The organism is Candidatus Methylobacter favarea (assembly GCF_902806695.1).
Lineage (GTDB): Bacteria > Pseudomonadota > Gammaproteobacteria > Methylococcales > Methylomonadaceae > Methylobacter_B > Methylobacter_B favarea.
This window is the reverse complement of sequence record NZ_CADCXN010000069.1, coordinates 1-57671: the sequence shown is the minus strand read 5'-3', so window position 1 is coordinate 57671 and position 57671 is coordinate 1. Positions and strand designations below refer to the sequence as shown.

Below are 57671 nucleotides of genomic sequence, written 5' to 3'. Positions count from 1 at the left end.
GTTTATATCCAACCCTATCCATTAAATAATCGGACATTATTAACGATATCCAGAAGAGTTTCGACTTTTTCATTAATCATGAATTAACTGAGGTCTTCATTTGCTGAACAAGATCAGGCGATTTGCCGGCTTTGGTCACCATTGAAAATCGGATAATTAAGAGTGATTTTCTTCAAAGTTATCTTCCTTTCAGTTCACTTAAATTGAGTGAACTTTGTTAATATAAATCGCTCAAACAGCGCATTAATGCAAAACCTATCCCCATTATTTCTCTGTTATCTTCCAACGCCACGAAAGACTTCTCCGCGGTATTCAGTTAAAATAGCAGAAATAACGACTCTAGCGCTTTTATTTAGTAGCGCGTTATAACTTATGTATAAAGTGTATTCACCGAGGTCCTAGCATGCACAAAAAACTTCTTACTCTTATTTGGAGTGCTTCCTTATTCCTTATGTATCCGGAGAGTCAGGCAGCCAATGATTTGCCTCCTACGGCCAAGGTTAAGATGGGAGCTGTGGAAGAAGTCTGTTCTGAATTTACTGATCCAAAATGGCGCCAGGAACAAGTCATCGATGGCGTCACCATCCAGGAATCACGGCTCTGTAACCCCGATAATCCTGCTGACATTGCGGCCTTTGTCAAGGGCACCAATAACATTTCCATGGAAACATTGATGGAGACCCAGCTGGCCGCGGATGCAGTTACTATGTCTGACGATGTTGACGGCGACGGCGATCCTGATAAAATCATTATCAAGCTTGAAGTTGCTGAACTCAATGGCCATTCGCCCGAAGTCAAAGAACCCGTAACCACATTTGATATCGCGCCGGGAATTCAGCCCACTTTTTGGGTTTTTACACCCAAAACACGGGATATGTCTACTCTCAGTCTTTATGAACCCGTAGCCAATTCCTTGTTGCGTGTGCCATCGCCAGCCATTCGCGTTGAGCAGGATGACGTAATCTGGATAATATTGGAAAACACCCATTATTTACCCCACTCCATTCACTTGCATGGAATTGACCACCCCTTTATGGATCATGGCGGCGGCGGTAATGATGGCGTTGGACAAACCAGTTCGATGGATGTTATGCCGGGTGACAGTAAAACCTATGTCATTAAACCACGACAACCAGGCACCATGTATTATCACTGCCATGTCCAGCCTCACGTCCATATTCCTATGGGGCTGCAGGGAATTTTTGTCGTAGAAGAAAATCGTCCCAACAATTGGCCGCAGACTCTTAATGTCGGCGCCGGTCAGGTGCGTCATCCTTCCGTGGCTGTTCTTGAAAAATATGCCAGAGAATATGACCTGCATTATGAAACTGCGGATAAGGAACTGCATGAAGTCGCCGCGAGATCAGCCAATGATCCGCGCCTGATTGCGCAGCATCTGAATATGGATTATGACGTTACCGAAGCCACCGATGATTACTTTATGCTTAACGGCCGCTCTTTCCCCTATACCTTAAGGGAATCGCTCATTGAAATAGAACCGGATCAGAAGGTTAAACTGCGCGTTTACAATGGCGGTCAGGAAACCCTTGCTTTACATTTGCATGGCCACAAACCTACCGCAACCCACTATGATGGCGTTGATAATGGTCCGGGTTCCTATATCACCCGGGATGTGCATGGCATAGAGCCCGCTCAGCGGCTGGATCTGGAATTAAGCGGAGTTGATGACGGATTGCACAGTTTCGGCGAAGGGGTATGGATGTTTCATGATCATGTGGAAAAAGCATTTACTACGAATGGTGTTGCTGAAGGCGGCGATATCAGTTTAGTCGTATATAAAAAATTTCTTAATGAAAAAGGCATTCCCGAGTTACACGGCATGAGCCTGGCACCTTACTTCACTAAAGAATTTTGGCAAAGAAAATATCCGATCTGGCAAGATTTTGATGCGTGGCAAAGTTTGGGCTTGACTGACCAGAAAGCAACATACCAGCCTGCCAAGGTCGCTGTGCGCAATGAATTTGTAAGAAATCCCCCTGTTCCTGCTGCAACCGCATCAGAAAGTTCAGTGATGGGAAAATTATCCTGGGGTATTATTCTGGGACTATTGAGTTATATGGCGGTAATCAAACGGCGCTGGATTTATGAGCGCACCCGTAACTTGGTGGAAACTTTGGTGAAAGCAGCAAATACATGGTTTTTAACAAAAAAACGTTCATAATCGCTTTAACGTATTTGTTTTCTTTGTAACCGCTGTTGCCCTGTATCTATGCAGCGGTTCTTTGTGCTTTCATGATAAATAAAGTGCATAGAGGTAGCTGTTTATTATCGGGTATATTACCGATGCGGCGAGTCGATAAGCGAGATTGGGTTGCCACTCTATGGCAACCCAATTCTGGCATTATTAATTTTTAGTTTAAGGGTGCGTCAACTAAAACTTGAGTATTTGCTGTTGCGCTATTCCCGCCACAGGCCGGATGACCCCAGCCGCTTGCACTGATGTTACCGGCAATATCAAAAATAATATTATCCTTGAAAGCAGTCGGAGGCAGAGTGATATCACCCACGCCTGCGGGTACATGGTCAAGGCCTAAAGCATCCCGGGTTCTCCAGGCAATATTATGGTCAGCGCATGAACTGTCACCGCTCACGCCTATCGCGCCTATTAAAACTCCCTGATCATTATATAAAGCCAGTCCGCCGCCAAAAACATTAACGCCACCGATTTTTTCGCCCACTAAAGGATCGGAGTCTTTGCCATAATTTTTTGATGGCCCTTTGTATGCAGCCTCGGTATCGACAGGATTGCTTTCCTGCAATCCAAACAAGCTGCCTCCAGGTTGAGTGGCTGAATAAAGATTCGCTGTTGACAAGGCGAAACCCGGCAGACTGAATGCGTTAGCCGTGTTCGCCTTTTGCGCAGAAATTACCCGGCTGCCCGGCCATTGATCACCGCGGTCAGAACCTGTTTTTGCAAGCGCGCAAACTACGCCATCACGATTCACAAGGGTTCCCCACATATCGAAATCGAATCCGCCGTTTTCCTGACCTCGTGCGGCTGTTAGCGCAGTTTTGAAGTCTTCAAATGAAGGTAAGCCTTTACAGGCATGACTATCATCGGCATTGGCGCTATTATGGAGAGCGCAAAGCGCGACAACGGCTGCTGAAATAGTAAGTTTTTTTAACATTGGTGTACCCCTCTTCAGATTGAGACAAGAAAAAGTAATTCTTTTTAGCATCAAAGTGGAACGCGAAATGAAGTAATTATTAATTGTTAGATTCAACCCGCGGTTAACATACTACAGCATATCCATAAAAACATATAACCTCTGGTTTATAAGCCTGAATCAGTTGAAACCACTACATACCAGGCTTAGTTGCTAAGCCTGATAAAAACCTCCGATGCCTTTCCCGGCATGAGTATGACTTGGACGATCTGCATAAATATGTTCTTGTCCAGCGGCCACTGTATCGGCATTTAAGCCGTTGCGATCAGCTTGTACTTGCGGAATTTAGTGATTTATAACAGCGCCTTAATCTCAGGCACACAGGAGCCGCAATTGGTACCTGCCTTAAGATATTGGCCTACCTGCTGAGGGGTTCTAAGATTTTTTTCCCTGATAGCAGTCTGTATGGTTTTTTCACCTACATTAAAGCAGGCGCAGACGACAGGTCCTATATCGGGAACACCTAGAGGCGGCAGGCCCGTAAGCAGGGATTTTCGGTCATCTTTCTCTAATTCTGCATGTGCAAACAGACTGGTCAGCCAGCTGCGTTCTGGAAGATTGATATCGCCCCCTATAAAAATCAAGCTTTCCAGACGATTATCAACAATGTGCGCAGCCCTGTAATTATTTATGCCGGAGTCCTGATATTCCTGCCACTGGGAATTTTCCACCGGTGTGTTCCACAGGTTTTTTCTGGCCCAATCTTGCCAGTTTTCCGGCAAAGTCTCACCAGCCAGTTCATAGCGGTAGAATTGCTCGCCTTTGATTTTGACCAGATACTCAGGTTCTGTAATATTCAGCTCGCGCCGCGACAGGATAAAGCCATGCCAAACCGGCTGATACGCCTCGATGCGGACAGGCGTATGTTTGCATTCCGGCTGTTTCGATACCGGGTCAACAACAGGATTGACTAAGGCGCCCATACGTCCCCGGCTGGCTAATTGCCCCGTCCAGTGCATCGGCACAAACAGACTGCCTTGTTGCTGGCTGTCAGTGATCTGCACACGGGCGACCATTGAACCCCACCGGCTTTCAATGGTCGCCAGGGTATTGGGTAATAATTCGTGGCGCCTTGCATCGGTCGGGTGCACTTCAACAAAAGGCTCGGGCTTGTGCTGATTCAGCTTTGCGGCGATGGCGGTGCGGGTCATGGTATGCCACTGATCCCTCAGCCGACCGGTATTCAGTACCAGAGGATAGACTTTATCAGGCAGATTGACAGGCAGCCTCGGCTCTATGGCAATAAACCGGGCTTTGCCCGTGGCGGTATAAAATTTGCCGTCATCAAAAATCCGCGCCCTGCCCTGTGGATGCGTTCGATTTACAGGCCATTGGATCGGTTGGAAATTGTCATATTCCTGCTGACTGATATCAGCAAAAGCCGATATATCAAAATCGCGCAGGCCCTGCTCTGCATTGTTTTCAAACCCGGAAAGCGCGGCATGTTCACGGAAAATCTCGGCGGTATTTTTATAATGAAAAGCCTGTTCATAGCCCATGCGCCGTGCGACCTGAGTGATTATCCACCAGTCGGGCTTGGCGCCGCCGGCAGGACTGAACAAGGCTCGCTGCCGGGAAATGCAGCGCTCGGAGTTGGTCACGGTGCCGTCTTTTTCACTCCAGCCCTGGGCCGGCAGCAATACATGCGCCAGAGCTGTGGTATCGGTATTGGCAATACAGTCCGAGACAACAACAAAATCGCAGTGCTGTAAAGCCTGCTTGACCTTGTCGGCATTGGGCAGACTGACAGCCGGGTTAGTGCCCATAATCCAGACGGCTTTTACTTTGCCGTCATGAATGGCGTCGAAAAGTTCCACGGCGGGATAGCCGGGTTTGCGGGCAATAGTCTTACTGCCCCAAAAACGCCCTACCCGCTCGATATCGTCGTTACGGGCAAAATCCATATGGGCGGCCAATTGATTCGATAAACCGCCGACTTCACGGCCGCCCATCGCGTTAGGCTGTCCGGTCAGCGAGAAAGGCCCCATGCCGGGCTTGCCAATTCTGCCGGTGACCAGGTGGCAATTGATAATGGCATTGACCTTGTCAGTACCCGAAGAAGACTGGTTTACACCCTGACTATACAGGCTCATGACTTTTTCATGACGGGCAAACCAGTGATAAAAGCGTTGCAGATCATTTACATTGAGCCGGCATTGCGCGGCAACACCTTCAATGGTGCCGCTGCTAATGGCGGCAGCTTCCAGCGCGGTGGAAAAACCTTCGGTATATTTTTCGATATAGGCCTGATTCTGCAGATCTTTCCTGCCAAGATAATGCAGCAGGCCATTAAACAGGATGGTATCGCTGCCTATTGCCAGCGGTAAATGCAAATCAGCAATATCACAGGTGACAGTGCGGCGCGGATCGATAACGACAATTTTTAACTGCGGATTGGCTTCTTTTGCGGCTCTGATACGCTGAAAGCTGACCGGATGGCACCAGGCGGTATTCGAGCCAATCAATATAATCAGTTCGGCTTGTTCAAAATCTTCATAGCAGCCCGGAACCGTATCTGAACCAAAAGCGCGTTTATGGCCGGCCACGGAAGAAGACATGCACAAGCGGCTGTTGGTATCCATATTGCCGCTGCCGATAAAGCCCTTCATCAGCTTGTTGGCCACATAGTAGTCTTCAGTCAGCAGTTGTCCCGAGCCATAAATAGCGACAGCATCAGGCCCATATTTTTCAATCGTACTGATTAAAGAGTCAGCCACCAGATCCAGCGCTTCCCCCCAACTGGCCTCACGGCCATACACTCTGGGCTGCAGCAGTCGGCCTTTAAGTTCAACCGTTTCTCCCAGCGCCGAACCTTTCGAGCAAAGGCGGCCAAAATTGGCCGGATGAGACGGGTTGCCGGTTATTTCGACCTGATGAGTCTGTTCATCGACCAAGGCATTAATACCGCAGCCTACGCCGCAATAAGGGCAGGTAGTTTGTACGGATTTAAATGCTGCTGTGTTATCGGCCATCAGGCTGCCTCGGCTGCAGTCAGGTAGGCTTGACCAAAGATAAGCACATCTCTTATATCGCTGATATTTTTCTTTTTTTCCAGCAGTTCCTGATACCACATGCCGTCGGCCGTATCCCCATAAAGCACGGCGCCCATCAATTTGTTATCCCGGATAATCAGTTTTTTATAAATTCCCATAGACGGATCGGTAAAATGAACGGCTTCGCAGGATTCATCACCCAGGAAATCTCCCACGGAAAACAGATTGATGCCCGTCACCTTGAGTTTGGTGGCAGCAGGTAAAGTGCTGTATTCAGCAACGCCATGCGCGCTCAGATGATTGGCGCAGACTTTCGCCTGCTCAAACAGCGGAGCCACCAGACCAAATGTATCGCCGCGATGCTGGATACATTCTCCTACCGCATAAATAGCTGGGTCATAGCTTTGCAGCGTATCATTGACTACAATGCCCCGCTCGCAATACAGTCCTGCTTCCTGAGCCAGGGAAATATTGGGGCGCACGCCTATCGCCATAACAAACAGGTCGCACTCCAGTTCGCTGCCGTCTTCAAAGCGTACAGCTGTGATATGGCCCTTTTCGTCACCCATCAGGCACTGAGACGTAGCGGCCATCCTGAATTTCAGGCCCCGCTGTTCAAGAGCTGTCTGCAACATCTTGCCGGCTTTTCTGTCCATCTGCCGATTCAGCAAAACTTCGCTATTATGAATAACGGTAACATCCATGCCCCTGAGCACAAGGCCATTCGCTGCTTCGAGACCTAACAAACCGCCGCCCAGCACTACCGCTTTCTTATGTTGTCTGCTGTAGGCCAGCATTTTATTAACATCCAAAATATCACGAAAGCTGATTACTCCCTCCAGATCATTACCTGGAATAGGCGCAATAACAGGCTTGGAACCAGTAGCAATTAACAGGCGGTCATATTCAGCACAGGTTCCATCCAGCGCATAAACTTTACGCGCTCTCCGCTCTATACGTACTACCGCCTTATCCGCTCCGGCATGAAGACTGATGCCGTTATCGGCATACCACTGCCGGTCATTCATGACAATATCTTCTATGGTTTTATCACCGCACAGTACCGAAGACAGCATGATTCGATTATAGTTACCGTAAGGCTCGGCGCCGAAAACAGTAATATCATATTTATCAGGTGCAGCAGATAACACTTCTTCAACGGTTCTCATACCGGCCATGCCGTTACCAATAACAACCAGTCGCCGTTTCATCCGATCTACCTTAATATTATTTACTGTCATTTAAGTGGATTCTCCTGAATTTCATATCAAAATGTCTATTCACAGACGCAAATACGAAGCAAAATTTTAATGCTTCGCACTTTTCTGATTAAATGAAAATGGCTTGGTTAAGAAATATTTTCGACGGCAGGCACATGAATTGTACCTTCAGCCACCATTACCGCTTCCCCGCCCACCCTGATGGTTAACGTATCTTCGCGCTTATGATCCATTTCCAGATTGATCACACTGCGGCGAGTGTTTATCTCGCCCCGATCTACAGCAAATGTGTAGGTGCCTTTTTTCAACTGATCGAAAGAACATAAATACGCCGCGAAAGCCGGCATGGCAGTTCCAACCGGCGGATCATCATGCAAGCCTATATTGGGCCCGAACAGGCGAGCATTGAAGTCGGCATCCTGAAAAGGGGTCCTGGCCGAAAACAGTAGTATTTCCTGGGCTGCTGTTTGCGGCGCAACGGACTCACTCCAGGCCTGATAATTAAATTTTGCCGACCGAACGGCTTCGTAGTTATAAACAGGCACAACAAGATAGGGAAAACCGCACGAAACCAACCGCGTATTATATTTTTTATGATCAATCTGTCCCTGCGGTATGGAAAGAAAACTGGCCAGTTCGCCATCAGGCGGGGCAAAGCGATCAACAATAGGTGAAACCTTGCGGGTAAATTGTATAAACACAGGCTTGCCGTTGTCGTTGGTGATATTGGTGTTGATAGGCCCGCTGTTTTGCTCAAAAACAATCGGCGTGAATGTTCCTGTTAACTCAATATCACCGCAGGAAGCCAGGACAAAAGCTGTAGCAATTACCGGATGCCCGGCAAAATCAATTTCACCTTTAGGCGTGAATATACGCATGCGCCTTTTGGTATCTTTGCCTTCATGAAATACAAATACGGTTTCGGATAAATGCAGTTCTTTGGCAGCCAGTTTCATTTGCAGATGGCTTAGGCCATCTGCATTGGGGAACACTGCAATCTGGGCGCCGTTGAAGATCTGGTTGGTAAATGCATCAGCAATGTAATATTTATAATTCATAGATCTATTCCGCATTAATGCTGACTTTGACCCGACCATTTTCAATACGAATGTCATAGGCAGGGATAGTGACGGTTTCATCTTCAAGACAGGCGCCTGTTTGCAGATTGAAATGCTGCTTGTATAAAGGCGATGCCACGACCGGTTGACCCTTAATATCGCCGATTAATCCGCGCGATAACACATTGGCGTTGCCGAAAGGATCGTAATTGTTCAGGGCATAAACGGTTTTCTCTTTAGGCATGTAAAAAATAGCTACCTGCTGACCTTCAATCAGTGCGCAAACGCCGGAATTGGGCTGTAAATCATCAACGCTGCAAACGTCCACCCAATGCGCCATCAAGCCACCTCCACTATTTTAAAATGTTTGCGTTCTTCTTCATCAGCGGGGCGAATTTGTCCACGCTCCTCTACAAACACCACATTATCATCGGCTTTATCACTGTTGATAAAATGCCGGAACCGCTTCAGTTTTGATTCATCCTCAATGGTGGTTTTCCATTCGCAATGATAGGTATCAATAACATACTGCATTTGCTGTTCCAGTTGCTCGCAAAGCCCCAGCTTGTCCTCAATGATCACTGCCTTCAGATAATCCAGACCGCCTTCCATATTTTCCATCCATACCGCTGTGCGTTGCAAACGGTCGGCGGTTCTTACATAAAACATCAAAAACCGGTCAATATATTTAATCAGAGTCTCTTTATCCAGACTGGTGGCAAATAAATCCGCATGCCGCGGCTTCATGCCGCCGTTGCCGCAGACATACAGGTTCCAGCCGGTTTCCGTTGCAATCACGCCGACATCCTTACCCTGCGCTTCCGCGCATTCGCGCGTGCAGCCGGACACGGCAAACTTTAATTTGTGCGGCGAACGCAAGCCCTTGTAACGGTTTTCAAGTTCCACAGCCAAACCGACGCTGTCGTCGATGCCATAGCGGCACCAGGTGCTGCCGACGCAGGATTTAACCGTGCGCAGTGATTTGCCGTAGGCATGGCCGGATTCAAAGCCGGCAGCGATAAGTTCTTTCCAGATATGCGGCAATTGATCGACTCGCGCGCCAAACATATCCACGCGCTGGCCGCCGGTAATTTTGGTATAGAGTTTATATTTTTTGCCCACCTGCCCTAGTGCGATCAGCATATCGGGATTGATTTCACCACCGGTAATACGCGGCACTATTGAATACGTGCCATCTTTTTGCATATTGGCCAAAAAGGTATCATTGGTATCCTGAAGCCCGATATGCTCTTTTTCAAGGATATATTCATTCCAGTACGAAGCCAGAATAGAGCCGACGGTCGGTTTGCAGATTTCACAGCCTTTGCCTTTGCCGTGATTTTCCAGCAATTCATCAAAGGTTTTAATCTGTTCAACCATAATCAGATTGTAAAGATCCTGCCTGGTATAGGCAAAATGCTCACAAATATCGGTATTGACTACATAGCCGTGCTTTGCCAGTTCGCAGTTCATGACTGCTTTCAGTAAAGGCGCGCAGCCGCCGCATCCTGTCGAAGCCTTGGTTTTTTCCTTTAAAGAGCCAAGGGTCGTGCTGCCTGCTTCTATAGCCTGGCAAATGGCGCCTTTGGTCACATCATAGCAGGAACAGATTTGAGCGGAATTCGGCAGGGCATCGGGGCCTAAACCGACTGATTCATCGGAACGCGGCGGTAAAATCAGCGCATCCGGATTTTCCGGCAGCTCAATACCGTTCAGGCAATACTGCAATAACGTACCGTAGCCTGAGGCATCTCCCACCAATACAGCACCCAGCAGCTGCTTTTTATTTTGACTGACCACCAGGCGTTTATAAACTTCACTGGCGCCATTTTGGTAGGTATAAACCAAAGCGCCCTGGGTTTTAGCATGGGCATCACCGATACTGGCGACATCAACACCCATCAGTTTCAGTTTGGTGCTCATGTCAGCGCCGGTAAAGCTGGCTTCATTGCCGGCCAAATCGGCGGCAACCGTACGCGCCATGGCGTAACCTGGGGCTACCAGACCATAAATCATGCCATTCCATAAGGCGCATTCGCCAATCGCGTAAATATCAGAATCTGACGTAAGACATTGGTTATTAATGGCGATGCCGCCGCGCGGGCCGATTTCCAAGCCGCAATCGCGGGCTATATCGTCACGCGGACGAATACCTGCCGAGAACAGCACGATGTCGGTTTCAAGTTCTTCACCATCGGCAAAGCACATTTTGTTAACGCACTGCTCGCCATCAGTAATAATGCTGGTGTTTTTGCCGGTATGAACAAGGACGCCCAGCTGTTCAATTTTATGCCTGAGCATGGCGCCCCCGGCATCATCCAGTTGCACGGCCATTAACCGGGGCGCAAACTCGACCACATGCGTTTCCAGCCCTAAATCTTTTAGCGCCTTTGCGGCTTCCAGACCCAGTAAACCACCGCCGACGACAGTGCCGACCTTGCCGGTTTTGGCAGCAACCGTCATGGCTTCAAGGTCTTCGATGGTACGGTAAACCAGACAATTCTTCCGGTCATGTCCCGGAACCGGCGGCACAAATGGGTAGGAACCTGTCGCTATAACCAGTTTGTCATACTGAATGGCCACGCCCTTGGAAGAAGTAACGGTTTTATTGTCGCGATCAATTCTGGCAGCTTTATCGCCTATATAAATGGTGATGCCGTTTTTTTCAAAAAAGTCAGGCTCAGCCAGAGACAGATCCTGCGCAGTTTTGCCGGAAAAAAAGGAGGATAAATGCACCCGGTCATAAGCCGCTCTGGGCTCTTCACAGAATGTCACTATTTTGTAATGATCATTAAGTCCGCTGTCAACGAGGCTGGCAAGAAAGCTCTGACCTACCATGCCATTACCAATGACGATTAATACTTGTTTTGCGCTCATGTCAAACCTCATTGACCAAGTTAATGCTATTTGAAAATAGCAGCAATCAGCATGCCACTTTCTATAAACCTTTGACTTTATATAAGCAACTTCATCAGAAATTTAAGGATTGAAATATTAAAGCAAATCATACGCATCATTTTTGTGCAAAAATGCTTACATGGTGCAACCGTATGCATGGAAAAAGGGCAATATCACTTAACATCCCACTGAGCAAAAAGTCGGTTCTGTTTTTCAATTTAAGTATAAACGATAAGTATTTTTACCGATTTATAGCTTAAGCTAACATGGTATTCTGTTAAAAATTTCCAACGCTGAGGAGGAAGGGCTAGTTATGGAGATATTGTTTAAAGAATACAGCCAGGTCATCTGGCAGAGAAAATGGTTTTTTCTAATTGCTTTAAGCGCTTTAGCCTCTATTACCTTTCTGGATCTGTCCGTGCCCCTGTACTATAAAAATATTGCCAACGGACTGGCAGAACCTTATTCCGAAACTACCCTGGCTACTTTATTTGAAAATCTTAAATTTATTGGATTTATCTATGCTGGGACGTGGCTATTATGGCGCTTAGTCGAAATAGTCATGGTTCCGCTTGGAGCAGGGGGTGCCAATATGCTGGGGAAGCGTTGCTTCCATGTGCTGAAAAATCATAACTATGCGTTTTTCGAGAAAAATTTTTCCGGCAGTCTAATCCGACAAGTAAATCGCTTTTGCCACTCTTATGAAATTATACTGGAGTGGGTATTCTTCCAGTGTTTCATGAACATTCTGACCATTACTATTTCTTTTAGCATTTTTTACCGGCAGCAGCGCGAGTTCGCTTTTTATTTTCTGATATGGACGGTAGTTTTTATGACCTGGAACATTACCTATTCCATCTGGAAAATGCGCTTTGATAAATCAGTTGCTCAAAGCGATTCGAAATTGGGAGGTGTTTTGTCTGATGCCCTCAGTAATATTTTTATTGTCAAAAGCTTTGCGCTGGAACCTAGTGAGCAAGTCAATATTAATCAGGCATCAGATCAGGTTTATCAAACCAAGAAAACATCCTTTAAATTTATGTTTATATCATTTGCTGTACAGGGATTGATGACATTTGGCATGGAATTACTTCTAGTCTATTTGATAATTCAAAAGTGGAAAGCAGGCAATTTTCAGGTTGGAGAATTTGTCTTATTTCAAACTGTCATGATAATTCTGATTTCACGTCTATGGGGATTTGGTCGTAATTTCCCGCTTTTTTTTTCGGCCCTGGCAGATGCGATGGAAATGGCGGAACTTTTCAATCCGACCGACATTGAAACAGATGAAAGCCACGCCAGACCTTTAACCATAACCAAAGGGGCGATTAATTTTAACAATATTCACTTTACCTATTGCGCACATCCTCATCCGAAAAAATTATTTGAGAACTTTTGTTTGAGGGTGAACCCAGGGGAAAAAGTGGCGCTGGTAGGTCAGTCAGGCTCAGGTAAGTCTTCTTTGTCCAAACTGCTATTTCGCTTCATCGAGCCGCAACAAGGCACGGTTCGGTTTGATGACATAGCAGCAAAAGATATAACTTTGAGCTCATTGCGGAAGCAAATATCGGTCGTGCCACAACAATCCGATTTATTTCACCGTTCAATAAGAGATAATATTACTCTCGGCCGCGATATTCCGGACGAGCAACTCATTAATGCCGCTCGCAAATCTCACAGCCTGGAATTTATCAGCAGCTTGCCTGATCGGTTTGAAACAATGGTCGGCGAACGCGGCGTAAAACTTTCCGGAGGAGAAAAACAACGCATTGCCATTGCCCGCGCCTTTCTGGAAAACGCGCCTGTTGTAGTGCTTGATGAAGCAACCAGCGCGCTTGATTCTCTAACTGAAAAGCTCATCCAGGTGGCTATTTTTGACTTGATCAAAGATAAAACCGCTATTGTAATTGCTCACCGGCTTTCGACAATTTTGCACATGGATCGTATTGTAGTATTGGATCACGGCAATATTATTGAACAAGGCACACATCATCAATTATTGGATTTAAGAGGCAAATATTATGCGATGTGGCAACATCAAAGCGGGGATTTTCTGGTTGAATGACATTTCTGACTGAGCAAATTTTAAAGCTTTACTTCCTTAAGCCATTTACTATCTGACTATTTTGCAAGGCCAGTTGCAGTTTGTTGATAGTCAGAAAGACCGGCTGAAACAGGGGCGCTAGAAGGCAGCAAAATTGGAATTAACTACCTCTACCCTATCCCGAGAGCTCCGCTCAACTTTTTAGTCGCACGATGAATAATATACGGGTCATGATGAACAATATAATTAATCGGATTTTTCACCTTTGTTTTTAACGGCAATATTAATTAACAGCAGATGCACCGCTTCAATGAGGGGTAACGGGGCCTAGACAAAAGCAACCAGGTGAAAATAACTAGCTGGTAAGCCACGGCTGGGATATCAGTAGCGTTGTAAAAAGGGTTGATATAGCGGATGATTTTCGACTGATTAATAAGGACTTTTTCAGCATTGACCACCTTGAAACCGGATGGGGCAACCAGGACTTCTATCAAATGCCGACGGCGCCCATGGGAATTTACCTTAAAGGGCGCCAGCCCATTTTATAAGTCACAAGAAACCTATTACATGTTCAGAACCTGCAATATCCAGATAGTATGAGCTCTATATCTTGCGGGTTGCCGGATTCGGCCGTTCCTTGCAATCACCGCCGCTAATCTAATTTTACAGGCCCAATATCTAGACAAGCTACGGGTTTAACGCAAACGCAATGGCAGTATGAGCAAAGCCCCCAAATACCAGTATGGCAAGACGCAGAAAGGCGGCGCTTTCAATATGAAGTTGCCGTAACAACAGGGCAACAATTCCTAGCTGAAAAATGATGGCCAGGTAATTCTTTAGGTCTATATCTCCGATAGCGGCTGAAATACCGTCTTGCCGGTTCATTACTTTAGTGAAGTATGTATTCAAATCCATCTCCTCCCGGATCAACCAATCTTTATAAATAAACACTTAAGAATCATAAAACCCGTGGCCTAAACGACGATTCCCGTTTATGCCCGATCTCTACAAGAAATGTAAAGTTAATAAGTCGCTATCACTTTCTACAGATAAAAAAATCATACCTGGACCACCAATACAGCCTACGTCTTTGATTCCAGCAAAAGCTACCCTAAAGTTGAGTTTGAGTCAAAACCGAAAGGTATTTATTTTAGCTTCTTCTGGCATCCGGGATGCCAGAAGAAATTTTTCAAGATAACCGCAGGCAAGCGCTGTAGCTTATTTTTATTGCCTGTCGGCTCATTATCTATTCACATAACACTATATATTGTGTTATAATATTAAAGAAAATACTAGATATAGACAGAATAAGCTGTGATCGCCTATTCGCTAATCTGCTGATTTAATGCTTATTTCAACTCAATTTTAACGTCCAGAGGAGCAGCCCCATGACAGCACAACTTCATGTTATCGCAAACACTGTAACCGAGATACCTTTTCAGGATGCGTCAATGGATATCTGGGATACTAAATATCGCTTGAAGACCAAGGATGGGGCAGCGCTGGATGCCACTATTGACGAAACCTATCAACGCATTGCCAAAGCACTTTCCGAAGTGGAAAAAGGTAAAAATAAACAGGAACAGCATTACAAGGAATTTTTATGGGCCCTGCGGCAAGGCGTTATTCCGGCCGGGCGCATTGTCTCCAATGCCGGAGCGTTGGAGCACAAACCGGCGACCTCGACGATTAACTGCACCGTCTCCGGCACTATCGCCGATTCCATGGATGATATTCTGCACAAGGTGCATGAAGCCGGGCTTACCTTGAAAGCCGGCTGCGGCATCGGCTATGAATTCTCGACCTTGCGTCCCAAAAACGCGTATGTTTCGGGCGCAGGCGCCTATACTTCCGGGCCGCTGTCGTTCATGGATATTTACGACAAGATGTGTTTTACCGTATCGTCTGCCGGCGGCAGGCGCGGCGCGCAAATGGCCACTTTTGATGTGGGTCATCCTGACGTGGTTGAGTTTATCCGCGCCAAACGCGAAAACGGCCGGCTGCGCCAGTTTAATCTGTCCCTGCTGATTACCACTGAATTTGTCGAAGCCGTAAAAAACGATCTGCCCTGGCCGTTATCATTTCCTGTCACCGAAATAGAAGTCAGACTGGATAAACTGGACTTAAGCAATAAGGAGCAGATCATCTGGCGCGATCTTCCCGGCAAGGACGGATATGTCGTCAACAATGACGGGCTGGTTGCCTGCCGGATTACCAAAATCCTGCCTGCGCGCCGTTTGTGGGATATTATCATGACCTCAACCTATGACTATGCCGAACCCGGATTTATTCTGATCGATAAAGTCAATGAAATGAACAACAACTGGTTTTGCGAAAATATCCGCGCCACCAACCCCTGCGGCGAACAGCCCCTGCCGCCTTACGGCAGCTGCCTGTTGGGTTCAATCAACCTGACCCGCTTCGTTAAAAAACCCTTTACTGGCGAAGCGCATTTTGACTGGGATACTTACCGTAAAACCATCCGGATTTTTACGCGAATGCTGGATAATGTGGTTGAAGTCAACGGCCTGCCCCTGGCCGGGCAACGCGAGGAAATTATCAGCAAGCGCCGGCACGGCATGGGCTATCTGGGGCTGGGCTCGACCGTCACGATGATGGGCATGAGATACGGCGATGACCAATCGCTGCAATTTACTGAAGACGTCACCAGGATTCTAGCAGTGGAAGGCTGGAAAGCAGGATTGGCTCTGTCCAAGGAAAAAGCCCCCGCCCCGATTATGGAGCAACTGTTTACGATCACCGGGGAAATGCTGCATAAACGCCCGGAAATGATTGCCGACGGCTATAAAATAGGCGATCAGGTTCCCGGCAAACTTTTATTCGCCAAATACAGCCGCTACATGCAGCAACTGGAAAAGGAAGAGCCTGCGCTGATCGCCGAATTGATTGAAACCGGCGCCCGTTTCACCCATCACAGCTCCATCGCGCCGACCGGCACTATTTCGCTGTCGCTGGCCAATAATGCCAGCAACGGCATTGAACCCAGCTTTGCCCATCATTATTCGCGCAATGTGATCCGCGCCGGCAAGAAATCCAAGGAAAAAGTGGATGTTTTTTCCTTTGAGCTCTTGGCTTATCGGGCTTTGGTGAATCCTGACGCCATGCCTTACAGCGACAATCCCGAGCAGAAATTGCCGGATTATTTTATCGCCGCCGATGATGTCAGTCCGAAACAGCATGTCGATATCCAGGCCGCCGCGCAAAAATGGATCGATTCCTCCATTTCGAAGACGGCTAACGTGCCGACTAATTTCCCTTATGAAGACTTCAAGTCTATTTATGAATATGCCTATGACAAGGGACTGAAAGGCTGCACCACGTTCCGCTTTAATCCGGAAGCATTCCAGGGCGTGCTGGTCAAGGAATCCGATCTGGAAAACACCACCTATCAATTTACGCTTGAAGACGGCTCGGTAGCCGAATTTAAAGGCAATGACGAGATTGAATACGACGGCGAAATCCACAGCGCCGCGAACCTGTTCGATGCCTTGAAAGAAGGCTATTACGGTAAATTCTAAGGGGAGATATATCAAAATGGCACATAAAATCACCAAAAAAATCGTCAGCTACAAAGTCCTGAACAAAGACGACATCAAAGCGGCCAAGCAGGAAGAACAGCAGTCGCCGCAGCACATGCACGAAAACGTCGAGCGGCCCGAAGTGCTGGTAGGCTCAACCTACAAGATCAAAACTCCGCAGTCGGAACATGCGTTGTATATCACCATCAATGACATCATCCTGAACCAGGGCACCCCCTACGAAGAGCGCCGCCCTTACGAAATCTTCATCAACTCCAAAAACATGGAGCATTTCCAATGGGTGCTGGCGCTGACGCGCGTTATCTCGGCGGTATTTCGCAAAGGCGGCGATTCCTGCTTCCTGGTCGAAGAGCTGAAAGCGGTATTCGACCCGCGCGGCGGCTATTTCAAAAAAGGCGGCATATTCATGCCGTCGCTGGTCGCCGAAATCGGCTACGCCATCGAATCGCACCTGAAACACATCGGCATGATCAAGCCGGAAGCGATGACCGACCACCAGAAAAAGTTTCTTGACCAAAAACGCCGCGAATTCGAAGCCCAGCATGGCGAGTCGGAAGGCCAGGCGTTCCCGGAAAAAGCCGTGCTCTGCAACAAGTGCAGCACCAAGGCCATGGTGTTGATGGATGGGTGTATGACTTGTTTGAATTGCGGGGAGAGTAAGTGTGGGTGAAATAACAGCTTAAACACTGAGCATTAAGTCGTCTATGTATATATTTGTATATTATGAAAAATGAGTGATAGACCGATCTGTTTAATAACTCTTTAGATGTAAACAAGTGAATCATCTCTAGCATATGAAAAAAGAAAGCATCAAAACTCATCTCAAGCCATACTCAATTTTTCAAAAGAGAAAGACCACAATTAATCGTGCATTTGCTTCTGCGCTCGCACCCAATGATAACTACGATTCACAAATGCTGAATATTGCTTTAAGGCTCTTGGGGCAGAATCCTGACGATGCTCTTATTTGTGTTTACTGCGGTGGCCATGCGCAAACCTGGGATCATCTTATTGGCCTGGTAAAGGATTCTCAATTTCGTGGCTATGGCCATCAAATCGGCAATCTACTTCCCTGCTGTCGTGACTGCAATTCAAAGAAGGGATCAAAGGATTGGCAAGAGTTCATCGAGACCAAAGTGGAAGATGAGCAAGAACAAAAAGCTTTGAAAGCGCAAATACAAGCCTATCTTGATGGTTATGCCAAACCAGTAGATATAGATAAAATTAAAACAGCAATGCCCGAGGAATGGGCCAGATATGCGAATATAAAAAAGCAAATCTTTGATTTGATGAGGGAAGCCGATGAGATTGCAGACAAAATCAGAAGGGATGTTGACTGAAAAGTACGTCTAACCAGACAATGCCGCGGAGCGCGCGAACATGAATTCGCAAAATCTCACCGTAGCAGGGCATTTTTTCGGAGACTGTCTTGTCCGATTATCGTCGTTGTTATGTACCGGGTGGGTGGTCATTTTTATTTACCAGGGTGACAGAAAGGCGGGCGGGCATTTTGGCGAGTGACAGGGGGCGAGATTATTTGCGAGCTACAATTTGGCATCGCTGGAGTCAATTGCCTTTTGAGGTCGATGCGCTGGTCATATTACCCGGTCATATTCAGGCGATCTGAACTATGCCACAGGATGACGGCGATTATTCCTAACGCCGGGGCTCGAAAATTGAGGATTATGCCGGGCTTAACGGCGTTCAATGGGCGGGTGAATGATGCTTTATCATTCTCAAAAGGTACCGGGATGCATGCCCTACATTTGGTTTACGTCCCCTTATCAACAAACTCCGGTATCATCATGTTATTCCCTATGCACTTTTCCAATGGGTACAGGACCATAGGATAGGCTGAGGCACGCAACCCGTCAATTGCGTCAAGACCGGTAAAGCGATTACGCCTTGTCCCCGGTAATTTTTTAGTATTATAAGATGTTCATAGCGTCTCCTTTAAATCCTTTTCGGAACTTTTTGGAAATGATACGCGATGCGTATACCTTATGCTCGCCATATGGTCCCAACTCAGTCCATCAGGAAATTTATCTCTACATTAACTAGATTCTGTGGCAAAACCGAAAAAAACAAAATCAAAATCCGAAGGCAACGCCGGGCGCAAAGGATTGGCGATAGATTCTTTTTGTGCCTGGGATGGCGACATCCTGGTGCTTAATATTCTTGGTACGCCCAGCGCAAAACAGGACGCCATTGGCAAGCCTAAAGGTCATCAGCTCAAAGTGAGCGTCACCGCCACGCCGGTAGGAGGCAGAGCAACCGATCATATGGTTCGATTCCTGGCAAAAGAATTCGGGGTCACAGTAAATGATATTGAAGTTGTGTTTGGACGATTCAATATCAATAAACAGTTACGTATTAAATCGCCCAAACAGCTGCCTTCTGTCATCAACAAACACTTGTCCAAAGAACAGCCAGATAATACGTAATATATATAGCTCGCAGATTTGGGGCGCAGTACGAACCCCAATCTTGTATCTTAACCCCTGCCATGATGAGCTATTCCGGCACTGTGGCAGCCGCAGCTCGCCCTTAGTTTTAAGGAGCAATCTTGTCTCGTATTTTCTGCTGCCACGCAGCCGGACTTGAAGGCGGATCGTCATCTGCAGGTCGATTGCCGCCGCGAGTCCGCCCCTTCACAACCCTGCGCTGGCAGTAATGCCTAATCACCTCTTCCAATCCCGAGCACTGGGCGGCTTATCCGAAGCCGGTGACCGTGGAGCGACCATCCTGGCGCCTCGGTGCTCGGACGTCTCCATTATCCAAAGCTGGCCCTTTTCGCCTTTGCTATTTTATATATGACCGATCGTCGGCATTCCCCATAACCCCGCCTAACAAGGCGCCCCCGCGGCGCTTGCAAGAATCTTTATAAACCAAAATTCTGTACTCCTCTCTGCACTCGCCGCCTTGCCCAAGTTTGTCAACTCGTGTTTTGACATTTTGAAAATTTGACAGTCTTATCAATCCAATTATGCTGTTTAAACCTGACTTTTAAAATGACATGGCTGCCCAAACTCTTCAGAAAATCTTACAAATCTCAGCTTATCATGCAGAGATGCAAAATAGTGCCCTTTTAAAACAGATGGAATCAACACAAACTGTACCGTCCAGCATTCAGGAGAGCATTATCGGAGAACTGGACAGAGATTACTTAAATTTGTTTCATGGTAATATCCAGGGTCATAATCCGATAAGCGATTTGTCTTGGCGTCATATTCAGCAGACGAGCGGCTTTGGCTTGAACCCAACCGCTTTGCTCCAGGGCGGCAATAACCCGTTCACGGTCATCCATGTTTTCATCATTAAAGTCAACTGCCAGCGATTTTTGGGGTTTAAGGTTAAGCCCTGCCTGCGCCACAACATCTTCCAGGCCGGAATTGACCATGACATCACGATCAATGACGCCATCGGGACTCATGATTGCCGCCCGTTCAAGCCGGTTTGCCAGTTCCCGGACATTGCCTGGCCAGTTGTGTTTCATTAATATGCGTATCGCACTTTCCTTGATTTCCAGAGGCCGCCCGCCTTGCTGCTCAGAAATTCTGCCGAGCAGGAATTCGGATAGCTGCGGAATGTCCTCAGTCCTGTCGCGTAAGGCGGGCATCTGCACAGGCATGACATTAAGCCGGTAGTACAGGTCTTCCCTGAACTTGCCTTCGGTGACTTCTTCTTCAAGATTGCGATTGGTCGCGGCAATGATGCGAACATTAACCTTGATGGTTTGGGTGCCGCCCACCCGTTCAAATTCGCCTTCCTGTAATACGCGCAGCAGTTTTGCCTGGAATGAGGCTGAAATTTCACCGATTTCATCGAGAAACAGGGTGCCGTTATCCGCTAATTCAAAACGGCCTTTACGCTGGCTTAGGGCGCCGCTAAATGCACCTTTTTCGTGCCCGAATAATTCCGATTCCAGTAAGGTGTCGGGTAAGGCTGCACAATTCAGTTTTAAAAATGGGCCGCCGGCACAGCCTGAGTTAAAATGAATCGCATTGGCGACCACCTCCTTACCGGTTCCTGATTCGCCTCGAATTAATACCGTGGTATTCCATTTGGCAACCTGGCGTATTACATCAAACACTTTTAACATTGGCAGCGAATGGCCAATGATATTCTCGAAGCTATAGTTTTTGATCAACGCCTGTTTGAGTTGATCCCGCTCACTCAACAGATTGCGCTGATTGCGTTCGATTACCCGCAGCATTTTGACGCTTTGCGCAATCAAATTGGCAATCATCTCCATAAACCGGGCACGCTCGCCCAGAAACAAACTGTTATCAGGCTGGGCTGCCAGCACGCCGATGGTATCGCCTTCTTCTATGTAGATCGGTGAGCCGATAAAAGGTAACTCGGGCTTATACAAGCCCATACGACCTAAAAAACGCGGCTCTTCAGATACCTTGTCAACAACAATCGTACTGCCCTCATCGAGTATGGCGCCCATTAATCCTTCACCTGGATTGTATCTGACCGGCTCGGAAAATTTACCTGCGCCGTTTGTATGGACAACGCTGACAATCATGCTGCTGCTTTCAATTTCTCGCAGCGTTATCATACCGGAACGCATACCTGACCTTTTATGGAGCATCTCCAGAACGGCTTGCAATTTCGCATACAAGTCATGCGTACTGTTTAATACCTGACTGATAAGGTACAAGGTATCCAGCTCGGCTTCGATTAATTGTGTACGCCCCGACATTAGTCCAGACCCCCGGGCTTCTGTCTGTGCCGGGGAAAACTTATCCTGAGCCGGCATCCCTGAGCATAACCTGGATCTATATCAATAAATCCCTGGTGCTGGTTAACAATTTCCTTTGCCATAACCAGCCCCATTCCGGCCTGAGTGCCTCCCATGGGGCGAGTGGTATAAAAAGGTTCAAATACTTTTGCGCGCTTATCGACCGGAATCCCCGGCCCGGTATCTTCAATGCTGACATAAATCAAATCAGCGTCGGCATTCGTAGTAATCTTGAGCCGCTGCTGCGTACAATCCGACTCGCTGATGGCTTCAATCGCATTGTCTATCAATTGCTTGAATAATATGCGCAGGCGATTTTCAGAACCCAGCATGCAGGGCAATTGCGCAAGCGGCTGCCAATGCACGTCTATACCATTACTAAAGATACGCTGATTACTGAGTAACAGTACGTCATGCAGAATCTGGTTCAGGTTAACGTGAATAACAGCGGTTTGCAGAATCTCGGGAATACATTTTTGCATAGTGGAAACGGCTTCTTCTCCCGAGTGCTGAATCTGCTGCAATATCTGCAGCAGGCCCGCCTGCTGCTCTCCCTGCCTGTGTTTTAAAATCTGCTCGGCAGCCCTGATTTGATTCATGGGCATTTGAATTTGGTGTATTGCACCCAGCAATGTTTCCCTTATGCTGCGCACTCGCTCATCCTCAGACATAAGGGTTTTTAAAGTCTGAATATGCAGCTCTTCCATCTGTCGGCGTTGCCTCGTGATATCGGTTATGGTCAGTATCAGATACTGCTTCGAAGTATTTTCAAAAAACGCATCGGCATTTACTTCATTCTCCATGAACCAGTTTCCGGCACAGGAAAACCAGTGCGATATCCCGTTCCCTTTGCCTTCTATTTTAAATTCACGGTTAGCAAAACCCTGTTCATCACCTTGTAACTGCGACCATAAATCGCCCATTTCCTCTCGCAGTTTATGTAAAAAATAAAGTGCAGGCTCGCCTTTATCAAGATCCGTGACCAGCGCCTTATAGTTATGATTATCTAAAATCACCCGATCCTGATTGTCAATAACCACCATAGCCAAGGGCGATGAATTAATCACCGATTCAATCAATAATTTTTGATTAATTATTCTTTTTTCAGATTCATGAGACCGGGTAATATCCCTATGCATGCCTATGTAGTGAGTAACCGTCCCTTGCTGATTTAACATCGGCGCTATAGTCAAATCAGCGAGATAGCGATGACCGGATTTATGCCGGTTGCATAATGTTCCGCGCCATATTTTCTTGCTCCTGATGGTATGCCATAAATCATAATACACTTCTTTGGGGGTGCGTTTGTCCGATAATATTGATTCGTTTTCGCCCAGCACATCTTCAGGCTGATAACCGGTGACTCTGGAAAACTCTTCATTAACGTAAAGAATTCTGGCTTTTTTATCGGTAATTGAAATAGCTATCGGCACCTGTTCAACCGCTTCAACAAACAGGCTGTAAGGCGTCCGGTCGCTATCAACCTTATGCCCTTCTCCAAACAAATCAGGCGCAAGTTCGCTGATGACGCTTGCCATGTTGGTATGTGCCTGTAAAAATCGCAAGGAAGTTTTTTTCATAAGTTATGACTGGGTGTGAGGACTTCTGAATACTTTAGTTAATATCACTAGCAATTATAACGCCAACCTCAACACTCCTATTTCACATAATTCCAGCATTGGACTCACCTTTAGTTTTAAGCAAAGCTATGAAGTGAACACGTTTATAAAGCATGAGATTTTGTAAGGTTTACGACAAATTATTTTTATCTATAACGATATGTATTACTTGCAACAGTTTTCATGCACTGATTTGGGCTGTTTTTGCATAGCCCTTGGCTTACAGGCTTGCTGCCTCTGCACAAAATTTATAGTGGCATAATTGATGCTGTGGTCTTGTAAACAGTTCTGAAAACAGCTTGGAAACAACGGTGAGTGAATATCTTCTACTTTTATTAGGCACGGCTCTGGTCAACAACGTGGTTCTGGTGAAGTTCCTCGGTCTGTGTCCGTTTATGGGTGTCTCGAAAAAGCTGGATTCGGCATTGAGCATGGGCCTTGCGACAACTTTTGTGTTGACTCTGGCGGCCATGACCAGCTGGCTGCTGGAGCATTTTATTCTGGCGCCCTTGAATATTCAATTTTTACGCATACTCGCATTTATTCTGGTGATTGCAGCAGTCGTGCAGTTTACCGAAATGGTCGTGCATAAAACCAGTCCGGTACTGTATCAGATACTGGGCATTTTCCTGCCGCTGATTACCACCAATTGCGCGGTTTTGGGCGTGGCCTTATTAAATATACAAGAGCAATCTGGTTTTATGCAAAGCATGGTTTTTGGTTTTGGTTCGGCGTTGGGCTTTACCTTGGTAATGGTGCTTTTTGCCGGTTTGCGGGAGCGGCTGGCGTTAATGGCAGTCCCGGCATTATTTTCAGGCACGCCGATTGCTTTCATTACCGCCGGCATTTTATCGCTGGCATTTATGGGTTTTGCAGGACTTTACAGTAAATAGTTACGGGGAAAAACTATGTATGTTTTATCCGCTATTGTAAGTTTAACAGTGTTAGGGCTATTTCTAGGCTTGTTGCTGGGTATTGCCGCCCGTTATTTAAAAGTTGAAAGCAGCCCGGTTATCGATGAACTGGAAGCCTTGCTGCCTGGTTCACAATGTGGGCAATGCGGTTTTCCAGGTTGCCGGCCGGCCGCCGAAGCATTGGCCGAGGGTAAAGCGCCCGCGACGATATGTCCTCCCGGAGGCAGCGCCCTGGCGGAGCAAATCGCCGCTTTATTAGGGCTGGACCTGGATTTAAGCGAAATAAAGGAGCCCGAATTACTGGTTGCCAAGGTTAGCGAAGCCACCTGCACAGGCTGTACCCGTTGTTTTAAAGTCTGTCCTACCGATGCCATTGTCGGCGCGCCCAAGCAAATTCACGCCGTGGTTGCCGATGCCTGTATCGCCTGTAAAAAATGTATCGACGTCTGCCCGACTGAATGCCTGCAAATGCACCCGGTTGAAGTCACTTTGCGTAACTGGCGATGGGCCAAACCCGTTTTGCCTGAAGCGAGCCGCGCTGTATGTTAAGTTTTTTCTCGAAACCGCGTATTCGCGGCGGTGTCCATGCCGAGGAGCACAAAGCCGCGACGGCGGCGCTGCCGATAGCAAGCAACTTCCCTTTGCCGAAAAAATTATATATTCCGCTGCAGCAGCATGTCGGCAAAGCCGCGGAGCCCGTGATTAAAGTCGGTGAAAAAGTGCTGAAAGGACAATTATTGGCCTATAGTCAAGGCATGATTTCCGCGCCCGTCCATGCCCCGAGCTCGGGCGTCATTCTTGATGTAAACGATTATCCGGCGCCCCACCCGTCCGCTCTGCCGATTCGAACCATCGTGCTTGCAACCGATGGCAAAGACGAATGGCTGGCAAGCCCTGTCATCACAGACCCGTTCCAGCTAGCGCCCGAAGATATCAGTTTGCGCGTCGGCGCGGCAGGCATTGTCGGCTTGGGCGGCGCAACGTTTCCGACTGCGGTCAAGCTCAATATGGGGCGTGAAAACCATATTGATACCCTGATCATTAATGGGGCGGAATGCGAACCCTATTTATGCTGCGATGACCGCCTGATGCAGGAACGCGCCGAACAGATTATCGACGGAGTGCGTTTGATGCTGCACGGCATGACAAATTCGCCGGGAGCGAATTTGCATTTACCCGAAGGGGGACGGCCCGGCATAAAAACCACAAACGCCGTGGTGGCGGTTGAAGACAACAAACCGCACGCCTTTCTTGCCATGAAGACTGCAGCAAAGCCGTATTCTCTGATTAAGGTCATCCAGATTCCGACCCGCTACCCGATGGGTTGGGACCGGCAATTGATCCGTTATGTAACAGGCAGGGAAGTTCCCGTTGGCTGCCGTTCCTCCGAAATCGGTGTGACTATTCATAATGTCGGCACCGCTTATGCCGTCCATAAAGCAATTCGTCATGGACAGCCTTTGCTTGGCCGGGTGATTACGGTAGCGGGCGGCGCAGTGAAACGTCCGATGAATGTGGAAGTTCCTTTCGGCACGTTAATCTCTGAACTGTTCGATTTTTGCGAAGTGAATCCGGAAGTAACCGCGCGCATCATTATGGGCGGCCCGATGATGGGCGATGCTATGCCGCATACAGGACTACCTACCGTCAAAGCCACCAGCGGCGTTCTGGCGCTAACACAAAGTGAATTGAAAAATACTGATGAACAGCCCTGCATCCGCTGCGCCAGTTGCGTCAGCGTGTGTCCCGCCGGCTTGCGGCCTCTGGATATGGCGAATACTATTCGCACCAATCAACTGGAGGCAACTGTAGATTTAGGCTTGAAAGACTGTATCAGTTGCGGTTGCTGCTCATATATCTGTCCCTCCAATATTCCGCTGGTGCAGTATTTTAAATATGCCTCGGGCGAAGTCATGGCCAGACAGCAGGCGCAGCATAAAGCCGAGCAAACCAGGCGCCTGATCGATGCGCGCAACGCGCGCTTGGAGCGCATGGCTCTGCAACAGCGCGAGGAAGAGCTGGCCCGTCTGGCGGCAAAGGCAGAGCGGGAACGGCTAAAAGCCGAGCAAGGGGCATTGGTATGATCGCTTATATAAAACCCAGCAGCGGCGCGCATGTAGGCGTTAAAACCAGCGTTAGTCATATTATGTGGCAAGTCATGCTGGCGCTGTCGCCTGCCACCGCGTTTGGGATCTGGTGTTTTGGCTGGCCGGCTTTGAATCTGTTTATTATTACCGTCTTATCGGCTGTTTTTTTCGAAGCCTTCTGCCTGCGTCTGGCGGGCAGAGTTGCCAAACCCGTCATTATGGACGGCTCAGCAGTATTGACAGGATGGCTGCTGGCGATAACGCTGCCGCCCTGGGCGCCGTGGTGGCTCGGCGTGGTCGGCGCCGGGCTGGCTATAGTTTTAGGCAAACAGGTTTATGGCGGCCTTGGACAAAACCTGTTTAATCCCGCGATGCTGGCGAGAGTCGCTTTGCTGATTTCCTTTCCTATGGAAATGACGACCTGGGCGAATGTATCGCCGTTGTTTTTTCCGGCTTCGCCGGGTCTTGCTGAAAGCTTGCGTATTACTTTTACCGGAATAGCCGATATCGACGCCAGCACCGGCGCGACGACGCTCGGTTTTATCAAAACTGAATTCTCGCAAAACCGTTTGCTTCCGGAAATTTTGCAGGATTATTCCGCATTGCTTAATTTTATCGGCTGGACGCGCGGCAGCCTGGGTGAAACCTCGACATTGCTGCTGGGTCTGGGCGGGGTCTGGCTGATCCGCCAAAATATTATTCAATGGTATATTCCGCTTGCCTTATTGCTGACAGTTACGCTGTTGGCCGGCATTTTTCATGTCATGGACAGCCAGCATTATATCAGTCCATTTCTGCATTTGAATTCAGGCGCGATGATGTGCGTGGCCTTTTTCATTGCCACCGACTATGTTACCTCGCCGAATACGCCGGCAGGACAGCTGGTTTTCGGCGCGGGCTGCGGTCTGCTGATGTTCGTAATTCGTACCTGGGGCGCCTATCCCGAAGGAGCGGGTTTTGCCGTACTGTTGATGAATGCAGCGACACCGCTGATAGATCATTACATCCGGCCGCGTATTTACGGGCGCGACCACAAAGGCAAAGCCCTTGAAATCCCGAAATCGTAGGTCGGGTTAGCGATAGCGTAACCCGGCAATAGTAGCCGTGCCTTCCCTGGCTTCTGGGCTGCTCACTGCATCCTTGCGGTTCGGGCTTCGCACATCCAAATTCGCTCCAGGCGAATTAGTCCGGCTCTCCCCGGCACCAATCTGTCTTGAACAGATTGGCATTGACCCGAAGGGCTCCGGGCAGGATGGCCCGGTGTGACTAATCCGTCAGGAACGGATTTGCATTTACCCGAAGGGCTCCGGGCAGGAAAGCCCGGAGTGAATCCCTGACCGGATCAGGCTCTGCCGGAACGACGATGTTTTTAACTGAGGACAATGATGCTAGAGCGTGGAAACGATCTAAATTTTAAATGTTTGAGCCAGAGCCTAAGCCATGAGATGTGATCCCGCAACCTTCCAATGCCTGAAAGAAAAAATTGCGGTTTACCGGGAATTCCTGAAAAACTGGCTGGAACCGTCGAACCTGGAAAAGCTCAGACCCACCCTGAAATTTCAAACAGGAATTCTAGCGGGCTTCGCCTTGCTTGCCAGCGTGCTGCTGGGCGTGACCAATTGCAGTACAGAAGGCGCCATTCAACAGCGGCTGGCTGAAGATTTAGCAAAATCGCTGGAAGAAGTCGTGCCAGCCGCTCTTCATGATAATGACATGCTGCAAGATACCTTGACCATTCCATCCGCTGACTACAATATCGGCGCGAACAAAACAACAGTTTATATCGCTAAAAAGTCCGGCGATGTCACTGCCGTGTGTTTTAAATTTACCGCACCGGACGGCTATTCTGGCGCAATCAACATGATTGCAGGTATAGACCGTAATGGCAATATTCTGGGCGTGCGTGTACTCAGCCACAAGGAAACGCCAGGCCTGGGCGATAAAATCGAGGCCGCAAAGTCGGACTGGATATCAAATTTTGTCGGCCGCTCCCTGGACAATTTAAGCGCGGCACAATGGGCCGTCAAAAAAGATGGCGGTGAATTCGATCAGTTTGCCGGGGCGACCATCACGCCGCGCAAGTCAGTACAGGCAATTTATCGCAGCTTGCAGTTATTCAAAGCCCATCAGGCGCAACTGATCAATCCGGTTGCCGGCCTAAGTCCCGACAATGAGTGAAGCTTAACCCTAAACTGTCTCGTCTTAATTTGAAAGCCATTAATCCTTGAGGAATTCGACATGTTCATATCAGAAACCTATCGTAAAATTGCCAGCGACGGCCTCTGGAACAACAATATCGTATTCGGGCAAAATCTGGCGCTTTGCCCGTTGTTGGCCGTAACCGGAACGGCCACCAATGGTTTGGGCATGGGTCTTGCGACACTGGTTGTCATCACTGCGTCCAACGGCCTGATTTCCCTAACGCGGCATTTAATTCCCGGCGAAATCCGTATCCCGATTTTTGTGCTGCTGATCGCCGCGCTGGTGACTTTAGTCGATATTTTAATGAATGCCTGGGCGCACGAACTCTATAAGGTACTGGGCCTGTTTATAGCGTTAATCGTCACCAATTGCGCCCTTTTAGGCCGCGCCGAAGCCTTTGCCTCCAAACAACCGGTAAAACATGCCTTATGGGACGGCCTGATGATGGGCGCAGGCTTTACCCTCGTTCTTGTCGCCCTCGGCGCGGCAAGAGAAATCAGCGCTTCGGGCACCCTGTTCGCCAATGCGTCATTATTGCTGGGCGAGTCGTTCAGGTTTCTGGAAGTCACTGTTATTCCCGACTACAAAGGCTTTTTATTAATGGCTCTGCCGCCTGGCGGATTCATCATGCTGGCTTTTCTGATTGTCGGCAAACGTCTGATAGATCAAAAACTTGCGCAGAGAAAAGCGCAATCCATCCTGGTAAACGAAGCTATAACTGAATAATCGATGAGGAATTATCATGAATGTCGGAGTTTGTTACGCAGAAGTCGATAGACAACTATGGATGCGTCTGGAAGTGCCTGATAACAGTACCATAGAAGAAGCCATCAATTTGTCCGGTGTATTAAAACTTTATCCCGAAATAAACCTGACCTGCCAGAAAGTGGGCGTATTCGGCAAAATTGCTGCGCTGGATACCCTCATTAAGGAGGGCGACAGGGTGGAGATTTATCGGCAGATAACGGCCGATCCACAACAGGTGCAGCGGCGCAGACGCTAATTCATCCAACAGGATCCAGGGGAAGCAAGATGTATATATGCATTTGCAAGGCAGTCACCGACTCGCAGATTTTAACCGCTATTGAAAATGGCGTTTGTACGCGGAAAAAACTGGCTCATTGTTTAGGAATAGGCAAGGATTGCGGCAAATGCAATAAAGAAGTTATGACTCTGCTTAACTGTCATGAAAACAGGCTATCACCTCCCTTAATCATGAAAGATGTACTTTCACAGCAAGCCATAAAAATAGGAAGGGTATGAAGAACCCGAAGTTTTTACGCTAAGGTCATGGCTTTTTTTCGTGAACTTCCTGTTTTCGTGGTAGATTTATAATCTATAAATCTACCTTCATTTACTGCTGTATCCGAGATTCAGGGTAAGCGAAGAATTGACCCCATTGCCACAAATCACTTCCTTCCTTAACGATCAGACAAGAGATAATTTTATGAAAGGCGATTCCAAAGTCATTGAATACCTCAACAAAGCTCTGGAAAATGAGCTGACAGCAATCAATCAGTATTTTCTTCATGCCAGAATGTATAAAAACTGGGGATTTAAAAGTCTTAACGAAAAGGAATACCACGAATCAGTTGATGAAATGAAACATGCCGATCAAATTATCGAGCGCATTCTTTTTCTTGAAGGCCTGCCCAACCTGCAAAATCTCGGCAAATTGATGATAGGCGAGCATGCCCAGGAAATGCTCGAGTGTGATTTAAAACTCGAACAACTCGCCGCCCCCCTGCTCAGAGAAGCCATTGCCTATTGCGAAACCGTGAGTGATTTTATTAGCCGCGAACTGTTTTCCAGTATCCTGGAATCCGAAGAAGAACATATCGACTGGCTGGAAACTCAACTCGAATTGATTAATAAAGTGGGGTTGCAAAATTATTTACAATCTCAGATGTAAAGAGCTTCGCCACGGGTGGACTCGGAACTTCCAATTCTGTACCGCATTGCCCATTGATGCTTCACAGTAAGACTGTATCAGTTCCGCTCGCCGGCTATGCCATTGGCGAGCGGAATAGGTCGGGACATAGCCAGTTACTACATTATCAGATACTGATCAATAGTTAGTTTTTAGCCGCCTTTCTGTTTGCGCCTCAAGTCTATTTTTTCGTGATGTTTAGCCCGAAACGCATCCCGTTCTTGCCGGGTTTTCATACCATCAAGCTTCAGTAAATACTCGCAACGCTCCTGCTCTGTCATAAAATCAGCGCCGTAGATATGAGAAAAAACAGGCACATCGCCTACTCTGCCGGTTAACTCTTGAGGAGTTTCACTAAAGGACTCCTCTTGTTGCTCTACCTCGGACCGGGCTATGGAAGTGGAAGAAAAGACGGCTATAAATAAAGAGGCAAGTAATGCCATATACAGATTATTTTTCAACATGAAATATCTCCTTAAAATTTAAGATAAAAAGCACCTTCTGTTTTAAGCAATATTGACACGCCCAGAAATCGCTGAATCAAGATAAGCGCGTTAAAGCCACTCTCCTTTATATTCCCAGGAAATCAAATCATTCTTCTTCAGCGCTATTGAAATGCTGAAAAAAGACAATTCCCCCTACTTCTCTTACCAAAAATATGACTTGGAAGTTATTTAATTCAGCTTTGAACTTGAACCCGACTGGAAATACGCAGGATAAATAATCGGCCGGTATTTCGCTGCCGGGGAAAAAAGAAAGGGCAGTGTTAATCAATGCAGTTTAATAGTATCAGAGTCAGAGCCTGATATCGCTACCTCAAAAATGGTTAGCGATGAACTGACAGGATTGGACACGGCTTATCCCTGGCGACAGATCTGATTAAATTCTTGGCCAAGGCTTTGCTGAACATAGCCGAAGAGCTGGAATGAATGGCAAAGCTCTGATTGCGCTGGTAGTAGAGATGCAAAATATTGCATCTCCACGCCTCTACTATAACGGAAAGATTCGTTCAGCGATTGCCTAATTGCCAAGCCTCGGTTCAACCATCAAATCTTCAACCCAGCAGCCAATGGGATTGCCCAGATTCATGTTCTTATCTTCAAAGCGCACCAGAAAAACGCTGCGATGGGGTTCTGCTTCCACATGCCCGATCAGGGTGAGGACGCCGCGCGTTCCAGCTTCGGCCAATATCTCGCCTTCGACGCCATCCGGTATGGAGCCATCATCAACGATCGTTTTTGCGGCATAAACGACATCGCCCAACTCTAAATCTTCTATTTTCATTGCTTATCTCCTGTTTTTGTAGCAAAGCTTACATTGTCAGCTCTGTGTGATTAAAACCTGTTTGATTGTGCGTTGCTTATTGTAAAGCTGCTTTGTTAATTCCTTATTAAACAATCTATTACACATAAATTACGAAATGGCATACAGGTTGCTTTAAATATTTACAAGAACGATGCCAAACCCTTCAGGAGACATGTGTGATTACATTAACAGAAAAGGCCATTAACGCTGTCAACCGCTTCATTGCCGGCTCGGAAACACCTTCAGCAGGTTTGCGGATAGAAGTCACTGATGGCGGCTGTTCAGGTTATCAATACGGTTTGAAGCTTGAAGCCAGCCACACGCCGGAAGATACCATCATTGATTGCGGCGACGTGAAAGTGTTTATCGATCCGGTCAGTATGCCGATGCTCGATGGCATGTCCATCGACTTTCTCGACAATATTGACGGCTCGGGATTCAAGTTTACCAACCCTAATGCGGCTAAAAGTTGCGCTTGCGGCTCTTCGTTTAACACCAGCGCCGAAGGTACCGGAACCAAATCCTGTTCTTAATGTAGGGTGGGCAACGCTTTTTGCCCACTGACCTTCAATATGGAATGAATGGTGGGCAAAAAGCGTTGCCCACCCTACAAGTTACAAGCTAATACGAGGATAAAGCCATGTGGGATTATTCAGACAAAGTAAAAGAACATTTTTTTAACCCCAAAAATGCCGGTGCGGTCGTGGATGCCAATGCGACAGGCGAAGTGGGTTCCATCAGTTGCGGCGATGCGTTGCGGCTGACATTGAAGGTTGATGATGACAGCGAAGTGATTCTCGAAGCGGGCTTTCAAACCTTTGGTTGCGGTTCCGCCATTGCTTCATCATCGGTGCTGACCGAAATTATTAAAGGCATGACGCTCGATGAAGCCTTAAAAGTGACGAATCAGGATATTGCCGATCAGCTCGAAGGCCTGCCGCCCGAAAAAATGCACTGTTCGGTGATGGGGCGCGAAGCGCTGCAGGCGGCGATAGCCAATTATCGCGGCGAAGAATGGAAAGATGACCATGAGGAAGGTGCATTGGTCTGTAAATGCTTTGCGATTGATGCGGTGATGATTGAAGAAATGGTCTGGGCCAATAAATTGCGCACCGTTGAAGATGTGACCAACTTTACCAAAGCAGGCGGTGGTTGCGCATCTTGCCATGAAGATATCGAAGCGATTCTGGAAAAAGTATTGGCGGAAAAAGGCGAAAAATTTGACCCGAATGCCGCGCCCATAGAGCAAACTGCAAAAGTCACGGCGATAAAAGCGCCATTGACCAATTTGCAGCGCATCAAGAAAATCGAACAGGTGCTGGAATCCTTAAGACCTGCGCTGATGGCTGACGGCGGCGATGTAGAACTGGTTGAAGTTATCGGCAACACCGCTTATGTCAACATGACCGGCGCGTGTAACGGTTGCCAGATGGCGGCGATGACGATTGCCGGAGTTCAACAGCGTCTAATGGAAGTGATGGGCGAATTCATAAAAGTCGTGCCGGCATCGGAAATGTCGAAACTGGTTAATATAGAGGCTGTGTCATGACCATTTATCTCGATAATAATGCTACCACCCGGGTTGATCCTGCCGTGGTCGATGTGATGATTCCCTATTTTCTTGAGCAATACGGCAATCCGTCATCAATCCATAAATTTGCCGATGGCGTAGCACGGGGGCTTAAACATGCCCGCGGCCAGGTTCAGTCCTTGATCGGCTGCGAACATGATTCCGAAATCATTTTTACGTCCTGCGGCACCGAATCCAACTCCACGGCGATTCTTTCCGCGATCAAGGCCCAGCCGAATAAAAAGGAAATCATTACCACTACGGTAGAGCATCCGGCCATTTTAAGCGTGTGCGAAAACCTTGAAAAAGAAGGTTACACGATCCATAGAATGCCGGTCGATAAAGCCGGACGCCTGAACCTGAATGCCTATAAAGATTTGCTGTCCGATCAGGTGGCGATTGTCTCGGTGATGTGGGCGAATAATGAAACCGGGACGATTTTCCCGGTCGTGGAAATGGCGTCCATGGCAAACGCTGCTGGGGTAATGTTTCATACCGACGCCGTACAGGCGGTCGGCAAGATTCCGATGATGTTGCAGGACACCAAAATCGATATGTTGTCAATATCGGGACATAAACTGCATGCGCCCAAAGGCATTGGTGTTTTGTATCTTCGCCGCGGCACGCGGTATCGGCCCCTACTGCGCGGCGGCCATCAGGAGCGGGGGCGACGCGCAGGAACTGAAAACAGCGCGTCCATTGTCGGTCTCGGAAAAGCCTGTGAATTGGCGCTGGAATATATCGAGTATGAAAACACTAAAGTCAAAGCCATGCGCGACCGTCTGGAACGCGGCATTACCGAGCAGATTCCCCATTGTTTTGTAACCGGCGATATGAACAACCGTTTGCCGAATACGACTGATATAGCCTTTGAATATATTGAAGGCGAGTCGATTTTGATGCTGCTCAATAAAGCCGGCATCGCCGCATCCAGCGGCTCGGCCTGCACCTCGGGATCGCTGGAGCCTTCGCATGTAATGCGGGCAATGGACATTCCCTACACGGCGGCGCACGGCACAATTCGCTTTTCCTTTTCACGCTATAACACGATGGCCGAAGTCGATAAGGTGTTGCAAGTCATGCCTGGCATCGTAGCCACCTTGCGCAAGTTATCGCCGTATTGGGAAGGAGACGGCCCTGCGGCAAATCCGGAGCAGGCGTTTCAACCGACTTATGCTTAAGTGCTACCGTTGATACACCGGAAATAGAATCTTGCAGCGGGTCAGCTTATTCAGGCGGTCCCTTTTAATTGCTTTTATCCTAAATACTGCTGCCAGGCGGTAAAACCTGTAACCTCATTTACATGATCTACATGCCGGTTTAACCCGTGAGTGAAACCGGCCCAATGCCGAGAACGGCAAAGACTAAAAAAACATTTTATTTACGCCGCATTCTTTGTGTAATGAGGTTATTTAAATGACGGGTTGGAAAATACTGCCGCCGGACTAGCGCCATTACGCTTTCTTTACAAATTCCGATTTCAGTTGCATGGCGCCAATGCCGTCAATTCTGCAATCGATATTATGATCACCATCAACCAGGCGGATAATCTTCACCTTGGCGCCCATCTTAATGACCGAAGACGAGCCTTTAACTTTCAAATCCTTAATCAATGTTACATTATCGCCGTCATTCAGCACATTGCCGTAAGCATCACGCACTACGAACCCTTCGGTCTGCGCCTCTGCCGCATCCTTAGGCCATTCATGCCCGCACTCAGGGCAAATAATCATATTTCCGTCTTCATAGCCGTATTCCGAGCTGCATTTTGGGCACTTAAGGGGATTGGTCATAATTTATCCTTTCTGGTGGGCCTGGCTGAATGCCAAGTGTTGGAGTTGCCCCTGAGGGAAAAGAGCAATAGGGTAACACAAGATTGTTGGGCGAGTTGCTCTAGTGCTTGCGTAGGCCGGATTAGCGGCAGCGTAAGCCCGGTTGTTTACTGATGTACAAGTGATCTACCAAGCTTTAACAATCCGATTTCGCTAAACCGGCGTCTTTAAACAATTTGCTTAGGAATTGGCTAAAAAATACTTCCTGAAAATAGCACGGTAAAGAGTATTTTTCTTCTTGCCTTAGAGGGTTGAGAGTTCTCATTGAACACCTCTTCAGTTTTTTGTTTGGGTCGACGGAAACTATACACTCCAATCTTCCTGTTTAAGCCAGGGTGCACTTCTTATATAAATCAAGAGCCATTATTATTTAAATAAACTGCATATTTTTCAGCGAAACTCAGACTTGTAATTTGTCAGTTTTCCTACAATTTTACTCTTAATCATTCGCATTGTTTGATATGACGTAAACTCTTCCGCCTACACTCCGCCTCCAGATCGCTATTTTCAAGCCTTAAACAGTTGGCAAGGGTTTTGCTTCCTCTCTATTGACAGCATTTTGATTAGATTAAAATCTTATGAAAACTCAAACTCGCCACATCATCATAGATGACACTACGCTCAGGGATGGCGAGCAATCTGCCGGCGTCGCGTTTTCGCTGGACGAAAAGCTCATCATTGCAGCGCAGCTCGCAGGCCTGGGCGTATCGGAACTGGAAATCGGCATTCCGGCCATGGGGCCTGTGGAACAGGAAGAAATCAAGGCGATTGCGGCATTGGGATTGCCAGCAAAGCTGCTGGTCTGGTCGAGAATGCGCCGCGATGATTTGCTTGGCAGTCTAGGCTTAAATGTGGATAAGATTGACTTGTCCATCTCGGCATCGGATCAGCATATTCAGCACAAGCTCAAACAAAGCCGGCAGTGGGTTTTAGATGCCATTACCCGCTGCGTAGATGAAGCGCGAAGCTTGAACATGGAGGTATGCGTCGGCATGGAAGACGCCTCGCGTGCGGATCCGGATTTTTTAATACGCATGGCTGAAACCGCACAGCGCGCAGGAGCCGGCAGAATCCGTTTCGCCGATACGGTAGGGATCATGGAACCTTTCGGCGTCTTTGAAATAATTAAAAAATTAAGGGCCGCAACGGATATGGAAATCGAAATGCACGCCCATGACGATCTGGGGCTTGCTACCGCCAATACGCTGGCGGCGGCATTGGCAGGGGCGACTCATGTCAATACTACCGTTAACGGGCTGGGAGAACGGGCCGGCAATGCCGCCCTGGAAGAAGTGGTAGTCGGCTTGAAGCAACTGTACGGTATCGAAACCGGCGTTGATTTATTCCATTTTTCCGCTTTGTCGGCATTGGTTGCCCATGCCTCGGGCGATGCGATAGGCAGCCGCAAGAGCTTGATCGGCAAGGATGTATTCAGTCATGAAGCCGGTATCCATGTCGATGGCTTGATCAAGGATCCGCACAATTATCAGGGTGTTGACCCTGCCATAGTCGGGCGCAGCCATCAACTGGTTTTAGGCAAGCATTCCGGCACCCAGGGGGTGATTCATGCCTACCGGCAAATGGGCATAGCGGTCACCCGAACACAGGCGCAAGCCTTATTAATCCAGGTCAGACGCTTTGTCAGCGATACCAAACAAACTCCCAAAGCGGTCGATCTCAACCGATTTCATCAAAATCTTCAGGAGAGACAGTTATGAATGAATATAGCGAACCACAAACATGCGAGCCGGAGATGAAGGACGAGTTGGAAATACCCGATCAGGACGATCGTTATCCCGGCTCATTCTTCAGAATACCGGGAATGCCTGTTCCGGGACAAACAGCCTGGAGTATTACCTGATGGTCAGGGTCATGTCTGATAATGCAACTGTCAATCCAGAACAACCGCTGGGTTTTTTGGGCCAATGGAAGGAAGATATTTATTGTGTTTTTGGCCGTGACCCTGCTGCGCACAGCGTTTGGGATATTTTGCTGACTTATTCGGGTGTTCATGCAGTGCTGGTGCACCGGATAAGTCACCGTTTATGGAAAGCGAACTGGAAATTGACTGCCCGAATCCTGTCCGCAATGGCCAAAATGTTTACCAGTGTCGAAATTCATCCGGGCGCAACCATCGGGCGCCGCTTGTTCATTGATCATGCGCTGGGCGTCGTAATCGGAGAGACGGCGGAAATTGGCAATGATGTCACGCTCTATCATGGCGTAACTCTGGGAGGTACCACCTGGAACAAGGAAAAACGTCATCCTACCCTGGGCAACAATGTGCTGGTGGGTTCCGGAGCTAAGATTCTTGGAGCCATTACCCTGGGCAATAATGTCCGTGTCGGCGCTAATTCGGTGGTCGTCAAGGATGTTCCGCCTTGTTGTACGGTAGTGGGCATTCCGGGGCGGGTTATTCAAAGCAAAGGCACCCAAATACAAAACCTGCGCGGCATTGATCTGAACCATCATTTGATTCCTGATCCGGTCGGCAGGGCTATTGCCTGTTTGATAGAACGGATTGATGAACTGGAAGCCAGGCAAATGGGAGGCAAAGTAACAGATGAAGAAATTTGTGATGTGTGTGAAGCGGAAAGCGTCTGCATTCCAAGAAAAGAAGGTCCGGTAAAGCTGGCCGCGGGAGCATAAATGGATCTGTTGGATTTTGAAGCACAGGGCTTGTATTTTGAAGAGCCCGAGGTTGCGGGGGTGAAAGCGTTAATAGCAGTCGCTGCAGAAAATTATGCCAATGGCGATGCCGAGCTGCCGTTACTGAAAGCTTATTTTCTTGCGCCTGAGTCGTTGAACGTACTGGTGGCGTTGAACCGTTTTTATTATTACCAGCACCGGCTCGAAGATGCATTGAATGCAACCCTTAAAGCCTTGGCTGTGATAAGACCTTTGATAGGTTTTCCCGAGGACTGGCGGGACTTGCAACCCAGCCATATTAATGGCGCCCCTGCGGCTTTATTAACTCAGGTCAGGTTGTATCTGTTTACCCTGAAAGCCATCGGCTTTTTAAATATGCGCATGGAGAATCTGGATTTGAGCCAGAGCATATTTGAAAAACTGGCGGCTCTGGACAGCAAAGACCGGATTGGCGCAAGGGGATTACTGGAACTGGTGGTCAAGCGTAAAGGCGAAGACCCAAAGTTTCTATTATCAGAGCAAGATCATGTTTAAAAAGATAACTGATTCATTACTGACCGTTAGCACTAATTATCCCGGCAATCTACCTTTTAATTCAGGATCTATCTTTAGTCTGCCCCCTTTAATTACCGGAGAAAAGCCATGAGTTTTGAAGAAGAAATGGAAGAGCTGGAATCTGCCGAAGACTTTTTACAATATTTTCAACTGGAATATGAGCCTGGCGTAGTGCATGTCAACCGCTTGCATATTTTGCAGCGTTTTCATGATTATATACAAAAAGCCGGTGATGACATGCCGGAAAATGAAATTCCGAAAAGGGCGGTTTATAGCAAATTATTGCAGAGAGCCTATCAGGATTTTGTCGAATCCGACGCCCAGACCGAAAAGGTTTTTAAAGTATTTGCGATGGGCGAACCGCAGACGGCATTTGTTTCCTTAAGCGATATAAAAACATGAAACCCGAACGCTTCGATGAAGGCCGGTTTGAATTTGGTGAAACGGTCCGGATAACCAGAAACGTCCGCAATGACGGCACCTACCCCGGCATGGAAACAGGGGCTCTATTGATTCGTCGGGGCAGTGTCGGCAATGTTATCGAAGTGGGCACTTTTCTCCAGGACCAGGTTATTTTTACCGTACATTTCCTGAACCCGGGACGCATGGTGGGTTGCCGTCTGGAAGAACTGATAGGGATTGAAGAACCCTGGAATCCCAGCCGCTTTGAGTTCAGAGACAAGGTGATTTGCACTATCGATTTGGCAATGCAAGGTAATATTTTGTTTGCAAAAGGCACGGAAGGCGAAGTTTTTAAGGTGCTCAGAGACAGTGAACTGATTCAATATCATGTCGCTTTTCAGGGCAGAACTCTGCAAGTGCCCGAGTCAGCGCTTGCCCCGGCGCACCCTGAGTCATTTCATGAACCGGAGCTTTGATATGACTGTAATTGAAAAACCTGCTCAGTTGGAAACTGACAATTTATCTTACAATTTATTAAGAGCGGCTTTACTCTTATTCAAAAAATCACCCGCTGAATTGGCGGAGGCCGAGTTAAACAAGGCAAAAATTCAGGCTTTAAATGAATTCAGGATTGAAAGCCGTGTGCTGAATGCGCCTGAAGCGGCGGCAGTGATTATTACCGAACAGGAATTGCGGCAGGCCTATCAGGAAATTCGCGGCCGTTATGACAATGAGTCTGCTTTTCTCGGCGATCTGGAAAAAAACCGGCTCGACACCGCGAGCCTGATGGCGGCACTGCATCGTCAGTGCAAGGTCAATACGGTGCTGGAGTTAATTGCCAGCCTTGCGCCCGCGATCAGCGAGGTCGAAATCGGCATCTATTACCATCTTCATGCCGATCAGTTCCATCTTCCTGAAAGGCGTGAAGCCTGCCATATCTTTATCAGTATCAATCCGGATTATCCTGAAAATACCTGTGAGACGGCTTTACTGCGTGCTCAGGAACTTGCTGGAAAACTGCATAAAAAACCGTATAAATTTGCCGATCTGGCGTTAAGGCATTCCGAGTGTCCTACTGCCCTGCAAGGCGGCGTTCTGGGCGCCGTATCCCGAGGCACGCTTTATCCGGAACTGGACGCGGTGCTGTTTAGTTTAAAACAGGGTGAAGTCAGCAATGTGGTCAAGTCGGAAATCGGTTTTCATGTGCTGCTGTGCAAAAGCATACAAAAGGCTGAAACTCTGTCTCTGGCAAAAGCCACACCGAAAATACGTCAGCTAATGAAAGAACGCGCCCGCCATACCTGCCAGCGTGCATGGATAGCCGGCTTACCGATACCTGAATCCGGGGAAAACAATCATGAGCAATAAAGATATCAAACACTGTTCATTTTGCGGCATTAATCAGTCTGCATCAGTACCTTTGATTGCCGGCGCCGAAGGCACTATCTGCGGGGCCTGCGTATTATTGGCGAACCAGGTCGTAACGAATTGGGGGCGGAAAAAAGAGCTTTCCGAAATGCAGGGCGCATTGCCTATCCCGGCAAAAATAAAAGCGCATCTTGATCAATACGTTATTGGTCAGGATCTGGCCAAGGAAATTTTGTCTGTTGCGGTTTATAACCATTACAAGCGTCTCAAGCACGAAAGCGGCGATGCCGGGCTGGGCGAATTTGACAAGGATGTGGAAATCGGCAAGGCCAACATTCTGTTAATAGGCCCTTCCGGTACAGGGAAGACATTATTAGCCAGCACGCTGGCGAAAATTGTCGGCGTGCCGTTTGTGGTGGCCGATGCGACAACACTGACGCAGGCCGGTTATGTCGGCGATGATGTGGAAAACATTCTGGTCAGGTTGCTCGATGTCGCGGAAGGCAATATGGCTAATGCCGAATGGGGCATCGTTTATATCGATGAAATCGACAAAATTGCCCGCAGTCCCGAACAGCAAACCGGAACCCGCGATGTCTCCGGCGAAGGCGTGCAACAGGCCTTGCTCAGGCTGGTCGAAGGTTCTCACGTCAAGATTTCCGGCAAAGGCCAACGCAACAAGGACGGAGAAGCAACAATTGATACGCGCAATATTCTGTTTATTGCCGGCGGCTCTTTTCCGGGCCTGGAAAAACATGTCGAAAAGCGTCTGGTGCCGGCCAATTCGGCAATCGGTTTTCATGCTGAAGTGAATAACCCTGCTGAAAAACCGGCACTGGAAGCCATGTTGAATGCGACTCAGCCCAGCGATTTACGGAAATTCGGTCTGATCCCCGAGTTTATCGGCCGTTTCCCCGTGCTGGCGCCATTGGAACCCCTCGATGTCGAGGCCTTGATTCAGGTGTTAACCGAGCCTAAAAATGCGCTGGTTCGCCAGTATCAGCAACTGTTTGCCTATGAAGGCGTGGAACTGACCTTTGAGCGCGACGCCCTGGTTGAAATCGCCCAAAAAGCCATGGAGCGGGAAACCGGAGCACGGGGTCTGCGCAGCATCATGGAGCAGATCCTCAGAAAAACCATGTTTGATATTCCCTCCGTCGAAGACATTGAGCAATGTATTGTTGATGCCGGTGTCGTTAAAGGGGAAGGCGAGATCAGATTGATAAAAAAGGCCGAAACCAAACTCAGGCAACAGGCCGGGCAGCAGTAAGAACTAACGTAGCCCGGATGTAGCTTTGCGGAATCCGGGATGAGTGTGGCACTAAATACCCGTATTCCGCTACGCTTCATTCATACGGGCTACTCCTGACCAGATAATAAATAGGTTTAATTTTAAAGAGACAGCCATGAGAACCGAAGACAAAATCTGCAAACAACTGGCGGCTAATCCGATTATCCTGTATATGAAAGGGATACCCGCGAATCCGCAATGCGGATTTTCAGCCAAAGCCGTGGGTCTGCTCAATGCGGCCAATATTCCCTACGCCTATGTGAATGTGCTGGAAGCGCCTTTTATCCGGGAAAAATTGCCGGGCATTTCCCGCTGGCCGACGTATCCTCAACTGTTCGTGAACGGAGAATTAGTTGGCGGCTGCGATATTATTGAAGCAATGTCCAACAACGGCAGCTTGTTACCGTTATTAACGGCCGCGGCGCCGAAAAAAGCGGAAGCCGCAAATGATGCATTAACTACCGGCGAAGTTGAGCAACTGGTGCGCCAGGGTATAACTGATGCAGACGTGATAGTTGAAGGAGAAGGCTGCGATTTAGTGATCACGGTGGTCAGTTCGCAATTTAGCGATTTGGCATTGGTCAAAAAACAGCAGCTGGTCATGGCAACATTAACTGGCCCCCTGGCGTCAGACAAACTCCATGCTGTCAGCGTTAAAGCGTATACTCCCGATGAGTGGCGGCATAGACAACGCAATCAGGAGACTGGACTGCTGCAAATACAGCATTAAAATGCCAACTACTAATGGTCCATGCCGATGCGAATTCATTCGCCGCATTACTCCTCTTTTTGTTAATTGTTAACGGCGTACACCGCTCCTTGGCGAGGACATCATGGCTAAAGTAGGTATTTTTTTTGGCACCGATACCGGCAATACCCGGCGCATTGCAAAAGATATTGCTACGGTTTTGACCGCAAAAATTGCCGCAAAACCGGTGAATATACGCAATGCCGCCGTGACCGATATGCTGGCGTATGATACCCTGATTTTAGGCACGCCCACTTATGGTGAAGGCCAACTGCCCGGTTTATCAACCGGCAATGCCACTGAAAGCTGGGAAGAGTTTTTACCGAAGCTGGCCGGGCAGGATTTCAGCGGTAAAAAGGTAGCGATTTATGGGCTGGGAAATCAAAAAAGCTACCCTGCAGAATTTGTAAATGCCATGTTCCATTTGTATGAACCGTTTAAACAATGCGGCGCGACTATGATTGGCGCATGGAATGCCGAAGGCTATAATTTTAAAAACTCTAAAGCAGTCGTTGATAACTGTTTTGTAGGCTTGGCTTTGGATCAGGAAAATCAGAAAGAACTGACTTCCGCAAGACTGGATAGCTGGTTAAAAATGCTTGCAAAGGCTTGGAATTAACAATTCGTTGCACCTAACCCATCAGGACTGGCCATGAGCAAACCCTTACAAACCCCGGCGTGTTCTCATCAAGAACTGCGCAAAACCAGCTATTTAACGCGGAAAATCCGTTTTAAAAAACAGCCGACTTCGGCCATCATTTTTGCTTTTGAAGACAGTGTCTATGCCTATATCAACCATTGTGTACACATGCACAGACCTTTAAACTGCGAACAGGACGCCATTTTTGATGAATCCGGCTTATATCTGCGCTGCTCCATGCACGGCTTTATCTTTGACCCTAAAACAGGCGCGTGCCAAAGCCCGCTTTGTTTTGGACAACGCTTGCAATCGCTATGTCTGGAAGAAATTGACGGCACACTTTATTTTGCCGGAAAGCATCTGACGCTTATCGATTGAAAGGTCATAGCGATGATAGAAGAACTCGCGGTAGTCGTGAAAATAGAAAACCATCAAGTCTGGGTCGAAAGCGGGCAAGCCGGCGCATGTGGCGGCTGCCGGCAAAAAGCATCATGCACCACGGATGTATTCGGCAGCGTTCTCAAGAAAAAGCCGGTGCCGGTCGATAGCGACATGCACCTAAAATCCGGCGATCAAGTCATCGTTGCTATTGATGAAAACCTGTTGCTACGCGCTTCCTTGCTATTGTATATGGTACCGATCATAGCCCTATTTACCGGTGCCGGCATTGCCGACTGGCTGCTGGAGAATAATGCCCGGTATGCAGAGTTATGGATTGCCGGCAGCGCCTTGCTGAGTTTTTTACTTAGCCTGTGGTTAATCAATAAAGCGCAGCATCTGTTGATACTGAATTATTACGCCCGACCCGTCGTCGTAAAGAAAGTTTAAGCCTGCGGACCGGCATGAATATCTGGGCTATTGATAAAGATGTTCCGCTTAAGCTCCTGTTATTGGAACTGGTGCATCGATACGGCGAAGATACCCTGGCATTAAACAATCAGGAGCAGCATTACCAGGCTATCGAGCTGGGAAGCCGTGACGAGCCTGGTCTTTCCGCCTATATCTACACCTTTGGCCAGAACGCAGGATGTTACGGCATAGACCTGAAATATCCCATTTTTGCCCATACTATCACCGGAGAAAATGAGAACCTGACCCTGGAGCAAATAATAGAGATACTCTCTGTTCATCTTTTTTCTTGAATCCTGAACTTCATGAATCAGGAATCACCCACCTTTGCCAGGATAAGAACCATCCGGCAGATTTTCCCAGCCCCGCTATTTACTTTTATATCAATGTCATAAACTCTGGCGTTGCAATTGTGAAACAACAGCGATAAATAACTCGGGTTTCACCTGCTCTGCAATGGCGTTGATTCTTGTGATTTGCGGCGCAAGAAATTCGGATCTGCAACCTTTTACTTATGTGTCCTGCCGTACGGAAGCGGTTGCAAGCATTGTTGTATTTTATAATTACTTCTTTGGGAAGAAAAAGAAGAAATGCCTTTTGATCGCATTTTACAGAAGGCACTCAATAATACTTAAATTTATATGTGTGAGGAAAAGATCATGACTCAACAAAAACAATCAGCGAACGATAAAAAAGGCTCCACGGCAAAGCGGGGTTTTGCTTCAATGGACGAAGAGAAACAACGGGAAATTGCCAGTAAAGGAGGGCATGCCGCTCATGAAAAAGGCAGTGCTCACGAATTTACTCCGGAAGAAGCAAGAGAAGCCGGTCACAAGGGCGGCCAAGCCGCCCATGAAAAAGGCAGTGCTCATGAATTTACTCCGGAAGAAGCAAGAGAAGCCGGCCACAAGGGCGGTAAGAAATAGCGTTTAGTCCCGGCTGCAGGCACCAGTCCCCCTGATTTAATTTTTCTGATTGGACCTGCAGCGACATTTCCTCTTCGATACACTTATTATTGGATCAAGGCGGAATCAGTTCGAAATTAACCGTTATCTCGCGAGAGTTTAAGGTGAGACTTAAGCTCTTGCAAGCTCGAGATTAGCGGCATTTCTAGTTCAACGACAATAAGATCCTGCTTGCCTCCGCTAAAGCGGTAAAAGGTCATGACAAGCAGGCAGGGCATCAGGACCAACAAAAAATCAAGGGGACATTCAACCTGTTTACATTTTCCGATATAAAATGATCAATGGAATTAATGATAGTCCTTACCTATTGAAAGAGCTTTGCCAGGAGCTTAAAGTAGGTGCGCATAACTGGACGTAGTATAAATCAAACGATTTATCCATCAGTCCTTTACCCCTTGAAATTACAATTCGGAACGTTCGGTACAAGAGCAAACCCGGAACTATTAACAATGTCACGGCGCATCATTTCATCTATTACCTGCTGTACACAAGCCGGCAATTTTGCCGCGCCGGTGTTAACAGTGAGTTCAGGAGTTGGCGGCGCTTCATAAGGAGAGGAAATGCCGGTGAATTCGGCAATCTGTCCTGCTCGGGCTTTTTTATAGAGGCCTTTGGTATCACGGCTTTCGCAAACCTCGATGGAAGTATCGCAATAGATCTCAAGAAAATCGCCCTTCCTAACCATAGCGCGCACGCGTTCACGGTCAGCTTGATAAGGTGAAATAAAAGCGGTCAGCACAATGATTCCTGCTTCCATGAAAAGTTTAGCCGCCTCACCAATGCGGCGAATGTTTTCCTGCCGGTCTTTAGCTGAGAAAGCCAGATCGCTGCATAACCCGTGGCGCACATTATCGCCATCCAGTACAAAGGTGCGGCAGCCGCCTTGATGCAAAGTTTCTTCGACGGCATGAGCAAGAGTGGATTTACCCGCGCCGGATAAACCCGTAAACCAGATAATGGCGCCGCGATGCCCATTCTGCGTTTCGCGGCGCACGCGTGTGACCGTGGCATGATGCCAGACGATATTGGTTGAAGCCAAAGGTTTCGTAGTCATATATTAAATTGATTATAATCTTGTTTACAATTGCAACGGGGCGGATTTACCGAAATCTCCGCCTTTATAGCCGATAAAGATGCCCTATTTAACTTTTGGTTTTATCTACAGCCATGTAGGGAAAGCTCCGGCTGAAAAGTTATTCAAAAATTATCACAGTAAATACTTGTCAACCCTGCCTCGTCACAAAACATCGGCAAATCCCTTTCTGGTTTTTTGAAACCAGGCGTAGCCTGCCCAGGCCACCATAAGAGCCGCGCCGGTATATATGCCCAAACCGGCCCAGTCGGGCAAGCGGCCCCAGATAAGCACTTCACGCGCCTGTTCAATTATAAAGGTGAGCGGGTTGGCCATGATTATTGGCCGGTATTCCTCGGGCAGCGCAGTGACGGGAAAAAATACCGGCGATAGAAACATCATGACGGTAGTAACCAGGCCGATGGTTTGGCCCACATCGCGCAAAAATACACCCAAAGAGGCAAGCATCCAGGCAAAGCCAAGACTCAGGATGACCAGCGGCAGCAGGATCAAAGGGATAAAAACCGCCGTCCACTGCACATAACTGTTGAAAATGGCGAAGGCAGTCAGCAATACCAGCAGGCTGACCAGACTATGGAACAATGCTGCGCCCATGGTAATTGTGGGCAGAATCTCCAATGGAAAAACCACTTTTTTAACATAATTGACATTGGCAAGAATCAGCCCCGGCGCTCGGTTGAGCACTTCGGCAAACAGGCCGTGAACAATCATTCCGACAAACAGAACCACGGCAAACTGGGTCTTGCTTTCATCGCCGACGCCCCAGCGGGCTTTGAATACTACGGAAAAAACGAACGTATAAACGACCAGCATGAATACCGGGTTGAGAAATGACCAAAGCAAACCCATCACGGAGCCTTTATAGCGGCCAACTACTTCACGCCTGGTCATTTGCATGATGAGCTGGCGATTACGCCAGAGGCTGCGAGCCAGCGCGGCCAGTGAAACGGGCTGAGACGCATGCGGGTTCATAAAAAAACCTCGGCCTGCGCTAGCGGCAAACCGGCGTTGTCTTTAGCTGAAAGCCGGGGTTCTTCCTGAATCGGCCAGTCTATAGCGAGGTCGGGATCATTCCAGATAATACTGCGCTCAAATTCAGGGGCATAATAATCGGTAGTTTTATAAAACACTTCAGTAGCATCGCTCAAAACTACGAAGCCATGAGCAAAACCGGGCGGCACCCATAATTGAGTGTGATTTTCTTCATTCAGCTCCACACCCACCCATTGTCCGAAAGTAGGCGATTTTTTGCGCATGTCAACGGCCACATCAAATATTGACCCGCGCACCACGCGAACCAGCTTGCCCTGCGGTTGTTGGATCTGGTAATGCAAGCCGCGCAATACGCCTTTGGCCGAACGGCTGTGGTTGTCCTGCACAAACCATACATTAAGCCCGGTAGCCTTATTGAAAGCCTGCTGATTATAGCTTTCCAGAAAGAAACCTCGGCTGTCGCCGAACACCTGGGGCTGAATAATAAGCACTTCCGGAATGCCTAGCGTCGTTACTATCATTTCAATCCCCTTTTTATACCCGCAAATTTCTGCAATGAATTATTAACTTTCAATCATACCCCCGCTACAAAGCCTGCCGATTCTATGCCGGCAATCGCGCAGCGCTCATCCTGATCTGAAACATCCCCACTGATTCCGACCGACCCGATAATATTATTTTCGGCATTGCGGATCAGAACGCCCCCCGGAACCGGCATTATTTTCCCATCAGCCATGCCTATCAATGCATTCATGAAATTCGGCCGGTGCTCCGCCACGCCTGCCAAGCTTCGGGATGATATGCCCATGCTTACCGCACCCCAGGCTTTTGCCGTGGCGATTTGCTGTCTGATCATGGTCGCGCCATCCTCTCTTTGCATGGCTTTTATATGACCGGCCGTATCCAGAACAACCACAGTTAAGGGCGCCATATTTAATTCCCTGGCTTTGCCAATGGCTTTTTCTATAATTTTGTTGGCGTTCTTCAAGGTTAATAATGTCATATTCAAGTCTCTGTTATTTTAATAGGGGCATCAGATGCGGCCATACCTTATCAGCAATAATCTGCTGTGCTTTCAGATTGGGATGCAAGCCATCCTGCTGCATTAATTCCTTTATCAGAGCGACATCTTCCAGGATAAAAGGAATATAGGGGATGTCCAATTCCGCCGATAACTGCGGATAAACGTCATAGAACATATCCACATAGCGCTTGCCGTAATTGGGCGGTATTTTCATGGCGAGTAATAACACTTTGGCGTCGGCTTTCTGCGCGCGCCGGACAATTTCGGCAAGATTGTTTTTCATAACCTTGGGCGGTATGCCGCGCAGCCCGTCATTACCGCCCAGTTCAAGTAAAACGATCTCCGGTTGATGCCTGGCTAAAACCTTATCTATACGCGCCAGGCCGCCTGCGGTAGTATCGCCGCTAATGCTTTCATTATGAACGGCATAGCCGCTGTTTTTTTCCTTCAGTTTGTTTTGAACCAAAGAAACCCAGCCTCGTCCTACTTCAATTCCGTACTCGGCACTGATACTATCTCCCAAAACCACAATTGATTTGGCCATAACAGTCATAGACATTAACGCAATTATCACGGCAAAAAATAATCGGATCATTATGCAAACTCAAGCAGAATTATTAAAGCACATTATAGTAACAGAAAGCCTGGGTAAATCGGTTAGCACTTCCGAAGGAACTTTGCATATCTTGTCATCGATAGATTTGATAATCAATTGTGGCGAAAGTATAGCCATTGTCGGCGAATCCGGCTCGGGAAAATCCACATTAATAAGCCTGCTGGCGGGGCTGGATACGCCCAGCAACGGCACCATAATTCTTAATGGACAGTTGTTAACCGGCATGGATGAAGACGGCAGAGCGGCCATCCGCAATGAGCTTATAGGTTTTGTATTCCAGTCTTTTCAATTGCTGCAAGGACTTACGGCGCTGGAGAATGTCATGTTGCCATTGGAGTTAAGCGGGGATAGAAATGCCAGACTCTCAGCAGCTGCGTTATTGGATAGAGTCGGTCTGTCGCATCGTTTAGCGCATACGCCGAAACAACTTTCCGGCGGCGAACAGCAGCGCGTGGCATTAGCCAGAGCGTTTGTCACCCGGCCCTCCATTCTTTTTGCCGATGAGCCCACGGGCAATCTCGACAGTAAAACCGGTGAATATATTATTGACTTGCTGTTCGAACTTAACCATGAAAACAACACCACGTTGATTCTCGTGACCCATGACCAAGTCTTGGCTAGCCGCTGCCAGCGCACTATCAAGCTGGATTCAGGAAAAATCGTAAGTAATTGACAATATTTATTTTCGCTACGAAGCACCCGAAATAATGCACCACGAAACTTCGTGCCCTTGGTAGTTACTATATTTTGGTTTTGCCAATAATTTTATGAGCACTTAATATGAACCGCTTTAATCTTGCCCTGCGCCTGTTGTGGCGCGACAGCCGTTCCGGCGAATTAACCATACTGGTGCTGGCTTTAATTATTGCTGTCACCAGCTCAACTGCAATTGCAGTGTTTGCCGATCGCCTGCAACGCACTATGGCGACTCAGGCGGCGGAATTTCTGGCTGCCGACCTGGTGATAGCCAGTCCGGCAACGCTGCCTGCGGACTGGCTGGACAAGGCAAAGCAACTTAATCTGACGCAATCGCAAACGGCTGAATTTTCCAGTGTTGTGATTGAAAATGACGAACTGCTATTGGCCGGCATCAAAGCCGTTAGCGCTAATTATCCCTTGCGCGGTTTTTTAAAAATCACGGCATCGGATTATCGGACTGAAACAGCCGTGCAAAAAGGCCCGGCGCCAAGCACGGCCTGGGTTGAAAAACGCGTTTTATCGACGCTAAAGCTCAAGCTGGGCGATCCTTTGAATGTCGGCGAAAAAAAACTGACAGTCAGTAATGTCATCACTTATGAACCCGACAAACGCGGCGACTTTTACAGCTTTTCTCCCCGCATCATGATCAATGAAGCTGATCTGCAGGCGACTGCAATCATACAGCCCGGCAGTCATGTCCATTACTTTTTCCAATTTACTGGCGAAACCGGGGCGCTGGCCGAATTCAGCCGCTGGATCAAGCCGCGGCTGAATCCCTCCCAGCGCATTATGGATATTCATGAAGACCGTCCGGAACTGGGTTCAGCCTTGAGCCGCGCGGAACGCTATCTGGGCTTATCCAGCATTGTCGTGCTTTTGATTGCCGGCGTCGCCGTCGCCATGGCGACCCGCCGGTATACGGAACGGCATTTTAACGCCACCGCCATTTTGCGCTGCCTGGGCTGTAAGCAGCGGGAAATACTCTGGCTTTACAGCAGTCAGTTTATAGTATTGGGCACATTGGCCAGCGCCATGGGCTGTCTATTGGGCTGGTTTGCGCAGGCAGCGCTATTTCATCTATTAAAAGATTTATTGCCCAGGCAAATCGCCAATCCCGGCTTATTGTCTATATTTTTCGGTTTTATCATCGGCATGGCGGTTTTATTGGGCTTCGCCCTGCCGCCCATCCTGCGCCTAAAACAGGTTTCGCCGCTGCGCGTGTTGCGCCGTGAAGTGGAACCCTTGCCCAGCAGCGCCTGGCTGGTGTATGGCTTGGCTAGCGCTATTATCGCGATATTAATTTGGCGGTATACGAAGGATATTAAAATGACGGCGACCATTATCGGCGTCGGCTTTATGACATTGCTGGCCCTAGCTGGGCTGGTTTACAGCCTGCTGGCTTTAGCGCGAAAACTATTGCCGCGGATAAGCCTGATCTGGCGCTTTGGATTACAGGGACTGCTGCGAAACAGCCGCAGCAGTGTTAGCCAGATACTGGCTTTCAGCATTACGCTGGTGGCCATGGTGCTCAGTTTTACCGTACGCAATGATTTAATCGATAACTGGCAAAAACAATTGCCCGAAAATGCCCCTAATCATTTTGCCCTTAATATTTTTCCCAAGCAATTACCGGCATTTAAACACGATATGGAGCAAGAGCAGATCAAGAGCAGTGAGTTTTTCCCTGTAGTCCGGGGCCGTCTCGTGGAAATTAATAACATACCGGTACAACATATTGTCACCAAGGATACTCAGGGAGAAAACGCTACCCATAGAGAGCTCAGTCTTACCTGGACACATAAGCTTCCCGAAGATAATAAAATTATCGCCGGCGACTGGTGGAGCTCTGAGCAGCCCGGGAGCGTTTCAGTCGAAGAGAAACTGGCTGATAGCCTTAAAATAAACCTTAACGATCAATTAATATTTACTGTCGGCAGTCAACAAATTAAAGCAACCGTATCCAGCATCCGCAAGCTTCAATGGGATACGATGAGACCAAACTTCTATATGATTTTCTCTCCCGGCACCCTTGATGCCTATCCGAGCACGTATCTGACCAGCTTTTATTTGCCTGAAAAACAAAAAAATTTTTTAAACACATTAGTCAAAAAATATCCCAGCACCACTATTCTGGAAGTCGATTTAATTTTACAGCAGTTTAAAACCATACTGGCCCAATTAACCCAGGCTATTAATTACCTCTTGTATTTTGCCTTGATGGCCGGTTTTACGGTTTTGTTCGCGGCCGTTTATTCCACCCTGGATAGCCGCATTCAGGATGGCGCTTTAATGAGAACGCTGGGCGCCAAGCGCTCCTTTTTAAGGAAAACTCACGTGATTGAGTTTGGCTTGCTGGGACTGATTGCCGGTGTGTTATCGGTAGTCATTTCAGAAGCCATTATTTATACCTTGTATACTCAGGTCATACACATGGATTACAGTCCCAATTTATATGTCTGGGGATTATTGCCGATAACAGGCGCTTTATTTGTTGGGCTGGCAGGCTATTGGGGAGTTACGGACGTCGTAAATAAAGCACCTCTGCGGGTATTAAGGGAACTGTAATAGGGCGTTACCAAGACAATATTCATGCTTTATTCATAAATTTTAGCCTAAACTTAAACAAACAATTGAAGGTCTAATTTTTTGTTTTCTCAGTAACTAATGAAGGTAAAGAAAGATGAAAAAACTAACAATCAGCATTGCTTTGATAGGCAGCATTCTGGTTTCAGGCTGCTATAGCTATGGAGGATGGACACCCACCGTTGATGCCTATAATGATCCGAATGCTTATCGAATTAACCAGGATATGGCCGAATGCAGGCAACTTGCCGGCCACGCTTCGGGTGGAGCAGCCAAAGAAACCGCTATAGGCGCAGGCGTAGGCGGTCTGATCGGTGCAGCCGGCGGCGCGATTGTAGGCGCCTTTACCGGCAATCCGGCCAGTGGAGCAGCCATAGGCGCGGCTGCAGGCGGTTTCGGGGGCGGGGCTAACCAGGGGCTCAGCTCTGAACAGCAATATAAAAGAGCCTACTCCAGCTGTATGAGAGGCCGCGGGCACCGCATAGTTAACTGATTCGGCTAACGTTTAATCCAGGCAACGCAGGGAAGCGTTGCTTATTGTTGCGCCTGCCGCCCTGGGGAGAAGCGCAGCAGAAATTTCCCCAAATAACGTTCACTTTCTTTCGTATACATTCCCACGGATTCATAAACCGTCAGTAACCTTGCTGTAATCCCGGCAACTGTGCGACTGAAAGTAAGCGCCGAGACTTTAGCCCTGGTATGGGCATAGCCGCGATAGTCAATTCGATTGATCAGATAAAACCCCTCCGCCAATGCCAGAGCGGAAAATTTTTCTACAGCAGAAATGGGAATCAGCACATACAACAAACCCTGTTCAGCCAGTAATTTACCGGCACTGCTGATTAAATCAGAAAAAGATAATAGATCAGTATGTCTGGCGGCATTTCTAAGTGAAGCTGTCGTCTTGCTGTGATTAGCGAAAAACGGCGGGTTGCTCATTATCAGGTCATATTGACTGTCCGCAGCTAGAGCAAAACCTTGAATATCCTGATGAACTGCCTCAATACGATGCGCCCACGGGCTCAAATTGAAGTTAATGCCCGCCTCTTCATAAGCCTCCTGAGTTAACTCCACGCCTGTAACCTTCGCGGCTCCCAGTTGAGCGGCCATTAACGCAAGCACGCCGGTACCGGTACCGATATCGAGCACCCGGTCGCCAGGATGAAGCGGCGCCATAGCGCCGAATAAAACGGCATCCGTGCAGACTTTCATGCCTGATCGTTGCTGCAAAACTGAAAATTGCTGAAAGCGGAAAGTTGACATGCTGCAATTGTTAATAATGTTGGTTTATAAACTGCTTTCTAATGCTATTTCTGCTCCTGCTCAACTACTAGGGCTTTCCTTTTAACTCCTTTTTTCCATAGACCGTTAGCTGAAAAACATGCCCAGCCCCATTTCAGCCAATCGAGTAATGAGACTGCCAGCCACAGCGACCAGGCCAGCATCAATAATCGATAGGTAATTAGCGGTACTGAAATAACACTTGCTGTCGGCAATGTTGATGGGCTTCTGTCCTGATACCAGTTTAATAAAGTTGCGGAAGACTGGTTGCCGGTAATCTGCATTTCGGGCGAACCCAGCAAGCCCTGTTCGACAGCCAAAAACAGCATCGCCAATGAGATTATTGTTAAAGCAGCGATAATAATTTGCAGCGCATTAAAATATTCTGCTTGGGCGACAGACTGCTGAGCCCGCCAGCCTAATAATATTAACCAAGCAATAACGACGCCTGCCGATTCAATGGGTATCTGGCTAAGTCCGACCAGTAATAAAAACCACTGCCAGCTTCTTAAGGGGGTCAGCCGGATTTTGCCCAAACCCAGCGATAAAATAAAAATAACGATCAGCACGCCCCAGAATAAAACGGCTGGGCCGAATTTTGGCCCGAAGGTAAATAATACCCAGCGATCCTGGCCTAAGCCGATACTCAGATTAGTATTAACACTTGCCTGGCCTAAATCAAGCAGAGGCGTGGTTATGACGCTACTCACGGCTGTTGCCTGCCGCCAGTTAATTGAAATGTCCTGCTTGCCGGGGTTAACCGGCACTGTGAGTTTTCTGCCTTCCTGCCGGATTGGCTGAGTCTGACCATTGATGGCTACCGATTGCAGCACTGCTTTTTCCGGTAAGGTAAGCGTGTGCTGCATACCCTGGGAGCTTCTCAGGCTGATTTTCAAGTCAGCGTCCTGTGTGCGCTGCCCGGGTTTAATGCCTAGTATGCTGCTATCGATGGTCAGTGTCTGACCTTCTACAGCATCGGGCCGGGTTATGTGCAGGGTGATTTTTTCGCCCGGCCAGGGATGCCATTCCGGCAGCCATCGGGCATCACTATTCTGGTGAATTATAGGAATGCCTGATGTTTCAATATGCCAGATCGGGCTGACATCGGCTTTCCAGACTTCGATCCACTGATTCGTTTGGGCGGCGGCAAGATTAATTGTCTCCGACTTTTTCAATACCGATTCCCATTGCATAAAGGTTTGCTGGGCCGGCATATTAATTTCGGCTTTACCCTCCTTAACGCGAATGCCCGGCGTAGTAACCGCTTCACCCGGCAGCAAAGGCACGCTTAATAAAACCGCTGAATCGGGAGGAGAAATGCGGGTAATTTGCGTAATAATGCGCCAATCCAGCCCCAGTTGCAAAGTGCGTTCGAGTCTGACAAAGGACGGCAAAACCCCGGAGCCCGGCACAGATTTGCTGTCCTCATCTTTAGCCTGGTTCATCCGGCTGAATTGCAAAACATTATCAGCCTGGCCATTTTCCTCTACGCCAATAACCTGCCATCCGCTGCTTTCCAGGGTTACATGATGCGGCTTTAAAGGTAAGGGCAAGGTAAATTCAGTTAATGAAGGCGTTGCCCCTCTGAGCACAACCTGATGTTCGCCCTCGCTCAGGTTAATCCACAAACCCGTGTGATTGCGATATAGCCCTTGCGCCATTTCGCCGTCCACAATGACCTGATCGGGAAACCATTGTTCGTATTCTGCAGGTAAAGGCACGGCTACCGATTGCTGCGCATGAATTTTTAGGGTAATAGCTATCTCCTTTTCGGTAATAGCCATTTTCATCTGCGGAATCTGAGCACAGCCCGGCAAACAATCGGGCGCTTCCAGCAGCCTGTTTTTCAATTCCTCCAACAGGGCCCGGTCCGGAAATTGGGCATGAACATTCTGTGACGGCATGGACATCAGCGGCAACAGCAAAAACCATAATAATAAAGGCATGGCTGTTTTAAGCTTGAACCTGAATTTTTCAGCTATGCCAAACATCAACAAGGCCAGCGCAACCACTAAAGCAACCCGGATAAAATTCAGCAGCAAGGTCATTACTGGCGAGAGATACCATAAATGCAGCTGTTGCTGAGCATCAACCGAGCCATTCCATGACAATAACACTTTATGCCATTGCCATTGAGGCAGACCCGGGCCTGTCTGTATTTTGGCGGTCGGATCTATGCGCTCAAAATTCACTGCGCTTTTACCTATGCCGGCCGCATATTTGCGCTCCTGCAAGCCGGACATTGACTTTCTCATCACCTGTTCCGGCATGACGGCACTGTCCGCCGCCGGCGCGGGCACTGCTTCCGTGGCCGGATATTCGGGCATAATGATAGCTTGCCACGGCTTTTCGAGTTGCGGATAAAGTCCTGTGCGTATCTGATCGACCATAAAAGGCACGGTAATAAGAACCAGCGCCAGCCAGGAGGCATTGCGATACCAGCTCATGAATTTAAGGAATTTCCCTTGCGGCAACACTTTAATCAACGCTGTCGCGGCCAGAATGTTCAGCCAGACGAAATGGGGCGCACCCGGCTCATGCCAGATAATAGCCAGGGTCATCAGGGCAAACAGTCCCCAATAGACATTCCATAGCCTGCCGGTTGCCAGCGCCGCAATCAGGACCAGAAATAAATCCAGCAGTGTCCAGCGGGAAATCCAGCTGTCCGGCACATTATCGACGCCGCTGGCTGCCAGTAAACGCCAGCCCGGGGGCAGGTTCAGTTCGGCGCTGACATTATGGAAGCTTTGTTCCCAGCCTACCGCGCTTATGGTGCTGATATTGCCCGCATTACGGCTGTCGGCATCGAGCGCTATCAAGCCTTTTCTGACTTCCACACCCTGTTTGGCCGTTCCGGTTTGCCGGGTAATAAGCTGGCTGTTGCCGTCCAGGGTTACTTTACCCAACTGCGTTTGCGGCAGCGCATTAAGCCGCCAGCCACTGGTCATTTTGCCGCTGATCCTGTCATTGACGGTATAGCCTTCGCCGTTAAAATCCAGCCACAGCTTCCGGGTCAAGTTAAGCTGATTAGGTTCAGGCTCGGGATCACCTCTACGTATCACTTTAAATCCCAGCGCCTGTCCCTGCCCGATTTTATAGGCGGGCAGAGATTTCCACTCCGCCGGTAAATTGGTTTGAGCGGCATCGATGGCGTCAAGCTGCTCAATTTCAACGACGCGCAGCTGCGGACGCGCATCAAATACCCAGATTTCTGATTTCGGCCAGTCCTTAGTGTCGACAGTTAAAGGGATAGACTGCAATTCATTTGCACTTCTGGCCACTATGTCAAGCTCCCAGCGACCCGGCCGAAGTTGCAGCAATAACTGTCCATCCGGCTCCAGACGGGCTGGTAATGGACTGTATAAGCCGAGCGGGATAAATTCGTCCAGGATCGGCTTGGCCAATTTCACTTCCCTTTGTTCGCCTGAAACTTCGAGGACCAGACGGGTTACAACCTGCAGCGGCACTTCATCAATAATTTTTCTGAACACTTGAATATCAAGACTGTTTTGAAGGCTTTCAGGTTTTTTTTGACCTATTTCGCTTTCTTTTAACCATAGCTGCCCGTCCCTGATAGCCGGGGTCTGAATGACCATGCCATTGATTTTCAGGCTAACAAGACCCGTATCAACCGGAATGCTTAAGTTGTCCGGAATAGCATGCCATAAAAATCCGCCTTTGATCTGGTAGTAGCCGGCTGTCAGTTTAATTACAGGAACCCCGTTTCTATCCATAACCGGCGCGGTCTTGTTATTGACGGTTACATTAAGCGGCCAGTTTCTACTATCTCCCGGCAAATTGATCCAGCTGTCCTGATATACCTTCCATGTGATTGAAAAAATACCTTTTTCAGGTGTTAATTCCATCTGCGTTTGCGTTGGCCAGCTGCAGCGTTTTTGTTCATAACTGTTATAAATAAAAGGGCAGCCAAGTTCAGGATTATCCTGCAATACCCAGTTGACCCAGGGTTTAAGAGGTTCGGGCACCTGTTCCAGCGATAACGGTTTGGCTAAAGTAACCGATGAAAATAGTAAGGCGCTTAATAATAATATCCGGACTAACCGGCTCATGAGGCACTCCTGATATAGTTATAATCCAAGACAACACAAGAAAGTATACGGATAACATTCCGTTGCCGGAAGTTATCTGTCTATTCCTGCGTCTATTCTATTTTCTTTATAGCCTCATTATCCGCCGATGTTCCTGATTTTTATGGGTTTAGTTTGCTTATTAAAGCTTATTTTCCATTAAGAGCCTGTTCAATATCTTCTAAATATGTTTGATAACAGGGGCATGAGAAAAGTGTATCCCAGCGACATCAATCGAGAACAATTTGAACAGCTCAGGCCATTGCTGGAAAGTGCCGGCAAGAAAACGCGTTCCCGGACTGTCGACCGGTACAGCGCAGGCTGCCGAGCGATGTGCCGAACTGGCGCGGCTTGACTCAAACCGGGGCGCAGCGCCAAGACGAGCTTGTGCATCGTTGATGCTCAACGCGTCACAAACACGGATGGCGCCAGAGATAAAGCTTAGGAGGCCGGCAAAAGGTAACGGGCCTCAAGCGTCATATCTTTGTTAATAGCCAAGCTTTGCCGCCTGCGATAGCCGTCACCACGGCCTGTTCGGCGACAATTACCCTGTCCGGTTCAACGACAACTATCTTGACCGGTTGACCGATATGTAGGACAACGGTGGATTTCAATTTATTTGGAGTCAACCCTTGCCTGGAAAACGTATCACTCAAC

General features: G+C 48.1%; 55 protein-coding genes and 1 pseudogene. 36 read left to right on the top strand and 20 right to left on the bottom strand.

Annotation, left to right across the window (positions count from 1 at the left end; genetic code table 11):
* Nucleotides 1–403: 403 nt before the first annotated feature.
* A complete protein-coding gene (locus HUX64_RS10730) occupies nucleotides 404–2182 on the top strand; it encodes a multicopper oxidase domain-containing protein (RefSeq protein ID WP_174626234.1) in 1779 nt (592 codons plus the stop codon).
* 190 nt (nucleotides 2183–2372) lie between these two features.
* Here the strand turns inward: HUX64_RS10730 and HUX64_RS10725 are convergent, their stop codons facing one another.
* From HUX64_RS10725 to nirB, 6 genes are all read right to left on the bottom strand, one after another.
* Nucleotides 2373–3149, bottom strand: a complete 777-nt coding sequence (locus tag HUX64_RS10725) for a GlcG/HbpS family heme-binding protein (RefSeq protein WP_174626233.1) — start codon at nucleotides 3147–3149, stop codon at nucleotides 2373–2375.
* A 332-nt stretch (nucleotides 3150–3481) separates the two neighbouring features.
* Nucleotides 3482–6160: a nitrate reductase gene (locus HUX64_RS10720; protein WP_174626232.1), complete on the bottom strand. Its 2679-nt coding sequence runs from the start codon at nucleotides 6158–6160 to the stop codon at nucleotides 3482–3484.
* Entirely contained in the window at nucleotides 6160–7422 is a 1263-nt protein-coding gene (locus tag HUX64_RS10715; protein WP_343034392.1) for an NAD(P)/FAD-dependent oxidoreductase, read from the bottom strand. Before HUX64_RS10715 ends, HUX64_RS10720 begins: the two co-directional genes overlap by 1 nt.
* Before the next feature lie 107 nt (nucleotides 7423–7529).
* Nucleotides 7530–8459 carry a PhzF family phenazine biosynthesis protein gene (locus HUX64_RS10710; RefSeq protein ID WP_174626231.1) on the bottom strand — a complete coding sequence of 310 codons (930 nt, stop codon included), beginning with the start codon at nucleotides 8457–8459 and terminating at the stop codon, nucleotides 7530–7532.
* A gap of 4 nt (nucleotides 8460–8463) precedes the next feature.
* Nucleotides 8464–8799 (bottom strand): nitrite reductase small subunit NirD, encoded by a 336-nt coding sequence (gene nirD / locus HUX64_RS10705; protein WP_174626230.1) that lies wholly within the window; start codon nucleotides 8797–8799, stop codon nucleotides 8464–8466.
* Nucleotides 8799–11336 (bottom strand): nitrite reductase large subunit NirB, encoded by a 2538-nt coding sequence (nirB, locus tag HUX64_RS10700; protein ID WP_174626229.1) that lies wholly within the window; start codon nucleotides 11334–11336, stop codon nucleotides 8799–8801. Before nirB ends, nirD begins: the two co-directional genes overlap by 1 nt.
* A 334-nt stretch (nucleotides 11337–11670) precedes the next feature.
* Here nirB and HUX64_RS10695 point away from each other — a divergent pair, with 334 nt between their 5' ends.
* A complete protein-coding gene (locus tag HUX64_RS10695; protein WP_174626228.1) occupies nucleotides 11671–13422 on the top strand; it encodes an ABC transporter ATP-binding protein in 1752 nt (583 codons plus the stop codon).
* 666 nt (nucleotides 13423–14088) lie between these two features.
* Here HUX64_RS10695 and HUX64_RS10690 read toward each other — a convergent pair.
* On the bottom strand, nucleotides 14089–14310 hold the full coding sequence (locus HUX64_RS10690) for a hypothetical protein (protein WP_174626227.1): 222 nt from the start codon (nucleotides 14308–14310) through the stop codon (nucleotides 14089–14091).
* Between the two features lie 479 nt (nucleotides 14311–14789).
* Here HUX64_RS10690 and HUX64_RS10685 point away from each other — a divergent pair, with 479 nt between their 5' ends.
* The 4 genes from HUX64_RS10685 to HUX64_RS10670 all read left to right on the top strand — a co-directional run bounded on the left by HUX64_RS10685 (nucleotide 14790) and on the right by HUX64_RS10670 (nucleotide 19405).
* Nucleotides 14790–16940 carry an adenosylcobalamin-dependent ribonucleoside-diphosphate reductase gene (locus tag HUX64_RS10685; RefSeq protein WP_174626226.1) on the top strand — a complete coding sequence of 717 codons (2151 nt, stop codon included), beginning with the start codon at nucleotides 14790–14792 and terminating at the stop codon, nucleotides 16938–16940.
* A 16-nt stretch (nucleotides 16941–16956) separates the two neighbouring features.
* On the top strand, nucleotides 16957–17631 hold the full coding sequence (locus HUX64_RS10680; RefSeq protein WP_174626225.1) for a TSCPD domain-containing protein: 675 nt from the start codon (nucleotides 16957–16959) through the stop codon (nucleotides 17629–17631).
* Nucleotides 17632–17755: 124 nt separating this feature from the next.
* Entirely contained in the window at nucleotides 17756–18301 is a 546-nt protein-coding gene (locus HUX64_RS10675; protein WP_174626224.1) for an HNH endonuclease, read from the top strand.
* A gap of 726 nt (nucleotides 18302–19027) precedes the next feature.
* A complete protein-coding gene (locus tag HUX64_RS10670) occupies nucleotides 19028–19405 on the top strand; it encodes a DUF167 domain-containing protein (RefSeq protein WP_174626223.1) in 378 nt (125 codons plus the stop codon).
* 722 nt (nucleotides 19406–20127) lie between these two features.
* On the opposite strand, the gene nifA is transcribed toward HUX64_RS10670, so the two are convergent.
* Together nifA and nifL are read right to left on the bottom strand one after the other, a co-directional pair.
* Nucleotides 20128–21672 carry a nif-specific transcriptional activator NifA gene (gene nifA, locus HUX64_RS10665; protein ID WP_174626222.1) on the bottom strand — a complete coding sequence of 515 codons (1545 nt, stop codon included), beginning with the start codon at nucleotides 21670–21672 and terminating at the stop codon, nucleotides 20128–20130.
* Nucleotides 21672–23291, bottom strand: coding sequence for a nitrogen fixation negative regulator NifL (gene nifL, locus HUX64_RS10660; protein WP_174626221.1), 1620 nt, complete (start codon nucleotides 23289–23291; stop codon nucleotides 21672–21674). Before nifL ends, nifA begins: the two co-directional genes overlap by 1 nt.
* A 350-nt stretch (nucleotides 23292–23641) precedes the next feature.
* On the opposite strand from nifL, the gene rsxA reads away from it, so the two are divergent.
* The 9 genes from rsxA (at nucleotide 23642) to bfr (ending at nucleotide 30445) form a co-directional block, all read left to right on the top strand.
* Nucleotides 23642–24223, top strand: a complete 582-nt coding sequence (gene rsxA / locus HUX64_RS10655; protein WP_174626220.1) for an electron transport complex subunit RsxA — start codon at nucleotides 23642–23644, stop codon at nucleotides 24221–24223.
* 15 nt (nucleotides 24224–24238) lie between these two features.
* Nucleotides 24239–24793: an RnfABCDGE type electron transport complex subunit B gene (locus HUX64_RS10650; protein ID WP_174626219.1), complete on the top strand. Its 555-nt coding sequence runs from the start codon at nucleotides 24239–24241 to the stop codon at nucleotides 24791–24793.
* A complete protein-coding gene (gene rsxC, locus HUX64_RS10645) occupies nucleotides 24787–26328 on the top strand; it encodes an electron transport complex subunit RsxC (protein WP_174626218.1) in 1542 nt (513 codons plus the stop codon). The genes HUX64_RS10650 and rsxC overlap by 7 nt, the downstream gene beginning before the upstream one ends.
* A complete protein-coding gene (locus HUX64_RS10640) occupies nucleotides 26325–27398 on the top strand; it encodes an RnfABCDGE type electron transport complex subunit D (RefSeq protein ID WP_174626217.1) in 1074 nt (357 codons plus the stop codon). Before rsxC ends, HUX64_RS10640 begins: the two co-directional genes overlap by 4 nt.
* A gap of 373 nt (nucleotides 27399–27771) precedes the next feature.
* A complete protein-coding gene (gene rsxG / locus HUX64_RS10635; protein ID WP_174626216.1) occupies nucleotides 27772–28509 on the top strand; it encodes an electron transport complex subunit RsxG in 738 nt (245 codons plus the stop codon).
* Nucleotides 28510–28569: 60 nt separating this feature from the next.
* Nucleotides 28570–29259, top strand: a complete 690-nt coding sequence (locus HUX64_RS10630) for an electron transport complex subunit E (protein ID WP_174626215.1) — start codon at nucleotides 28570–28572, stop codon at nucleotides 29257–29259.
* A gap of 16 nt (nucleotides 29260–29275) precedes the next feature.
* Nucleotides 29276–29536, top strand: a complete 261-nt coding sequence (locus HUX64_RS10625; protein ID WP_174626214.1) for an RnfH family protein — start codon at nucleotides 29276–29278, stop codon at nucleotides 29534–29536.
* Nucleotides 29537–29565: 29 nt separating this feature from the next.
* Nucleotides 29566–29796 carry a (2Fe-2S)-binding protein gene (locus tag HUX64_RS10620; protein ID WP_174626213.1) on the top strand — a complete coding sequence of 77 codons (231 nt, stop codon included), beginning with the start codon at nucleotides 29566–29568 and terminating at the stop codon, nucleotides 29794–29796.
* A gap of 184 nt (nucleotides 29797–29980) precedes the next feature.
* Nucleotides 29981–30445 carry a bacterioferritin gene (gene bfr, locus HUX64_RS10615; protein WP_174626212.1) on the top strand — a complete coding sequence of 155 codons (465 nt, stop codon included), beginning with the start codon at nucleotides 29981–29983 and terminating at the stop codon, nucleotides 30443–30445.
* 170 nt (nucleotides 30446–30615) lie between these two features.
* Here the strand turns inward: bfr and HUX64_RS10610 are convergent, their stop codons facing one another.
* The gene (locus tag HUX64_RS10610) at nucleotides 30616–30927 is read right to left on the bottom strand and encodes a hypothetical protein (protein WP_174626211.1); all 312 of its coding nucleotides are present in this window, start codon (nucleotides 30925–30927) and stop codon (nucleotides 30616–30618) included.
* A 556-nt stretch (nucleotides 30928–31483) separates the two neighbouring features.
* Nucleotides 31484–31747 (bottom strand): nitrogen fixation protein NifZ, encoded by a 264-nt coding sequence (locus HUX64_RS10605; protein ID WP_174626210.1) that lies wholly within the window; start codon nucleotides 31745–31747, stop codon nucleotides 31484–31486.
* Nucleotides 31748–31944: 197 nt separating this feature from the next.
* Here HUX64_RS10605 and HUX64_RS10600 point away from each other — a divergent pair, with 197 nt between their 5' ends.
* The 3 genes from HUX64_RS10600 (at nucleotide 31945) to nifS (ending at nucleotide 34519) form a co-directional block, all read left to right on the top strand.
* Nucleotides 31945–32301, top strand: a complete 357-nt coding sequence (locus tag HUX64_RS10600; protein ID WP_174626209.1) for a HesB/IscA family protein — start codon at nucleotides 31945–31947, stop codon at nucleotides 32299–32301.
* Nucleotides 32302–32408: 107 nt separating this feature from the next.
* Entirely contained in the window at nucleotides 32409–33317 is a 909-nt protein-coding gene (gene nifU / locus HUX64_RS10595) for a Fe-S cluster assembly protein NifU (protein WP_174626208.1), read from the top strand.
* Nucleotides 33314–34519, top strand: coding sequence for a cysteine desulfurase NifS (gene nifS, locus HUX64_RS10590; protein ID WP_174626207.1), 1206 nt, complete (start codon nucleotides 33314–33316; stop codon nucleotides 34517–34519). The genes nifU and nifS overlap by 4 nt, the downstream gene beginning before the upstream one ends.
* Nucleotides 34520–34792: 273 nt before the next feature.
* Here nifS and HUX64_RS10585 read toward each other — a convergent pair whose 3' ends face one another.
* On the bottom strand, nucleotides 34793–35131 hold the full coding sequence (locus HUX64_RS10585) for a zinc ribbon domain-containing protein YjdM (protein ID WP_174626206.1): 339 nt from the start codon (nucleotides 35129–35131) through the stop codon (nucleotides 34793–34795).
* A 617-nt stretch (nucleotides 35132–35748) separates the two neighbouring features.
* Here HUX64_RS10585 and nifV point away from each other — a divergent pair.
* The 14 genes from nifV (at nucleotide 35749) to HUX64_RS10515 (ending at nucleotide 44598) form a co-directional block, all read left to right on the top strand.
* A complete protein-coding gene (nifV, locus tag HUX64_RS10580; RefSeq protein ID WP_174626205.1) occupies nucleotides 35749–36888 on the top strand; it encodes a homocitrate synthase in 1140 nt (379 codons plus the stop codon).
* A complete protein-coding gene (locus tag HUX64_RS10575) occupies nucleotides 36885–37031 on the top strand; it encodes a hypothetical protein (protein WP_174626204.1) in 147 nt (48 codons plus the stop codon). Before nifV ends, HUX64_RS10575 begins: the two co-directional genes overlap by 4 nt.
* A gap of 11 nt (nucleotides 37032–37042) precedes the next feature.
* Nucleotides 37043–37819, top strand: coding sequence for a serine O-acetyltransferase (gene cysE / locus HUX64_RS10570; protein ID WP_246246991.1), 777 nt, complete (start codon nucleotides 37043–37045; stop codon nucleotides 37817–37819).
* Complete coding sequence (locus HUX64_RS10565) at nucleotides 37820–38353, top strand: hypothetical protein (protein WP_174626202.1); 534 nt, start codon at nucleotides 37820–37822, stop codon at nucleotides 38351–38353.
* A gap of 108 nt (nucleotides 38354–38461) precedes the next feature.
* On the top strand, nucleotides 38462–38776 hold the full coding sequence (nifW, locus tag HUX64_RS10560) for a nitrogenase-stabilizing/protective protein NifW (protein WP_174626201.1): 315 nt from the start codon (nucleotides 38462–38464) through the stop codon (nucleotides 38774–38776).
* Nucleotides 38773–39252, top strand: a complete 480-nt coding sequence (locus HUX64_RS10555) for a nitrogen fixation protein NifZ (protein WP_174626200.1) — start codon at nucleotides 38773–38775, stop codon at nucleotides 39250–39252. The genes nifW and HUX64_RS10555 overlap by 4 nt, the downstream gene beginning before the upstream one ends.
* A gap of 1 nt (nucleotide 39253) precedes the next feature.
* Entirely contained in the window at nucleotides 39254–40144 is an 891-nt protein-coding gene (nifM, locus tag HUX64_RS10550) for a nitrogen fixation protein NifM (protein WP_174626199.1), read from the top strand.
* Entirely contained in the window at nucleotides 40134–41414 is a 1281-nt protein-coding gene (gene clpX, locus HUX64_RS10545) for an ATP-dependent Clp protease ATP-binding subunit ClpX (RefSeq protein WP_174626198.1), read from the top strand. The genes nifM and clpX overlap by 11 nt, the downstream gene beginning before the upstream one ends.
* A 136-nt stretch (nucleotides 41415–41550) precedes the next feature.
* On the top strand, nucleotides 41551–42165 hold the full coding sequence (grxD, locus tag HUX64_RS10540; protein WP_174626197.1) for a Grx4 family monothiol glutaredoxin: 615 nt from the start codon (nucleotides 41551–41553) through the stop codon (nucleotides 42163–42165).
* 103 nt (nucleotides 42166–42268) lie between these two features.
* The gene (locus HUX64_RS10535) at nucleotides 42269–42802 is read left to right on the top strand and encodes a flavodoxin (RefSeq protein ID WP_174626196.1); all 534 of its coding nucleotides are present in this window, start codon (nucleotides 42269–42271) and stop codon (nucleotides 42800–42802) included.
* A 33-nt stretch (nucleotides 42803–42835) separates the two neighbouring features.
* Entirely contained in the window at nucleotides 42836–43201 is a 366-nt protein-coding gene (locus HUX64_RS10530; protein ID WP_174626195.1) for a Rieske (2Fe-2S) protein, read from the top strand.
* Nucleotides 43202–43213: 12 nt separating this feature from the next.
* Nucleotides 43214–43651 carry a SoxR reducing system RseC family protein gene (locus HUX64_RS10525; protein ID WP_174626194.1) on the top strand — a complete coding sequence of 146 codons (438 nt, stop codon included), beginning with the start codon at nucleotides 43214–43216 and terminating at the stop codon, nucleotides 43649–43651.
* Nucleotides 43652–43665: 14 nt separating this feature from the next.
* A complete protein-coding gene (locus HUX64_RS10520) occupies nucleotides 43666–43965 on the top strand; it encodes a hypothetical protein (RefSeq protein ID WP_174626193.1) in 300 nt (99 codons plus the stop codon).
* 366 nt (nucleotides 43966–44331) lie between these two features.
* Nucleotides 44332–44598, top strand: a complete 267-nt coding sequence (locus HUX64_RS10515; protein ID WP_174626192.1) for a KGG domain-containing protein — start codon at nucleotides 44332–44334, stop codon at nucleotides 44596–44598.
* A gap of 427 nt (nucleotides 44599–45025) precedes the next feature.
* Here HUX64_RS10515 and cysC read toward each other — a convergent pair whose 3' ends face one another.
* From cysC to HUX64_RS10490, 5 genes are all read right to left on the bottom strand, one after another.
* On the bottom strand, nucleotides 45026–45691 hold the full coding sequence (gene cysC / locus HUX64_RS10510) for an adenylyl-sulfate kinase (protein ID WP_174626191.1): 666 nt from the start codon (nucleotides 45689–45691) through the stop codon (nucleotides 45026–45028).
* Between the two features lie 183 nt (nucleotides 45692–45874).
* The gene (locus tag HUX64_RS10505) at nucleotides 45875–46702 is read right to left on the bottom strand and encodes an ABC transporter permease (RefSeq protein WP_174626190.1); all 828 of its coding nucleotides are present in this window, start codon (nucleotides 46700–46702) and stop codon (nucleotides 45875–45877) included.
* Entirely contained in the window at nucleotides 46699–47244 is a 546-nt protein-coding gene (gene rfbC, locus HUX64_RS10500; RefSeq protein ID WP_174626189.1) for a dTDP-4-dehydrorhamnose 3,5-epimerase, read from the bottom strand. The genes HUX64_RS10505 and rfbC overlap by 4 nt, the downstream gene beginning before the upstream one ends.
* A gap of 53 nt (nucleotides 47245–47297) precedes the next feature.
* A complete protein-coding gene (locus HUX64_RS10495; protein ID WP_174626188.1) occupies nucleotides 47298–47726 on the bottom strand; it encodes a GlcG/HbpS family heme-binding protein in 429 nt (142 codons plus the stop codon).
* A gap of 13 nt (nucleotides 47727–47739) precedes the next feature.
* Entirely contained in the window at nucleotides 47740–48342 is a 603-nt protein-coding gene (locus HUX64_RS10490; RefSeq protein WP_246246990.1) for an arylesterase, read from the bottom strand.
* Nucleotide 48343: 1 nt separating this feature from the next.
* Here HUX64_RS10490 and HUX64_RS10485 point away from each other — a divergent pair, with 1 nt between their 5' ends.
* The 3 genes from HUX64_RS10485 (at nucleotide 48344) to HUX64_RS10475 (ending at nucleotide 52138) form a co-directional block, all read left to right on the top strand.
* A complete protein-coding gene (locus HUX64_RS10485) occupies nucleotides 48344–49036 on the top strand; it encodes an ABC transporter ATP-binding protein (protein ID WP_174626186.1) in 693 nt (230 codons plus the stop codon).
* Nucleotides 49037–49143: 107 nt separating this feature from the next.
* Entirely contained in the window at nucleotides 49144–51627 is a 2484-nt protein-coding gene (locus HUX64_RS10480; protein WP_174626185.1) for an ABC transporter permease, read from the top strand.
* A gap of 115 nt (nucleotides 51628–51742) precedes the next feature.
* On the top strand, nucleotides 51743–52138 hold the full coding sequence (locus HUX64_RS10475; RefSeq protein ID WP_174626184.1) for a glycine zipper family protein: 396 nt from the start codon (nucleotides 51743–51745) through the stop codon (nucleotides 52136–52138).
* Between the two features lie 41 nt (nucleotides 52139–52179).
* Here HUX64_RS10475 and HUX64_RS10470 read toward each other — a convergent pair whose 3' ends face one another.
* Nucleotides 52180–52908: a tRNA1(Val) (adenine(37)-N6)-methyltransferase gene (locus HUX64_RS10470; protein ID WP_174626183.1), complete on the bottom strand. Its 729-nt coding sequence runs from the start codon at nucleotides 52906–52908 to the stop codon at nucleotides 52180–52182.
* Nucleotides 52909–52952: 44 nt separating this feature from the next.
* Nucleotides 52953–56996 (bottom strand): hypothetical protein, encoded by a 4044-nt coding sequence (locus HUX64_RS10465; protein ID WP_174626182.1) that lies wholly within the window; start codon nucleotides 56994–56996, stop codon nucleotides 52953–52955.
* A 223-nt stretch (nucleotides 56997–57219) separates the two neighbouring features.
* Here HUX64_RS10465 and HUX64_RS20425 point away from each other — a divergent pair.
* Nucleotides 57220–57313, top strand: a pseudogene (locus HUX64_RS20425) (IS5/IS1182 family transposase); the annotation flags it as partial.
* Nucleotides 57314–57490: 177 nt separating this feature from the next.
* Here HUX64_RS20425 and HUX64_RS10455 read toward each other — a convergent pair.
* On the bottom strand, nucleotides 57491–57671 hold a 181-nt coding region (locus tag HUX64_RS10455; RefSeq protein ID WP_217426502.1), incomplete at its 5' end, for a hypothetical protein.

Coding starts and splice junctions, on each gene's coding strand:
- HUX64_RS10730 (WP_174626234.1), top strand. CDS start 404: ATGCACAAAAAACTTCTTACTCTTATTTGGAGTGCTTCCTTATTCCTT.
- HUX64_RS10725 (WP_174626233.1), bottom strand. CDS start 3,149: ATGTTAAAAAAACTTACTATTTCAGCAGCCGTTGTCGCGCTTTGCGCT.
- HUX64_RS10720 (WP_174626232.1), bottom strand. CDS start 6,160: ATGGCCGATAACACAGCAGCATTTAAATCCGTACAAACTACCTGCCCT.
- HUX64_RS10715 (WP_343034392.1), bottom strand. CDS start 7,422: ATGACAGTAAATAATATTAAGGTAGATCGGATGAAACGGCGACTGGTT.
- HUX64_RS10710 (WP_174626231.1), bottom strand. CDS start 8,459: ATGAATTATAAATATTACATTGCTGATGCATTTACCAACCAGATCTTC.
- nirD (WP_174626230.1), bottom strand. CDS start 8,799: ATGGCGCATTGGGTGGACGTTTGCAGCGTTGATGATTTACAGCCCAAT.
- nirB (WP_174626229.1), bottom strand. CDS start 11,336: ATGAGCGCAAAACAAGTATTAATCGTCATTGGTAATGGCATGGTAGGT.
- HUX64_RS10695 (WP_174626228.1), top strand. CDS start 11,671: ATGGAGATATTGTTTAAAGAATACAGCCAGGTCATCTGGCAGAGAAAA.
- HUX64_RS10685 (WP_174626226.1), top strand. CDS start 14,790: ATGACAGCACAACTTCATGTTATCGCAAACACTGTAACCGAGATACCT.
- HUX64_RS10680 (WP_174626225.1), top strand. CDS start 16,957: ATGGCACATAAAATCACCAAAAAAATCGTCAGCTACAAAGTCCTGAAC.
- HUX64_RS10675 (WP_174626224.1), top strand. CDS start 17,756: ATGAAAAAAGAAAGCATCAAAACTCATCTCAAGCCATACTCAATTTTT.
- nifA (WP_174626222.1), bottom strand. CDS start 21,672: ATGTCGGGGCGTACACAATTAATCGAAGCCGAGCTGGATACCTTGTAC.
- nifL (WP_174626221.1), bottom strand. CDS start 23,291: ATGAAAAAAACTTCCTTGCGATTTTTACAGGCACATACCAACATGGCA.
- HUX64_RS10650 (WP_174626219.1), top strand. CDS start 24,239: ATGTATGTTTTATCCGCTATTGTAAGTTTAACAGTGTTAGGGCTATTT.
- rsxC (WP_174626218.1), top strand. CDS start 24,787: ATGTTAAGTTTTTTCTCGAAACCGCGTATTCGCGGCGGTGTCCATGCC.
- HUX64_RS10640 (WP_174626217.1), top strand. CDS start 26,325: ATGATCGCTTATATAAAACCCAGCAGCGGCGCGCATGTAGGCGTTAAA.
- rsxG (WP_174626216.1), top strand. CDS start 27,772: ATGAGATGTGATCCCGCAACCTTCCAATGCCTGAAAGAAAAAATTGCG.
- HUX64_RS10630 (WP_174626215.1), top strand. CDS start 28,570: ATGTTCATATCAGAAACCTATCGTAAAATTGCCAGCGACGGCCTCTGG.
- HUX64_RS10625 (WP_174626214.1), top strand. CDS start 29,276: ATGAATGTCGGAGTTTGTTACGCAGAAGTCGATAGACAACTATGGATG.
- HUX64_RS10620 (WP_174626213.1), top strand. CDS start 29,566: ATGTATATATGCATTTGCAAGGCAGTCACCGACTCGCAGATTTTAACC.
- bfr (WP_174626212.1), top strand. CDS start 29,981: ATGAAAGGCGATTCCAAAGTCATTGAATACCTCAACAAAGCTCTGGAA.
- HUX64_RS10610 (WP_174626211.1), bottom strand. CDS start 30,927: ATGTTGAAAAATAATCTGTATATGGCATTACTTGCCTCTTTATTTATA.
- HUX64_RS10605 (WP_174626210.1), bottom strand. CDS start 31,747: ATGAAAATAGAAGATTTAGAGTTGGGCGATGTCGTTTATGCCGCAAAA.
- nifU (WP_174626208.1), top strand. CDS start 32,409: ATGTGGGATTATTCAGACAAAGTAAAAGAACATTTTTTTAACCCCAAA.
- nifS (WP_174626207.1), top strand. CDS start 33,314: ATGACCATTTATCTCGATAATAATGCTACCACCCGGGTTGATCCTGCC.
- HUX64_RS10585 (WP_174626206.1), bottom strand. CDS start 35,131: ATGACCAATCCCCTTAAGTGCCCAAAATGCAGCTCGGAATACGGCTAT.
- nifV (WP_174626205.1), top strand. CDS start 35,749: ATGAAAACTCAAACTCGCCACATCATCATAGATGACACTACGCTCAGG.
- HUX64_RS10575 (WP_174626204.1), top strand. CDS start 36,885: ATGAATGAATATAGCGAACCACAAACATGCGAGCCGGAGATGAAGGAC.
- cysE (WP_246246991.1), top strand. CDS start 37,043: ATGTCTGATAATGCAACTGTCAATCCAGAACAACCGCTGGGTTTTTTG.
- HUX64_RS10565 (WP_174626202.1), top strand. CDS start 37,820: ATGGATCTGTTGGATTTTGAAGCACAGGGCTTGTATTTTGAAGAGCCC.
- nifW (WP_174626201.1), top strand. CDS start 38,462: ATGAGTTTTGAAGAAGAAATGGAAGAGCTGGAATCTGCCGAAGACTTT.
- HUX64_RS10555 (WP_174626200.1), top strand. CDS start 38,773: ATGAAACCCGAACGCTTCGATGAAGGCCGGTTTGAATTTGGTGAAACG.
- nifM (WP_174626199.1), top strand. CDS start 39,254: ATGACTGTAATTGAAAAACCTGCTCAGTTGGAAACTGACAATTTATCT.
- clpX (WP_174626198.1), top strand. CDS start 40,134: ATGAGCAATAAAGATATCAAACACTGTTCATTTTGCGGCATTAATCAG.
- grxD (WP_174626197.1), top strand. CDS start 41,551: ATGAGAACCGAAGACAAAATCTGCAAACAACTGGCGGCTAATCCGATT.
- HUX64_RS10535 (WP_174626196.1), top strand. CDS start 42,269: ATGGCTAAAGTAGGTATTTTTTTTGGCACCGATACCGGCAATACCCGG.
- HUX64_RS10530 (WP_174626195.1), top strand. CDS start 42,836: ATGAGCAAACCCTTACAAACCCCGGCGTGTTCTCATCAAGAACTGCGC.
- HUX64_RS10525 (WP_174626194.1), top strand. CDS start 43,214: ATGATAGAAGAACTCGCGGTAGTCGTGAAAATAGAAAACCATCAAGTC.
- HUX64_RS10520 (WP_174626193.1), top strand. CDS start 43,666: ATGAATATCTGGGCTATTGATAAAGATGTTCCGCTTAAGCTCCTGTTA.
- HUX64_RS10515 (WP_174626192.1), top strand. CDS start 44,332: ATGACTCAACAAAAACAATCAGCGAACGATAAAAAAGGCTCCACGGCA.
- cysC (WP_174626191.1), bottom strand. CDS start 45,691: ATGACTACGAAACCTTTGGCTTCAACCAATATCGTCTGGCATCATGCC.
- HUX64_RS10505 (WP_174626190.1), bottom strand. CDS start 46,702: ATGAACCCGCATGCGTCTCAGCCCGTTTCACTGGCCGCGCTGGCTCGC.
- rfbC (WP_174626189.1), bottom strand. CDS start 47,244: ATGATAGTAACGACGCTAGGCATTCCGGAAGTGCTTATTATTCAGCCC.
- HUX64_RS10495 (WP_174626188.1), bottom strand. CDS start 47,726: ATGACATTATTAACCTTGAAGAACGCCAACAAAATTATAGAAAAAGCC.
- HUX64_RS10490 (WP_246246990.1), bottom strand. CDS start 48,342: ATGATCCGATTATTTTTTGCCGTGATAATTGCGTTAATGTCTATGACT.
- HUX64_RS10485 (WP_174626186.1), top strand. CDS start 48,344: ATGCAAACTCAAGCAGAATTATTAAAGCACATTATAGTAACAGAAAGC.
- HUX64_RS10480 (WP_174626185.1), top strand. CDS start 49,144: ATGAACCGCTTTAATCTTGCCCTGCGCCTGTTGTGGCGCGACAGCCGT.
- HUX64_RS10475 (WP_174626184.1), top strand. CDS start 51,743: ATGAAAAAACTAACAATCAGCATTGCTTTGATAGGCAGCATTCTGGTT.
- HUX64_RS10470 (WP_174626183.1), bottom strand. CDS start 52,908: ATGTCAACTTTCCGCTTTCAGCAATTTTCAGTTTTGCAGCAACGATCA.
- HUX64_RS10465 (WP_174626182.1), bottom strand. CDS start 56,996: ATGAGCCGGTTAGTCCGGATATTATTATTAAGCGCCTTACTATTTTCA.